Here is a 57,426-nt window from a genome sequence, read left to right as displayed (position 1 = left end):
GGCTCGATAGCTGCTTGATGGTTTGCAGGATAACCCAGCGGTCGATCTTGATGGCGGTATCGCTGGGTCCCATCGGCGGCAGGAAGTCATAGGGCGAGACTTCTTCGTTGTCTTTGTTGAGCATCCGGACAAAGGCCTCGTAATGCTCCTCACCCTCACCGCGCAGGTTGATGATGGGCTGGAACAGCAGCCGGAAACGGTTATCGTCCAGAGCCTTGAGAATGGCCTCTACCGAATTGGTTTCATCGAGGCTCTCGTATTCAGCCGGGTTATAGACCAGGATGCCGTTGCCACGCTCGTGGCCTTCCTGTTTTTTCACATCGGCCGAGGCAGTATGGGCCCGGCCCATGAGTTCTTCGGCCTTTGGTGAGTTTTCCGTGATCGCGGCGATACCGATGGACACGGTCAGCGGAACTGTCCGGCCGTTGATGTCGAACAAGTGGTCCTCGACCGCTTTGCGGATGCGCTCGCACAGACTTTCCATGCTGGCTTCATCACAGGGCAGACACATGACGCAGAAGGCATCGTCGCTCAGGCGGGCCAGGGTGACCTCGTCGCCGGCCTGTTCCCGAAGCAGGGTGGCGAGATCGCCCAACAACAGATCCGCGCCGGAGATGCCGACCTGGCTCTTCATGCTCAGGAAATTATCCAGGGCAATGTAGGCAAGGGCGCCGGTCTTGTTGTCCTTGCCAGCCGTGGCGATAGCCTGGGCCAGGGCATCCATCAGGTACTGACGGTTGTACAGGCCGGTCAGCAAATCCTGGCTGCTGATCTGTTTCAGCTTTTCCTCCAGCTCGGCATCGCTGTGTTCCGGTTGCAGAACGATCTGAGTGCAGGCCTCTCCGTCGTATGTGGCTGCGGACACCGACATGGTGACATTCAATTCGTGGTCGTCACTGCGGCGCGCGGTGCAGTTCAGAGTCATGCCATCTTTGCGCTCTTCGGCGAACGCTTTCATGAACTCCTTGTATTTCTCCTGGCTTTCCGGCGTAAGGGTATCGAGCACCGGAATACAAATCAGCTCGTCGATGTCGTCGTAGCCCAGGAATTCCATGTAGGACTGGTTGGCATAGATGTGCATGCCATCGTTGATGTAGGCAATGGCATCCTTGGAACTTTCCAGCAGCAACTGGCATCGCTGCTCGGCCTCACGCAGATGAGATTCCAGTACCCGGCGTTTGCGACGTTCCTCAAGAGCTGCCAGCTCCCGCTTGACCACCAGAACGAGCTGGTCGGTGTACTGAAAGGGCACGGCATCCTGGGCACCGGCACGGATGATGTTGACGGTACGCTCGCGGCTGTATTCCTCGGTCAGCAGAACGAAGGGGATGTCCTTGTCCATGCGCTTGACCATGGCCAGAGCATCGTCTGCCCCGAATTCCTGTTCCAGGTCGCGTGCCAACAGCAAGTCCCAGTTGGAGGTCTTGAGCGCTTCTTCCAGATCTTCTTCCGAGGTAATCCGGTGAGCGCGGGTAGCCTTGCCGGAGTTGCGGAGCAAGCTGACCATGGATTCCGCATCGTTTTGTGATGGGTCAAGAATCAGCAGGTGTACGGTCGTGTTTTTCTTCTGCATTCGTCAGACGTCTCGTGGTGCCGGATATTCACGGATGAATGATGCAGGGGTTGGCCAGCAATAACAACCCTGGCCATGCCGGCAGTTGACGGGCCGCACTATTTAAAGCGACGGCCACAGTGAGTCAAATTCGTCTTCCGTGGTGCCTGGCGTTGATGGGGGAGCACCACGACCGGCAGTTGGGGTGATGGGGTTCTGGAGTTTCAGCTCGAACTGGCTGATGCTGCCAGTGGCCGAGACTTTTTTCAGTAGCTGTCCCTGGTCTTCACGGCCATCTTGCAGCAGCGAGATCCGGCTGCCGGTCTGGAACGGCAGCCGCGGGGTAATCAGTGTCGCGGCCTGATTGACCACGCTGATTTCGGGCAGCAGCAGGCCCCTGAGGTACTCGCTGCTGTTGCCGACTTTCTGGATAAGTCGCACGGCACAGGGCGCGGCGCTCGGTGCCAGTAGCTCTATGCCCACCTGAGTGCCCTGGTTGCGGATCTGGCGCAGCCAGCGCACAACGGCAATGCTCCAGGGGTGCGAGCTCTGTTCTCGTACGCCCAGAATTTCACCGGCCTGGAGTGACGCCGGGACATTACTCTCCCAAGCTACGCAGTAGCCGCCGGGGCTGGTATTGACCAGTAGTGCATGGTGCGATCGCGGCCGGTTTTTGTCCTGGCTGCCGGAGGGCTGATGACTGCCACCACTGGTGCGGAAGTTGATCGGGGCATCGGCAGAATGCAGCCGGTCTTCGTTCGGGCCGGCATCGTGTGCGCCGGACCAGGCATCTGCCTTGCGATTGGCATTCCGGATAAACAGGTTATCGGATTCGAGATGACTGCTTTCGTTGCCATCCAGGAACTCCGAGAACGCTTTCTGGCCGGCTACGAAGTAGTGCGCAGCGGTGAGACCTACGCACACTTCCAGCGTGCCCTGGCTGGCGATGCGGTTAAAGTTGCGCTTGGCCAGAATGCCGAGTGCCTGGCTCAGGTGCGTAAGTAAGGTATCGCTCACCGTGGAGGGAATCTTGAGGGCTTCGCCTCCATGGCCGTCTTGGCGCCTGGCGTGCAGTGTCTCTGCCAGCAGGGTGGACAGATCGCGGGTGTCGAAGCTGAAGCTTTCATTGCCCGGTGTATTTTCGAGCAGGCTGCGGTAGACCGGCGGATTGTCTTTTTCCATATTGATGACGAACAGGCTGTCGGGGCCTAGGTTCGGGGCACACTGGCAGTGCTCGGTCCAGGATTCGAACAGATCATACACCTGTGTCAATTCGGCCTGACGCAGTTGGTTAGGCCGCGCACAGCCGAGCAGAAGAATACGTTTGTAGCTGTCGACAACCGTACTGGCTCTTCGGTGCGTGAGGGTGTCGTCATCCACCTCCATGTTGGCCAGTTTGTTCCGGTGCGCAAAACGGAACATGCGATGGCATTCCAGCCAGCTGCTGGCCGGGCTCGGACAATACAGTTGATGGGACCGAAGTATGGTGGCGGCCAGCTCCGACATTGCCCTATGGATTGCCGTGGCAATTTGGCGCCGGTGTTTGTCTACTCCGCCATTGTCTACGTATTCAAGCAGACAAAGCTTGTATCCGGCGGCCAGGTGCAGCTGAAGTGCCTGGGTCAGATTGGCAATCTTTCGCTGCTTTTCAGGCAGCGCGATGGCGAGCCCGAGGAAGTGTCGCGATAGCTCATTACAGACAAAATGAATCTTGTCCCGCACGATTTCCAGAAATTGCAGGCGCTGGAGCGGCGACAGGAACAGATGGTTCAGCTCAATGATCGCGTGATATAGCTGACGAGATGCCTCACCGGTATTGGCCATCGGCAACTGATCCGCCCAGGCGCGAAAGGCCTTGGGGCTGGTGTCGCAAAACGACAGGCTGGCTGTTTTCTGTTCAGGAACCTTGAGCTCTGGTTTCAGGATCTTACCATCCATGTTCTCACGCCAATGTCGGGACCGCGGTAGTTGTAACTCAGCGAAAACGCCGAAAATACAGGTCGTTATTGTTTATGGATCTTGCACTTTAAGATAGCAAAGCAACGACAAAAAGCGAGAAAATCACGAGTTGACAATCTTTGACAAGTGAAAATAGGCCATCTTTTGCGACAGGTCTCACGAGCCCAGGTCCAGCGGGGTCTTGCTGGCGCGGCCGGGAAGCTCCCGAACCAGCTTTGGAACCAGGAAGCCGGGCAGATTTTCCAGCATTTCGTTAACTATCCGGATGGCGTCGGTGTCACTCACGGAGAAGTGCCGGGCACCGGAGACGGGATCAAAGGCGTGCAGGTAATAGGGCATAACCCCCGCTTCGAACAGCGTCTCGCTCAAGGCTGAGAGTGTGGCGCTGCTATTGTTGACACCTCTGAGGATTACGCTCTGGTTCAGCAGGGTAACCCCGGCCTCGCTCAGACGTCGGAATGCCTGGCGGGTGGCCTGGTCGATTTCTGCCGGGTGATTCACGTGCACCACCAGGACCTTTTGCAGTCGGGTTCGGGACAGCCAGTCAATCAGGCTGTCGCATACCCGCTGTGGTATCACCACGGGCAGGCGGGAATGAATGCGCAACCGGCGAAGATGGGGGATGTCACCAAGCAGTTCGGCCCATTGCGAGAGCAGGCGGTCGTTCACTGCCAGTGGGTCGCCACCACTGAAAATCACTTCGTTGATTTCCGGGCTGGCGGACAGGCTGTCGATGACCTGGCGTCGGTCTTCCGGCCCAAGACGGTGATCGCCGTAGGGAAAATGCCGACGAAAACAGTAGCGGCAATTGATAGCGCATTGTCCCGTGATCATGAGCAAGGCACGGCTGGTGTATTTGCGAATCAGGCCGGTTGTCTGGATGGCCGACGCCTCTTCCAGCGGGTCCGATACGAAATCCGGATGAATCTCCGCCTCCTGGGCGACAGGAAGTACTTGCTGCAGCAAGGGGTCATCCGGGTTGCCTTGCTCAATCCGTGCCAGGTAGGGCTCGGGCACCCGGATCGGAAACAGTCTGTGGCCGCAGGCGGCGCCTCTGAACCAGTCCTCCGGAGCGAGCCCCAGACGTTCCAGCAGTTGTTCCGGCGTCGTGACCGATTGGCTTAGTATCTGTTGCCAGTCCGGTGTGTTGCCTGGTTCAACCCGGACATCGGGTGGATGGCTGGCATCGCGGGCTTCTATACGGGCGGGGGTTCGCTGTATCATAGCGACCTTTGAAATTTTAACGACAGTCTGTCAGGTGGACATTTCATGGCTTCATATTCTACCAACGAATTTCGCAGCGGTCTCAAGGTTTTGCTGGATGGCGACCCTTGTATCATGCTCGAGAATGAATTCGTCAAGCCGGGCAAGGGCCAGGCATTCAACCGGGTCAAGCTGCGCAACCTCATGACCAACCGGGTTTGGGAGCGTACCTTCAAATCCGGAGAGTCTCTGGAAGCGGCCGACGTTGTCGAGCAGGATATGGAATACCTGTATACCGATGGCGAGTTCTGGCACTTCATGCTGACTGATGGCTCCTTCGAGCAGTACGCGGCTGATGCCAAGGCGGTTGGCGATACCGTCAAGTGGCTGAAAGAGCAGGACGTTTACACCGTGACTTTGTACAACGGCGCGCCGCTGACCGTGACCCCGCCGAACTTTGTCGAGCTGGAAGTGGTTGATACCGATCCGGGCATGAAAGGCGATACGGCTCAGGGCGGCTCCAAGCCCGCGACCCTGTCTACCGGTGCCGTTGTGAACGTGCCCCTGTTCATCACTATTGGTGAAGTGCTGAAGGTTGATACCCGCTCCGGTGAATACGTCAACCGTGTCAAAAGCAGCTGATCACCGATCATGACTGATGGCCCTGTCTGGCAGCCTGCTGCTACCCGGGCCGCTCTGGAAAGCCGCGCACAGCTTCTGGCCCACGTGCGCGGCTTTTTTTCTGAGCGGCAGGTGCTGGAAGTAGAAACACCGGTGCTGGGACGCCACGGTGTGACTGACGTCAATCTCGACGGCATTCCCGCTGTGGTTGACGCCGGCGGCGTTCAGGGGGGCTGGTTGCAGACCTCCCCTGAGTATCACATGAAGCGGCTTCTGGCCGCAGGTTCAGGATCAATATTCCAGGTTGCCCGGGTGTTTCGTAACGGTGAACGAGGCAAACGTCACAATCCGGAATTCTCCATGCTGGAGTGGTACCGCGTTGGCTTTGACGATCAACAGCTGATGCGGGAAGTAGCGGATCTGGTCTGTGGCTGGCTGGAGTGCTCGCCTCCGGTAACCCTCAGCTACCGTGAGGCGATGCAGTCCATTGCGGGTATCGACCCGATGACCATCACCGACCGGGACCTTGAACGCTACTGTGAACAGTGGCTGGAGCCGGAACAGCTGGCCGGCCTCGGCCGGGATGGCTGCCTGGATCTGGTGATGAGTTTCGTGGTGGAACCGGAATTGGGCCGAGAGCAACCGGTTTTCATTAACCGCTACCCCGCCTCTCAGGCAGCTCTGGCGCGCATCTCTGAGCATCAGGGCTTTAGAGTGGCGCACCGGTTTGAGCTCTACATCAATGGTCTCGAGCTGTGTAACGGTTACTGGGAGTTGACGGATCCGGCCGATCAGCGAGCCCGTTTTGCCGCGGATAACCGGCTCCGGCGTGCCAGTGGCAAGCCGGAGATGGCGCTGGACGAGCCTTTTCTGGCGGCGCTGGAGACAGGCCTGCCGGAATGCGCCGGTGTGGCCATGGGACTCGACCGGCTGTTGATGCTCAAGCTGGGCAGTCGCAATATTCAGGACGTGATTGCGTTTCCGATTGAGCGGGCCTGAGCCCTGCTATTTGACGTTCAGTTTGCCGAAGGCTTCACCCAGCTGTACCGTTTTCTCGGCCACCTGGTTCGGTTGCCATTTAACTGCACCCTTGGGCATCACCAGCACGACGGTTGAGCCCAGGCGGAAACGGCCCATTTCCTGACCTTTTTCAAACGTAACGGCATCGTCTCCGTGGTACTGCCATTGCATAACTTTGCCGGAATTGGGCGCTACCACGCCGGCCCAGGTGGTTTCCACGCTGCCCACAATCATCGCGCCGACCAATACCATAGCCATGGGGCCCGCCTCGGTGTCGAACAGGCAAGCCACCCGTTCGTTTCGGGCGAACAGGTTCGGCACATTTTCGGCGGTTACCGGATTGACTGAGAACAGCTTCCCGGGTACGTAGACCATTTCTTTCAGGGTGCCAGCCATGGGCATGTGAATACGGTGGTAATCCTTGGGCGACAGGTAAATAGTGGCGAACTCGCCTTCCCGGAAGGGCTCGGCCCGTTCGTCATCGCCGCCGAGCAGTTCAGTGAGACTGAATGACTGTCCCTTGGCCTGGAATACACGGTCTGTGCTGATCTGGCCAATCTGGCTGATGGCGCCGTCCACTGGGCTGGTGAGGGTTTCCGGTGCGGGGTCTATGGTGCGAGCGCCCGGCTTGAGTGCACGGGTAAAAAACGCGTTGAACGTGGGGTAGGCGGTAAAGTCTGGCTCAGCGGCCTCGCTCATGTTCACGCCATAGCGGCCGATAAACCATTTGATCACACGGTTTTTCAGGGCTGGAGTGCTCTCGCTGTCGGCCAGACGGCCTGCCAGGCGGGAAACCGCCAGCTGGGGTGTGACGTATTGGCTAAGAACAAACAGTTTATCAAGCATTCCGGGAGACTCTTGCGATCATAAAGCGCGGTAGTCTACCAAACCCGGCGCAGTGTATAGAAATTGTTTCACAGCTTCGCTGTTACGGTTGATGCTTGCTATTATCAGATCACATTTTGGGTGTTCCCGGCTGAGCCAGCTTCGGGTAGTAACCGGCCCCGGCCGTTAACCAGACAAAAGGCGTGCATAGTCACCATGTTATTGATCATTGGAGCTGTGGTCGTTGTTGCGTGCGTTCTTGGTGGGTACGTTCTGCACGGCGGCAATCTGGCGGTTTTGTGGCAGCCGACAGAAATCCTGATTATCGGCGGAGCGGCCGTTGGTTCATTTATCATCGCCAACCCGTTACACACGGTAAAAGAGGTGTTTCAGGCGTGTATCCGGTTGCTGACCGGGTCTCCTTTCAATAAATCCTATTACATGGATTTGTTAAGTCTGCTCTATGAGGTGTTCGACAAGTCCCGCAAGCAGGGCGTCATGGCCATTGAGGAGGACATCGATAATCCGGAGTCGAGCCAGATCTTCAGTCGTTATCCGGCGATTATGAAATCCAAACACCTGTTGGATTTCATCACCGATTACCTGCGTATCATCAGCTCCGGCAATATGGCGCCGCATGAGCTGGAAGGCATGATGGAAAACGAAATCGAAAATCGACAGCACGAGCTTGAAGAGCCTGCTCATGCGGTCAACAAGATTGCTGATGCTCTGCCAGGGCTGGGTATTGTCGCCGCCGTGCTGGGGATCGTTATCACCATGGGGTTCCTCACGGAAGGGCCGGAGAAAATCGGCTTGAGCGTTGCGGCAGCACTTGTTGGTACCTTTCTCGGCATCTGGATGGGGTATGGTTTTGTCGGGCCAACCTCGATTGCGCTTGAGCATGCCGCCAAATATGAGCTGAAAGCCTACGAGTGTGTTAAATCGGCCATTGTCGCGACGGTGTCAGGACAGGCTCCCCAAATGGCAATCGAATTTGGGCGCAAGGCACTCCCTACTGAAAAGCGACCGGGATTTCAGGAGCTCAATGACCACGTTCGCTCAAAGTAACAAAAAGCCTGGTTAGCCTCGGAGAGTATCTTGGAAGAACAGCCGATCATCATCAAACGCAAGAAAAAGGTTGTCGGCGGGCATCACGGCGGCTCCTGGAAAGTTGCGTTTGCCGATTTTGCGACCGCGATGATGGCGTTTTTTCTGGTGCTCTGGCTGACCGCGACGGCAACCCCAGAGCAGAAGCTGGCGGTAGAAGGTTACTTTAAGGACCCTGTGGGCTTTACTGACGGCGGCTCACCGAATCCGGTAGACCTTGAGGGCAGTGCTTCTGTCATTGAAGAGGCTACCCAGGATCAGGAAGCCAGTACCATCCAGATAGAAGATGAGGTCGTAGATGAGCTTGCAGATACGCTGGAGCAACGCAGAATGAGGCAGTTGTTCCAGGAGTTTCAGGAACGCATAGAGAACAGCGATACGCTTCAAGAATTCAAAGACCAGCTTTTACTAGACATTACGGATGAGGGACTGAGAATCCAGATTGTGGACAGGTCAGGACGTCCGATGTTCGACAGTGGCCGGGATGAATTGAAGTACTACTCCCAGGACATTCTCTTTGAGCTGGCGAAGAAGCTCGGCTCGGTCGATAACAAAATCAGTATTACCGGCCATACCGACGCCACACCGTTCAGTGGCCGGCCGGGTTACACCAACTGGGAGTTGTCGGCAGATCGCGCCAACACCGCGCGGCGAGCACTGGTTGCCGGTGGCGTCCGGCTGGAGCAGATTGCCCGGGTGGTGGGGCTAAGTGATTCGGTGCTGTTCGACAAGGACAATCCCACGGCTCCGGTGAACCGACGCATTTCCATTATTGTCCTGAATAAAAAGACCGCCGACAGTATTGAGACCGGGGCCGGACGTTCCGATAAGCCGCTGATTGATCTCACGCGTCCAACGGAGGAACAGGAGCAGCAGGCCCGGGAGCAGTTAGAAGACGGAGAGTGGTTCCAGCCAAAAGAAGAACCCGCTCCCGGCGAGCTCAATTGGTAGCTTTGATCCGGGGCTCAGGTCAGTTTGAGCCCTCGTGCCTGCTGATCGGTCATATCCTGAAGGATTCGATGAAAGCTCTTCAGGCGTTCCGGGGAGATATCTCCGGCCTCGGCGGCGGCATCCAGGGCGCAGCCTGGGTCGCCCATATGCCGGCAGTTGCGGAATTTGCAGAGCCCGATCAGCGGCCGGATTTCCCGAAAGCCGTATTCCACTTCCTGCGGCGTCATGTGCCAGAGACCGAACTCCCGGATACCCGGAGAATCGATCAGATCGCCCCCCCCGGGCAGGTGGAACAGTTTTGCCGTGGTGGTGGTATGCACGCCTTTGCCGGTACTCTCGGAGACCGCGCCCACCCGTAGCAGTTCATCCGGTAACAGTGTCTGAATGATGGAAGACTTGCCCACGCCGGACTGACCCACAAAGACACTGGTCTGATTCCGCACCAGAGCTTCTACTTCCGGGGCTGGCGTGCCGGCGGTTTCTGCGGCTGAAGTGCGCGCCACCTCATAGCCCAGCGCCTGATATCTGGCCAGCAGGGCTTCGATCTGATCCCGGTTGTCGTCGTTAATCAGATCTGTCTTGTTCAGCAGGATTACCGCCGGAATGTCAGAGCTTTCAGACGCCACCAGATAACGATCGATCAGGTTGTCGTGGGGCTCGGGCTCGGGGGCAATTACCAGAATGATATGGTCGATATTGGCGGCCACCGGTTTTAGCGCGCCAAAGTTGTCCGGGCGCTGCAGCAGGTTTTCCCGTTCACAGCGGGCAACAATCACGCCGGTTTTGCTTTTGCCCGGGCGCCAGACCACCCGGTCTCCGGTCACCAGGCTGTCAATGTTGGCTCTGACGAAACAGCGGAACACCTGCCCGGATTCCGGGCCTTCAAGCGCCTCGATATCCAGTTGCTGGCCGTAGTGAGCAATCACCAGTCCATTCTGCTCAGGACCAAGCTCACCGGCGGCGGCTTGTTCTTCCACCGCTTTTTCCTTGCGTGCAGCTCTCACCGTCCGTTCTTTCTGGATCTTTTCGATGCGCCATTGCTGGCGTTTGTTCAATCGTCGTTTTGCCATCTGCGTTCAATCGGTTAACCGGCGTTTGGGTATCACATCATACGTGAATCGTGGACAATACACAGAACTTCATCCACCCGACAAAACGGCATAGGTAACAGCGAGATGAGTAACGGCGACCGCCTGATCTGGATTGACCTGGAAATGACCGGTCTGGATCCCGAGCAAGAACGCATTATCGAGATGGCCAGCATCATCACCGACTCCCAGCTGAATATCGTGGCAGAGGGGCCGGTGATTGCCATTCATCAACCCGACAGCCTGCTGGAGCAGATGGATGAATGGTGTACCCGCACCCATGGTGCCAGTGGTCTGACCCAACGGGTCAAAGAGAGTACCATCAGCGAGGCAGAGGCCGAGCAGCAAACCCTCGAGTTTCTGGGCAAACATCTGGAGCCAGGACAATCCCCGCTCTGTGGCAACAGTATTGGTCAGGATCGGCGGTTTCTGGTGAAATACATGCCCAAACTGGAAGCCTTCTTCCACTACCGCAATCTCGATGTCTCAACGGTAAAGGAGCTGGCCCGCCGCTGGCGCCCGGACGTGCTGGAAGGAGTCAAGAAACAGGGCAGTCATCTGGCTCTGGACGATATCCGTGACTCCATCAATGAACTGCGTCACTACCGGGATCATTTCTTCAAGCTATAGTCCGTGCTGTTTCAAGGCCCAGGCCACGTGCTCGCGGACCAGTTCCGACGGGTGGTCGGCCCGGGCTTTGAGTGCCTCCACCACCGGAATGGTGCTGGGGGCGTTGCCCAGTCCCACCGCCAGATTCCTGAGCCAGTTTTCATAGCCGGTGCGCCGTATTGCTGACCCTTCCGTGCGCTTCAGAAACTCCTGCTCGGTCCACAGGAACAGCCCCGCCAGGGATGAATTGTCCAGACCATGCCTCGGTTTGAAGTCTTCCTCGTCGGTGGGCTTGTTGAACTTGTTCCAGGGGCAGACCAACTGACAATCGTCGCAGCCGAATACCCGGTTGCCCATTTGTGAACGCAGCTCCTCCGGGATCGGTCCTTTCAGTTCAATAGTGAGATAGCTGATGCAGCGCCGGGCATCCAGTAGGTGAGGGCCTACAAAGGCGTCGGTCGGGCATACGTCCAGGCAGGCAGCGCAAGAGCCGCAGTGTTGGCTGTCGAACGGTGCATCCAGGGGCAGAGGGGCATTGGTGAAGATTTCACCCAGAAAAAAGAACGAACCGGCTTTGGGGTGAATCAGCATGTTGTTTTTGCCAATCCAACCCAGTCCGGCCCGTTGCGCCAGTCCGCGCTCAAGTACCGGCGCGCTGTCGACAAATGCCCGGTAGTCATAGCCGTTGACAGCCTCGTCAATCCATTTTGCCAGCGTGGCCAGGCGTTTGCGCATCAGTTTGTGGTAGTCGCGCCCCAGGGCGTAGCGAGTAACGTAGGCCCGTTCCCGGTCAGTAAGCACTTGTTTCGGGTTGTCAGGTGCTGGCAGGTAATCCAGTCGGACGGAAATGACCCGGGTGGTCCCGGGTACCAGGGAGTCGGGTGTGTAACGTTTGTCGCCATGGTCGGCCATGTAGGCCATCTGGCCGTGGTAACCTGCTGCCAGCCAGCGCTGCAGGCGTTCAGCGTGAGGCCCCGTCTCCGCCTGGGTAATCCCGGCATCGGAAAAGCCCAGCTCCCGTGCCCAACGGCGGATCTGTGCAGGCAGGTCCGCGAGCTCTGTATGGAGCGTTTCTGAAGCTGGGTGTTCTGGAGTAACGGCCATAGTGGACTGCTGGCAGGTGCGGCCCTGCGAAGATTTAATTTGATTAAGTTATGACCTTTTTTCCTGTTTTGCTATGCTTTACAGGTATCTGGCCAATTTTCTTAAACCGGTTTCTGTATCTGGGAGTTCCCGGCAAATGCCCTCTGTTTCCGAGCACAGTCTACCAGAAGCGCTCTATTCCGCCGACTCGGTGCGGGCGATGGATCGCTATCTGATTGAACAGCAGGGGGTGGATGGCTTCGAATTGATGCAAACGGCAGCTAGATCGGCGTTCCGCCATCTGGTGGCATTCTGGCCTGGTGCGCAGCCTGTGCTTGTGTTGTGCGGAGCTGGCAATAATGGCGGTGATGGTTACCTGGTGGCCGCCAACGCTAAGCGTCATGGCATTGATGTGGCGTGTGTTGCCGTGGCGCCGACGGAAAAGCTCACGGGCGACGCCCGGTCTGCGTGCCAGAAAGCCCGGGCCGATGGTGTCGAGATTCTTGAAGGCAGTGCCCTGTCCGATGCCGATTTGCAAGCGCGGATGGATAGCGCTGCGGTGGTGGTAGATGCCATGCTCGGTACCGGAGTAACCGGCGCGCCCAGGGAGCCCTTTGCCAATGTTATTGGTCAGTTGAACCAATCCGGAAAGCCTGTATTGGCGGTGGATTTGCCGTCCGGCCTGGATGCCACAACCGGTGCCGCGACAGGGGATGTGGTGCATGCCGATGTGACGGTCACTTTTATCGGCGCCAAGAGTGGCCTCTTCACCGGCGCAGGCGCGGGTGTCTGTGGTCAGGTAATGTTTGAAGCGCTGGGGGCGATTAACGCCGGTCAGCAGAGCGGGGAAATGCCCTTGGCCGAGCTTTATCCCTGGGCGCGATGCCAGTCCTGGTTGCCGGAACGCCCCGCTAACGCCCACAAGGGCATGTTCGGTCATGTCCTGGTGGTGGCGGGAGATCACGGTTTCGGCGGGGCGGGTATCATGGCTGCAGAGGCGGCCTCCAGGGCCGGCGCCGGGTTGGTGTCATTGGCCACCCGGCCGGAATACGTTACCGCTGCGCTGGCTCGTTGTCCGTCGTTGATGGTCAGGGGTGTAACCCACGGGTCTGAGTTGCCGGCTTTACTGGAGAAACCCGATGTCGTGGTCTGCGGACCCGGGATCGGCCAGTCCGCCTGGGGACAGCAAATGCTGCAGCAGGTTATTGCCAGTGGCAAGCCCAGAGTGTTGGACGCAGATGCACTCAACATCATGGCCGACCGCGCCCCGGCACCGGCGGACAACCATGTGCTGACGCCCCACCCGGGAGAAGCGGCCAGGCTGCTGGGCTGCAGTGTTCAGGAAGTCGAGGGGGACAGGATGGGAGCGGCAGCACGCATACAGAAGCTGTGGCATGGCATTGTCCTGCTCAAAGGTGCGGGTACGGTTGTTGCCACCGGCAGCGGAGTGCCCGGCATAATACCGGGCGGTAATCCGGGGATGGCGACAGGGGGCATGGGCGATGTGCTGTCGGGCATCCTGGGGGCATTTCTCGGGCAAATTCCGTCCGCCCGTCAGGCGGTAATGGCTTCAGCGGCTTTACATCTGGCGGCCGCGGATGAGGCGGGGCAGAATAAAGGCTATATGGGGCTGCTCCCGGCTGATGTGATCGAAGCCGTGCCACAGGTGCTGGTAAGGTCGGAGCGGCCTGAATGTTTTAGTGACCGGGGGAATCGATGAGTATTTTTGGTAATGAACGCCGGTTGTTTCTGGAAGATGAGGCCGAGACGGAAAAACTTGGTGGTGAGTTGGCCCGGTTGGCCAGTCATGCCCGGGAAGGCCTCACCGTTTTTCTCGACGGCGAATTGGGGATGGGCAAGACGACCCTGAGCCGTGGTGTTATGAGAGGGCTTGGCCACGAGGGTGCCGTCAAGAGCCCGACCTATACACTGGTTGAACCCTACGAACACTTGGAACCACCGGTGTACCATTTTGATCTGTACCGGCTGGGTGACCCCGAGGAACTGGAATACATGGGAATCCGGGATTATTTTGCCAGCCAGAGCATCCGGATTATTGAGTGGCCGGAGCGTGGTCAGGGAGTCTTGCCTGATCCGGATCTGGAAATCCATCTTGAACGGGAAGGTCAGGGGCGCTCTGTGGTATTGCGCGCCCGTTCGGAGCTTGGGGCTTCCTTGCTTAATGAAATAGAACTGATAGGGCCGGATTCATGAAAATCTTGGTGATTATGGCGCTGTTGCTTTCAGCCAGTACAGTTTTGGCCGGTACCCGTGTCGAGGGGGTGCGTTTGTGGCCGGCTCCGGATCATACCCGCCTGGTGCTGGACACTGCCGGTCTGGTTGAGCACAACGTATTCTCTCTGAGTGGACCGTCCCGGCTGGTTATTGATCTGAAGGATGCTGCTCTCGGCACGGATTTCAGCAAGGTCGACCTTTCCGGCAGCCCCATTCAGCGTATTCGCAGCGCGCCAAGGAATGGTAACGATTTGCGGGTGGTGCTGGATCTGAAAAGTGATATCAAGCCTCGCAGCTTTGTGCTGGAGCCGAATCAGCAGTATGGCCATCGTCTGGTGGTCGATTTGATTGACGAACAGGGCAGCCGTCTCGATCGGGCGACGAGCCCGACGGTGACCCAGGATTCTGCCGGTAAGCGTGACATTATCGTGGTTATCGACGCCGGTCATGGCGGCGAAGATCCGGGCGCAATCGGGCCCCGGGGGACCCGGGAAAAGGATGTCGTGCTGAGAATGGCAAAGCGTCTGGCCGATCTGATCAACCAGCAGAAAGGGTTCACTGCCAAGCTTACTCGGACAGGCGATTATTACGTGGGCTTGCGGAACCGCACCTTGCTGGCCCGCAAGTACAACGCGGATCTGTTCGTGTCGGTGCACGCCGATGCCTTCAGAACGCCGCAGCCACGGGGAGCATCCGTCTTCGCGCTGTCTCAGCGCGGTGCCACCAGTGAAACGGCTCGATGGCTCGCCCAGAGCGAGAACCGTTCAGATTTGATCGGTGGTGCCGGCGGTGTCTCTCTGGATGGCCGTGATGACATGCTGGCCGGGGTATTGCTGGATCTCTCCATGACCGCAAGTATCAACGCCAGTCTGGGGGTTGGAGATTCCGTGCTGGGCCGGTTGGGCCGTGTGGCCAAGCTTCACAAACAGGGGGTGGAGCAGGCGGCATTTGTGGTTTTGAAGTCGCCGGACATCCCCTCGATTCTGGTGGAGGCCGGTTTCATCTCGAATCCGACCGAAGAGAAGAATCTTGCGTCCGAGTGGTACCGCAACAAGCTGGCCAACGCCATTTTCGATGGCATCGAGCAGTATTTTCGTCGCACACCACCTCCCGGCACGTTGCTGGCCTGGGAAAAACAGCAAAACCGGGGTGGCACCGACGTCAGCCAGTACCGGATACAGCGAGGTGATACTCTCTCGGGCGTTGCCCGGGAGAATCAGACCACCGTCAGCGAGCTGATGCGCTTTAACGGGATGAACGATGATCGTGTTATGGTAGGGCAAACCATTCGCATCCCCTCATCCTGATCAAGAGGTAGTCCCCGGATATGCCCCACATCCAGTTACTGTCCCCCCGGCTTGCCAACCAGATTGCTGCCGGGGAGGTGGTAGAACGTCCTGCTTCTGTTGTTAAAGAGCTGGTTGAAAATGCCCTGGATGCCGGGGCCTCGCGCGTCGATGTGGAGATCGAGCAGGGTGGGGCAAAACTGATCCGGGTGCGTGACGACGGCTCCGGTATTGAAGAGGCGGACCTGCCTCTGGCCCTGAGCCGGCATGCCACCAGCAAAATCCTGACCCTGGATGATCTTGAGGCTGTGGCCTCTCTGGGATTCCGGGGTGAGGCATTGGCCAGTATCAGCTCCGTGTCACGCCTGACCCTCACCTCCCGTACCGAGTTGCAGGAAGCGGCGGCCCGTGTTGAGGTGGAAGGCCGCGACATGGATGCTCGCATCTCACCGGCGGCCCATCCCGTGGGTACCACGGTTGAAGTGAGGGATCTGTTCTTCAATACTCCTGCCCGCCGCAAATTCCTGCGCACGGAAAAAACCGAATTCAACCACGTTGAAGAGTGTGTTCGCCGTCAGGCTCTGAGTCGGTTCGATACCGGTTTTACCCTGCGTCATAACCAGAGAGTGGTGCAAAGCCTGCGCCCTGCTGAGACGGATCTGGACAAGGAACGTCGGATTGGTTCGCTGTGTGGCCAGCAGTTTATCGACAATGCGGTAGTTATTGATGCCGAGGCCACCGGGTTGCGCCTTTGGGGTTGGGTGGCGCTGCCGACCTTTTCCCGCAGTCAGGCAGATCTGCAGTACTTTTTTGTGAATGGCCGGGTGATCCGGGACAAACTGGTCGCCCATGCAGTTCGCCAGGCCTACCGGGACGTTCTGTACAACAACCGTCACCCTGCATTTGTGCTGTACCTGGAGGTAGATCCGGCTACGGTGGATGTCAACGTTCACCCAACCAAGCATGAGGTTCGGTTCCGCGACGGCCGGCTGGTTCACGATTTTATTTTCCGGACTCTGCATCGAGCCCTGGCGGATGTACGCCCGGACGATCATCTCCGTGGGGCGGCGGCCCAATCCTTTGGTCGTGAGTCTGCGGTTGTTGAACCCGAGCATTCGGCTGGCGGTTTTAGTGCCCCGGGTACATCGGGACCCTGGCCCACACAGTCACGCACTGAGGCTTATCCGTCGTCGCCCGGGCAGTCACCCCAGCAGGAGTGGCGGGCCAGTGATCAGATGGCGTTTTACCAGTCGTTGAATGAGGGTGGCGGTGTTTCAACCCCTGTTGCCCGGGCAGAAATGCCAGCGGCGTCAGCTTCGGTTACGCCGCCCAGGGATGATGCGGAAGAGCCGCCACTGGGTTATGCGATTGCCCAGCTGCACGGAATCTACATTCTGGCCCAGAGCCGTGCCGGCCTGATCGTGGTGGATATGCATGCCGCCCATGAGCGTATTACTTATGAGCGCATGAAGCGGGCCCTGGTCGAACAGGATCTTAAGAGCCAGCCTTTGCTGGTGCCCCTGTCACTGGCAGTGAGCCAGAAAGAGGCGGCGCTTGCGGAGAGCCATGGAGAAGAGCTGCAGCACCTTGGTCTGCAGATTGAGCGTATCGGGCCAGAGACGTTGGCAGTGCGGCAGATCCCGGCATTGCTCCGAGGGGCAGACACTGAGCAGCTGGTGCGCGATGTGCTGGCAGATCTGATTGAGCACGGCCAGAGTGATCGCGTTGAAGCGGTCACCCATGAATTGCTCGGCACCATGGCCTGCCATGGGTCGGTGCGGGCAAACCGGCAGCTCACGATTCCAGAAATGAATTCGTTGCTTCGCGATATGGAAGCAACGGAGCGCAGCGGACAGTGCAACCATGGCCGTCCCACCTGGACCCTGGTCACCCTGTCTGAACTGGACAAGCTGTTTCTGCGGGGGCGCTAAGCGGTGATTCCCGATAACCGCTCCCAGCAGGGTTCATTGCCGCCAACGATCTTTCTGATGGGGCCGACTGCGTCTGGCAAGACCGATCTTGCCATTGAGCTCTGCCGTACGTTGCCCTGTGAAATCATCAGTGTGGATTCCGCGATGGTTTATCGTGGCATGGACATTGGCACTGCCAAACCTTCGCCTGAAGAACTCGCGCTGGCACCACATCGATTGATCGATATCTGTGATCCGGCGGAGACCTATTCCGCGGCGGATTTTCGCCGCGATGCGTTGGCGGCCATGAGCGATATATCTGGCCGTGGCCGGATCCCGTTGCTGGTGGGTGGCACCATGATGTACTTCAAGGCGTTGCTGCATGGCATGTCGAATCTGCCTTCGGCAAATCAGGCGCTGCGGGCAGAAATTGAGCGGGAAGCCGAACGCGATGGCTGGGGCGCCCTTCATGAGGAGTTGGCAGAAAAAGATCCCGAGGCTGCGCGCCTGATTCATCCCAACAATCGCCAGCGACTGATGCGGGCCATTGAGGTGATCCGGCTTACAGATAAGCCGATCTCCTCGTTCTGGCAGTCAGAATCGGGAACTTCCGGGCAACATCCGCAGTCTGGTATTGAGGATTACACGTATTTTACCAGCTGGCAGGCAGACGAAAGCGCTGGCCTGCCGTATACTGTTTTTCAGTTTGCCCTGGCGCCTGCCGAGCGCTCTGTGCTGCATTCGCGGATACAGAAACGGTTTCTGGCAATGCTGGAAGCAGGCTTCCTTGATGAAGTCCGTGCCTTGATGGCGCGGGGTGATCTCAGCCCCGATCTTCCCTCGATGCGTTGCGTGGGTTATCGACAGGCCTGGGATTACCTGTCAGGCAACGAGGATTACGACAGCTTTGTTGCCAAGGGCGTTGCCGCCACCCGTCAGTTGGCGAAACGGCAGCTTACCTGGTTGCGAAAATGGCGAGATGTGCACTGGCTGGACTCCGCCGACCCGCAAGTGGTGCTGGATACCTTGAAAAAATCCGGGCTTCACACCACATTTAACGTTGAATAATGACGATCTGCATTTACTTATAAACAGGAGAAAACACATGTCAAAAGGGCACTCTTTACAAGACCCTTACCTCAATGCATTGCGCAAGGAACGCATTCCGGTTTCCATCTTTCTGGTCAATGGTATCAAGCTTCAGGGCCAGATTGAGTCTTTTGACCAGTTCGTGATTCTTCTCAAGAACACGGTGAGCCAGATGGTTTACAAGCACGCTATTTCCACTGTGGTTCCTGCTCGTAACGTCCGGCTACCGCAGCAGAACCCGGCAGGTGAAGGTGAGTCTGAAGACTGATAACGCCTGCTTTTCCCGCTTTCACACCCGCGCTCCAGGACAGCCTATGTGCTTGAATGGTCGCGGGTGTTTGTGTTTATGGAGTTGATGAAACTTGTTTGAGCGTCCAGATGTCGGAGAACGGGCGGTTCTCGTTCACATTGATTTTACCGCCCACGACGATACCGAAGATCCGGGAGAGTTCCGGGAACTGGTGACATCCGCCGGCGTAGAGCCGGTTGCTACGGTAACCGGCACCCGGAAGCAGCCCAGCCCGCGTTTTTTTGTGGGAGAGGGCAAGCTTGAGGAAATCCGGGATGCCGTGGCCGCTTCCGAGGCCGATGTGGTGCTGTTCAATCATGCCCTGAGCCCGAGCCAGGAACGTAACATTGAGCGCGAGCTCAAGTGCCGGGTGCTTGATCGCACGGGCGTGATCCTGGATATCTTTGCGCAGCGGGCCCGGACCCACGAGGGCAAGCTGCAGGTGGAACTGGCGCAGCTGGAGCATATGTCTACCCGGCTGGTGCGGGGCTGGACTCACCTGGAGCGCCAGAAAGGGGGTATCGGCTTGCGGGGGCCGGGTGAAACCCAGCTCGAAACCGACCGCCGGCTGCTGCGCGAACGCATCAAATCCATTCACCGGCGCCTGGAAAAAGTCCGCAAGCAACGGGATCAGGGCCGTCGCGCACGCAAGCGTGCCGACATACCCACGTTGTCGCTGGTGGGTTACACCAACGCGGGCAAGTCCACGCTGTTCAACCGAATTACCACTTCCAGCGTATATGCAGCAGACCAGTTGTTCGCGACCCTGGATCCGACCCTGCGCCGTCTGGAACTTCCCGACATCGGGCCGGTCGTAATGGCCGACACCGTGGGCTTCATCCGGCATTTGCCGCACAAGCTGGTGGAGGCCTTCCGGGCGACGCTGGAAGAAACCACGCAGGCCACGTTGCTGTTGCATGTGATCGACTGTCACGACAGCCGCCGGGATGAAAACATCGAGCAGGTGGAAAATGTGCTGGCCGAAATCGGAGCCGATGAGATTCCGATGCTACAGGTGTTCAACAAGATTGACCTGCTTGATGGTTTTGAGCCCCGCATTGATCGCAACGAAGAAGGATTGCCGGTGCGAGCCTGGGTGTCGGCCGTAAGCGGTGAAGGCCTGCAGCTGCTGTTTGACGCCATCGTCGAGCGTCTGGCAGAGGATGTGGTGCACCACTTTGTGCGCCTGGGTCCGGCCGATGGCAAGCTCAGAGCGCTGCTGCACGAGGCCGGTTCGGTTCTGAGCGAAGAGCATTGCGACAACGGCGATCAGGTACTGGAAGTCCGGCTGCAGAACCGGGACTGGCTGCAGCTTTTGAGCCGTGCCGGTGTGCGTGAAGACGTGATCCGGTTGGAAAGCCGGCCGGTCTGAACGGCCCCTGCTATTGCCGGGGCCTTGATAAATCCCTAGTATTTGCAGCCATTCGATTAAACACGAACGGAGAGAACTATGGCCTGGAATGAACCGGGTGGAAACCGTAACGACAACGATCCCTGGGGAACCGGTGGTGGTCGTCGCGGCAATGATCAGGGGCCGCCAGACCTCGACGAAGCGCTGAAAAAAGGGCTCGACAAGCTCAATCGCATGCTTGGCGGCAAAGGCGGTAATTCTGGAGGTGGCAGCAGCTCCGGTGGCAGCGCAGGTGGTTTTGGTGCCATTCTGGCCATTGCGGCCATCCTGGTCGCGGGCTATGTCATCTACCAGTCGTTCTATACGGTTGACGAACAGGAGCGGGCGGTGGTGCTGCGCTTCGGTGAATACAACCGTACCGAGGAGCCGGGTCTCCGCTTCAAGGTGCCCTTGATTGACACCGTCAACAAGGTTCGCGTTACCAGCATCCGTACTGCCGAGTCCTCTGGCCAGATGCTGACCCAGGATGAAAACCTGGTGACCGTGGATCTTCAGGTCCAGTATCGCGTGGGTGATGCCCGGGCGTACGTGCTGAATGTACGGGATTCCAACCAGGCCCTGGCTTTTGCCACCGATAGTGCCCTGCGTCATGAGGTCGGTAGTTCTTCACTGGACGACGTACTGACTGAAGGTCGGGCGGAACTCGCCGTGCGGGTTGAGCAGCGCCTGCAAAGCTTCCTGAGAGATTACGGAACCGGCCTCGAGATTGTCCGGGTCAACGTCGAGAGCACCCAGCCTCCAGCGCCGGTACAGGACGCGTTCCGTGAGGTTCAGCGTGCTCGCGAGGATGAGCAGCGTCTGAAGGAAGAAGCGGAAACCTACCGCAACAAGATTGTTCCCGAGGCCCGAGGTCAGGCACAGCGCATGATTGAGGAAGCCAACGCGTACAAGCAGGAAGTAATCGAGCGGGCACGCGGTGAAACTGCACGCTTTAACCAGCTGCTGGCCGTGTATGAGCAGGCCCCGGTCGTTACCCGTGAGCGCATGTATATCCAGGCACTGGAGCAGGTGCTGGGTAACAGCAGCAAAATCCTTGTCGATACCGAGAGCAGCGGCAACATGATGTATCTGCCCCTGGATCGTCTGACGCAGGGTTCGCTTTCGTCATCTGGCAGCCGGATGTCCGGCAGCAGTGGCCAACAGGTGGATATCCAGACCCTGACCGATCAGGTGTTGCAGGAGCTGCGCACCCGCCAGGACACCAATACCCGGAGGAGCAGATAAGTTATGGGACCTAAAGGTGTAGTGGGCCTTGCAGGCGCCCTTATTGTTGTCCTGCTCGTGCTGTCCAGTGTTTACATCATTCCTGAGACCCATCGGGGCGTGAAACTTCGCTTCGGGGAGCTGGTTGAAACCAATATTCAGGCTGGCCTGCATTTCAAAGTGCCGGTTATTGACCAGATCAGGGAGTTTGATATCCGGGTGCTGACGATGGATCTGCCTTCCCGCCAGTACCTGACGGTTGAGAAGAAGCCGCTGGATGTGGATTCCTATGTTGCCTGGAAGATCCTTAACGTGGATCAGTTCTATCGCGCCACGGGTGGCGATGAGTTCCGTGCGCAGACCCTGATCCTGTCTCGCGTGGACAACGGTCTCCGGGATGAATTCGGTATCCGTACCATGCATGAGGTGGTGTCCGGTCAGCGGGACGAGCTGATGCACACGCTACGTGATCGGGTCAACGAGACCTCCATCAAGGAGTTTGGTATCGAAGTCCTGGATATTCGGGTGAAAGCCATCGAGTTCCCCGGACAGGTGAGCGAGAACGTCTATCGGCGGATGGCCACGGAGCGCCAGAAGCTGGCCCAGGAATTCCGTTCCCGGGGGCAGGAGCTGGCCGAGGGTATCCGTGCTGATGCCGACCGTCAGCAAACGGTGATCCTGGCCAACGCCTTTGCAGAAGCCGAAACCACACGCGGTGAAGGTGACGGGGAAGCGGCCGCCATTTACGCTCAGGCCTACGGTGCCAACGAGGAGTTCTACAGCTTCTACCGCAGCCTGCAGGCGTACCAGAATACCTTCTCCAGCAAGGACGACATCATGGTGATTGATTCCGACAGTGACTTTATGAAGTTCCTGAAGAGTCCTGCCGGCGCTAACTGAGCCGGCTGACACCAGCCAAGCCGGAATCTGCGGGGAATTTTTACTGAACCCCTGGATTCCGGTTTTTTTGTGCCTGCCAACCGTGTAAAATTCTGGCGGTTTTGTGTCGGGTTTTCTGAGCCCGAGCGCCTAAATCCTGAGTTACCCCCTGGTCCTATGGCCAGCGTGGGAGAAACGGACAACAGAATCTCATGACTGTATCTGATCGCTGGTTACTGCCTGACGGGGTAGAGGACATTCTGCCGCCGCTGGCCGGGCGGATCGAGTCCCTGCGCCGGGATGTTATGGATACCTGCCAGCGCTGGGGCTACCAGCTGGTTATTCCTCCGCTGATTGAATATCTCGAATCCCTCTTTACCGGTACAGGCCACGACCTGGAACTGCAGACGTTCAAACTGACCGATCAGCTGACCGGTCGGATGATGGGTGTTCGCGCCGATATGACGCCCCAGGCTGCCCGCATAGACGCCCATACCTTGGGCCAGGACGGCATTACCCGGCTCTGCTATGCCGGACATGTGCTGCATACCCGACCTCGCCACATGCTGACCGGACGGACACCGATACAGGCCGGTTGTGAGCTGTTTGGCAGTGGCTCCGAAGCTGCCGATATGGAAGTGATCAGTCTGATGCTGGAAACCCTGCGCGTGGCCGGTTTGCCCAGGCTGCATCTGGACCTGGCTCACGTTTCGATTTATGAAAGCCTGGTTTCTGACGCCGGATTTGATCGTGATACCGAAGCGGCGGTGTTTGATGCCATGGCACGCAAGTCCGTACCCGAGCTGGATCGCCTGCTGGGTGAGTGTGTGCCGGGCTCTGCCGGTTTCAGGTTGCGCCAGTTGGCCAGGGTCAGCGGTGGGGTAGAATCCCTGGCCGATGCCCGGGAAATTCTCAGTGGCGCCTCCGGTGCTATTGATGCGGCGCTGGATCAACTTGCCCGAGTGGCGGACATGTTGAACCGCGATTTTCCGGAAGTCAGCCTGGGCTTCGACTTTTGTGAATTGCGCGGATACAACTATCACACCGGTTTGGTCTTTGCGGCCTATGTGCCGGGCCATGGCGATGCTGTGGCGAAAGGTGGCCGATATGACGCTATTGGCAGTGACTTTGGTCGCGCGCGGCCTGCCACCGGGTTCAGTCTGGATATCCGCGCACTGGTGTCGCTGGGCGAACGCCCGTTCCGTAAAGCCGGAGCCATATGGGCGCCAGCGGACAACGATGCCAGGCTGGAAGGCGTGATTTCCGGCCTGAGAATGACTGAAACGGTGATCCGGGCATTGCCGGACGATCGTGAGACGGATCCTTCGGAGCGGGGGTGTGACCGTCAACTGGTGAATCGTGATGGCCAATGGGTGGTAGAAACCATCGCCTGAGCCGTTTTTGTTTAATTTCCGGGGTAAATCTTCAGGGCGTGTGCTTCTGGCCCGTCTGAATTGAGAGAGAATCATGGGTAAAAACGTAGTTGTGCTGGGCACCCAGTGGGGTGATGAAGGCAAGGGCAAGATTGTTGACCTTCTGACAGACAAGGTGGCTGCCGTTGTCCGCTTTCAGGGCGGGCATAATGCCGGTCACACACTGGTGATCGAAGGTAAGAAGACGGCTCTGCACCTGATTCCGTCCGGCATACTGCGGCAGGATGTCCAGTGCCTCATCGGTAACGGTGTGGTGCTCTCGCCGGAAGCCCTGCTGAAAGAAGTGCGGGAGCTGGAGGCTAACGGTGTTGCCGTTCGTGACCGCCTGAAAATCAGCCTGGCGTGCCCGATTATCCTGCGCACCCACGTGCGTATTGATCAGGCCCGCGAACGTGCCCGTGGCAATGACAAGATTGGTACCACCGGCCGGGGAATTGGCCCTGCGTATGAGGATAAGGTTTCCCGCCGGGGTGTTCGGTTGGGTGACCTGTGCAACCCCGCCGATTTCGAGATCAAGCTGCGGGAAATCATGTCGTACCACAACTTCGTTCTCACCGAGTACTTCAAGGAAGAGGCCGAGGATATCGATGCGGCCCTGGAAGAGCTCAAGCAGATGGGCGAGGAAATCCTGCCCATGGCCGCAGACGTAACCGATATTTTGCACGACTACCGCAAGCGCGGAGAGCACATCCTGTTCGAAGGCGCTCAGGGCTCGTTGCTGGATATCGACCTGGGTACCTATCCGTACGTGACGTCCTCCAATACCACCGCTGGCGGCACCGCTACCGGCTCCGGTTTTGGTCCGCTGTATCTGGACTATGTGCTGGGTATCACCAAGGCCTACACTACCCGGGTAGGTTCCGGCCCGTTCCCGACCGAACTGTTTGACGACATGGGCAAGCACCTCGCCGTCAAGGGCAACGAAGTGGGCACTACCACCGGTCGTTCCCGCCGTTGTGGCTGGTTTGATGCGGTCGCCCTGCGCCATGCTATCCAGATCAACAGTGTGTCCGGTATCTGCCTGACCAAGCTGGACGTTCTGGACGGTCTGGAAACGGTGAAGGTGTGTATTGGCTACAAAACTCCGAACGGCGAAATCACCCGTCCCCCCATCGGCTGCGACAGCTACAGCGATATCGAGCCGGTGTATGAGGAGCTGCCGGGCTGGAGCGAGAGCACGGTTGGCCTGACCAGCGTGGATCAGCTGCCGGAGAACGCCAAGGCCTATATCCACTTCCTGGAAGAGCAGATTGAGGCGCCGATTGATATTATTTCCACCGGTCCGGATCGTGTGGAAACCATTACTCTGCGGCATCCGTTCGGAGAGTAAGTTCAGAAGCTAATAAAAACCGCCTGTGGTGGATGCCCCAGGCGGTTTTTTTGTGCCGGTTTTCTGGTGCAGGGTGTCAGGGCTTTTCTGCGATCAGTGTCGCCCGCTTGGGGCCTGGGTAGCCTTCAATGGTTTTCGAGGGGTTGTCTGGGTCCAGAAAGTCCGCCAGTGAATTGAAACGCATCCAGTCGGTCTGGCGCTGCTCATCGGTGGTGGTCTCACTGACGTCTACCACCCGGGCGTTGCGGAACCCGGTTCTGTCCAGCCACCGGAGCAGGGTCGGGCAGCTCGGCAAGAACCAGACGTTGCGCATCTGGCCGTAACGGTCTTCGGGCATCAGGCTGTAGCCCTCCGGGCCGTCTACAACCAGGGTTTCCAGCACCAGTTCGCCGCCGCGACGCAGCGTGCCCTTGAGTTCCAACAGATGGTCCAGCGGTGAACGACGATGATACAGCACGCCCATGGAGAAGGTGGTGTCAAAGCATTCCATGTCGGCCGGGAGGTCTTCCATGCGCACCGGGAGCAGATCGACCGGAGCCTGGCCCAGATACCCTTTGACTGCCAGGAACTGAAACATGAACAACAGCCCCGGGTCGATGCCGATCACCTGCCTGGCCCCCGCTCCAGCCATGCGCCAGCAATGGTAGCCGGAGCCGCAGCCCACATCCAGAATGGTGCGCCCGGCCAGATCCGCCAGATGCGGCGCTACCCGGTCCCATTTCCAGTCTGATCGCCATTCGGTGTCAATGTAGGTACCGAAAAAATCGAACGGGCCCTTACGCCAGGGCATCAGTCCCCGCAATCCGTTCTCAAGGCGGGTCATGGCGTCTGGATCCAGGCCGCTGGGGCTGGTCAACGTGATTGCAGACCGATTCAGGTCGACCCTGGCATCGGCAACATCTGGCAAGGACTGCAGTGCGTTGTGCCAGCGTTCCATATCGCCGTGGGGGTTGTCCTCAAACCGTCGAGTGAGTTGTTCTTTCAGGGCTGTGGTCCACCGGGTGTTACCGGTTTCGTTCAGGTAGGAAAGAACGGGATCAAAGTGCTTGTGCCAGTCAAACAGTGCCATGGTATGTCTTTCGGTGGATAAGTCAGGAGTTCTTGATGGCCAGCATCGAGACAAAGTTGAAGCACTGGTACCACACCAGTACCTGGTCAAAGCCGGCGCGCTGCAATCGATCCCGGTGGTCTGCCAGGGTTTCCGGGATCAGTACTTTCTCGATGGCGGCACGCTTCTGGCTGATTTCCAGGTCCGAATAGCCGTTGGCCCGCTTGAACTCGTGATGAAGGCGGGTCTGGATGGCCTGTTCCGCGTCGGATTCAAATCGGATCTTCTCGGACAGAACCAGCACGCCGCCGGGCAGGGTGGCGTCGCCGATACGGGTCAGCAGGGCCAACCGCTGCTCGGGCGGCACGAACTGCAGCGTGAAGTTCAGGGTGGTGACTGAGGCATTGCTCAGTTCGGTGCTCAGGATGTCCTCGCAGCGCAGTGTAACCGGCAGGTCGTGATCATCCAGAGCGACATAATGCTCGCAGCGCTCAATCATCGCCTCGGAATTGTCCACGCCCACCAGAGTGCAGTCCGGGTAGGGGATGCCATGGCGCATGGCCAGAGTGGACGCGCCGAGCGAGCAGCCCAGGTCGTAACAATGTGAGCCTGGCTGAACGTACTGTTCCGTGATCACCTCAATCATCGGGATGATGGTGGTGTAGCCGGGGACAGAGCGACGGATCATGTCCGGAAACACCCGGGCGACGGACGCGTCAAAGCGGAAATCCTCGGGATTGCGCTCAGTGGCAAATAACCGGTCGGTCAATTGCTCCGGGGGCGTGCGATTACTCATCGCCCGCTCCGGCCTCGCGCTCATCGGGGCGAGGTGTCGCCAGATCCTTGTCGGTAGGGGACGGCCGTGCGCAGCGAACCCCACGGTTTTTGTAGTCGACCAGAATGCCCCGGAAAGATGGATCGACATCGGCAGCAATGGCCAGGTAGCCATTCTCACAAACGGCGTGCAGCTCCGAGGATTTGCGGGACATACGGAAGGTTTCGCCGGGTTTGACGTGAATGGCGGTAAATTCACCCACCGGAGCGTGGTCCTTGTTGTCGGAGTGATCAATCCGGCCAGACGCTTCCAGCACCAGTACCGTGCCGACGATGGCGGCAACTCCGGTAACAATCAGGCTTTTGGCTGTGAAACGCCGTTCGTTATCGCTCATGGGTACCTCGTGTCAGAAAATCAGAATTGGCCCGGCACGCTGATAGCCGGTTCCTGTAGTGCGGCCAGCTGTTCCCGTAAGGACAGGATCTGGTCTGACCAGAACCGCGGCTGTGAAAACCAGGGGAAGAATCTCGGGAAGGCCGGATCTTCCCAGCGCCTTGCCAGCCACGCACAGTGGGCGACTTGCCTGTAGCATCGCAGGGGTTCAATCAGGTGGCGTTCGCGACGATTGAAATCCCGGAACATTTCATAGCCTTCCAGCAATTCGCCAAGCTGGGCGCCCCGCTCGCTGGCGTCTCCGTTCAGTAGCAGCCACATGTCCTGTACCGCCGGGCCTGTGCGACAGTCGTCCAGATCCACAAACAGCATGGTTTCGTCCCGGCACAGAATGTTGCCGGCGTGACAATCACCGTGAATGCGCAAGGTGTCTACCGGGCCGGCTTCGGCTATCCGTTCACGGCAGTTGGCGATCAGGTCCGGAATCAGGGAATTCCAGGCCGGTCTGAGATCATCCGGAATCCAGTTACCTTCCACCAGCAGCTGGTTGTTCTGTTCCAGCCCCGCCAACAGATCAAACCCAGGTCTGTGCTCAAACGGTTTCAAGGCACCAATGTTGTGAATCTGCCCCAGCCACTGGCCCAGTCTATACAGGGTGTCGGTCACACTGGTATCCGGGGCCTGGCCGCCGCGTTGCGGAAATACCGCGAATCTGAAATCCCCGTACTGGCCGAGGGAATGCCCGCCCGGCAGCACCAAAGGGGCAACCACGGGCACCCCGGCCTCCTGCAGTGACAGGGTAAATTCGTGTTCTTCCAGAATCGCCGCATCTGGCCAGCGGCCTGGACGGTAGAATTTGGCAATTACCGGTGGCTTGTCTTCAATGCCGACCTGATAGACGCGGTTCTCATAGCTGTTCAGGGCAAACAGCCGGCCGTTGACCTCGAATCCCTGCGCCTCAATGGCATCCAGAATGACTTCCGGGGTGAGGGCATCGTAGGGATGCGAGGATGGGGTGATCGCCGGAGGTTCAGTCTGCATAGGGCTCAGAATGTGGTGTCGTATCGGGTTTTCATGGATTGCAAATGGTACCAGTTTTCGTCCAGCTCCCAGCGAATGCGGTTGACCCGACCCGTGGCCAGGACGAGATCCCCGGCTCTGGCCTGAACCTGGGCAAGCTCCCGTTCTGCTTTCTGCCAGTCGCGATGGGTGTCTGCCAGATGGCGCATGCCGGGGAATACGGCGGTCAGGGCCTTCTGGGTTGATACCGAGTGGGACCGAAGAGAACTGATGACGGCAGTATCTCCCTCAACCCTCAATACGCGGTGCTGGTACGGGTAACCGGCGACGACTCTGTCTTCCTTCAGTTGCGCGTTCAGGTGGGTCACTTCAAAGCCACGCCAGCCAATCCAGCCAACAAAAAGCGCGGCAACCACCATAACGGTAATAAACTGTTTTCTATCAGACATCGCCAGGCTCCATGCGTTCATTCTGTCTTGGGGCAAGTATAACGGTTCTTGGCGGGCAGGTAATGCAACCAGCGTTGATCTGCGGTAATTTCCCTGCCAGAGAGCAGGGTAGAGGAATGCGGAGTGGCTCAGGAGCAGTTCAGTATACAGACCGTAGTAATCGGCGCCGGCGTAGTAGGACTTGCCATTGCGCGTGCGCTGGCCCGTTCGGGGAGAGAGGTGCTGGTGCTGGAAGCCGGTGCCGCCATTGGTGAAGGCATATCCTCCCGCAACAGCGAAGTCATTCATGCCGGTATCTACTACCCGGAGCATTCCCTCAAGGCTCGATTTTGCGTGGAAGGCCGGCAGCAGCTTTATGAATATTGTGTCAGCCATAAGGTTATGCATCGAAAATGCGGGAAGTGGATCATTGCCAGTGACGCCGCGCAGGCCGAACGTCTTGTTGGCATTCAGGCGCAGGCGGGCCGAAACGGTGTGTCCCTGGCGTTATATGAGGGCACTGCGATGGCGTGCCAATTGCCCTCAATCCAGGCCACTGCCGGGCTCTGGTCTTCGCAAACCGGGATCGTAGACAGTCATGGCCTGATGCTGGCGCTGCAGGGTGATCTGGAAGACGCCGGTGGTCAGATTGCGTTGAACAGTCCGGTGGTGTCTGCCGAATCCGGTCCGGAGGGGCATGTTCTGAAGGTGGGTGGGACCGGAGATCTGTTGCTGAAGGCTCGGGAAGTGGTTAATGCTGCTGGACTTGGCGCCCCAGCACTTGCGGGGCTATGGTCAGGGTTGCCCGAGTGTGCGAGGCCGAAACAATGGTTGGCCCGGGGTGTTTATTTCAGCTTCAGTGGCCGCCATCCATTCAATACTCTGATCTATCCCATGCCCGAACCCGGTGGGCTCGGCATTCATCTGACTCTCGATCTGGCTGGCCAGGCCAGGTTTGGGCCGGATGTGGAATGGATTGACGAAGAAAGCTATCGGGTCGATCCGAAGCGTGTTCGTGGATTTGCTGACAGTATCCGGCGCTGGTGGCCGTCCCTGGACGAGGCCCGTCTGCAGCCGGCTTATGCGGGCATTCGCCCTAAACTGGCGGGCCCGGATGGCGGCTTTGCCGATTTCCGCATCGATGGCCCCGAGAAACATGGTATTGACGGCCTGGTCAATCTGTTCGGGATTGAGTCGCCAGGACTCACCTCGTGTCTGGCCATCGCCGGACACGTACTGGCAGAACTCGCCAATTGATCAGCCGGGTGTACGCGCCAGTGCCCAGACCTGGATTTCCTTCGCTCCCGCTCTGGTGAGCACCGAGGCCAGCTCGCGAACGGTGGCTCCGGTAGTGACCACGTCATCAACAATGGCGATGTTTGCCGGCACCGGTCCGGTAACCTCAAACAGCCCCTGAAGATTGGCCAGTCGGCTTGTCCGGTTCAGTTTCCGTTGTGCGTGAACTCGTCGCGTTCGTCGCACCAGACGGGCGTTGACAGGCAGGTCCAGCCGCCTTCCCACGGCCTCGGCAATATCCTGGGCCTGATTGAAGCCCCGTTGCCAGCGCCGGGTCCAGTGCATGGGGGCGGGGATCAGAACCTGCGGCCGGCCCTCGGTTGCCAGATGATGCTCAATGTAGTCGGTAAAACCCGCCAGTAATGGTCGCGCGAATTTGTGCTGGCCGTGGTATTTGTAGCGGCCGATCATGCCATCAACCGGGAACTGGTAACGCCAGGGGATCAGCGAGCGGCTGTAACGCGGTGGTGAAGCCAGGCATTCGCCGCAATGTCCATCCGGGGTTGGAAAGGGCAAGGGCAGAGCGCAGGTCAGACAGCACCAGCGGTTGGCGGGCAGGTCGTTCCGGCAGTCCTGGCAAAGGCCATCCTGGGCAGCGCCAGCGAGGCAGATGACGCAGCGTCCGGCGCGTCTTGAGCTGTTAACCTTAACCTTTGTCGAGGTTGACAGCGAGATCAGTCCGTTTATCATCGCGGTTTATCCGTAAACCAAAAATCCCGGAAAGGTTAACAGGACTCTCACATGACTGCCACCGCTACCCGTCACGACTGGACGCTTCAGGAAGCTCGCGAGCTTTTCAATCTTCCGTTCAATGATCTTCTGTTTCGCGCCCAGAGCATCCACCGGGAGCACTTTGACCCGAATGAGGTTCAGGTGAGCACGCTGCTCTCGATCAAGACCGGTGCCTGCCCTGAAGACTGCAAGTATTGCCCGCAGAGTGGTCATTACAACACCGGGCTTGAAAAGGAGAAGCTGCTGGAAATCGAGAAGGTGGTGGCTGAGGCCCGCGTTGCCAGAGAAAAAGGGGCATCCCGGTTCTGTATGGGTGCCGCCTGGCGTAGCCCGTCAAAGAAAGACATGCCCTACGTTCTGGATATGGTCCGCCAGGTGAAATCCCTGGGCCTGGAAACCTGTATGACACTGGGCATGCTCAAAGAAGAGGAAGCCAGGGAGTTGGCAGACGCTGGCCTGGATTACTACAACCACAACCTGGATACCTCCGAGAAATACTATAACCACATCATCACGACCCGTACCTACCAGGACCGCCTGGATACGCTCGACAATGTGCGCAAGGCCGGTATGAAGGTTTGTTGTGGCGGCATCATGGGTATGGGTGAGGATGAGGATGACCGCGTCGGTCTGCTGGTTCAGCTTGCCAATTTACCCCAGCACCCGGAGAGCGTGCCGGTGAACATGCTGGTGAAGGTGAAGGGGACGCCGCTGGAAGATGTGGAAGACCTGGACCCATTTGATTTCATTCGCATTATCGCCGTCGCCCGGATCATGATGCCGGCTTCCCATGTACGTTTGTCCGCGGGCCGTGAGCAGATGAATGAGCAGATGCAGGCACTCTGTTTCATGGCGGGAGCCAACTCCATTTTCTACGGTGAGAAACTGCTGACCACCTCGAACCCGGAGGCGGATGCGGACATGCAGTTGTTCCGCAAGCTGGGTATCCGGCCGGAGCAGCGGGAGCAGTGCGCGACCGAGGAGCAGGAGGAAGAGGCCATTGCCGAGGCGGTGGAATATGAGGCCACACGGCACATGTTTTACGACGCGACCCGGGAGTCTGCGTGATTCCGCATGCGTGACTTCGCCAAAGAGATAGAAGAACGAAAGCAGGCCGGGTTGTACAGAACCCGCCGCCTGATCGCCGGCCCCCAGCAGCCGACGCTGACGGCGGATGGCCGGTCGTTGCTGTCGTTCTGCAGTAACGACTATCTGGGCCTGGCCAGTCATGGCGAAAACATGCGGGCGCTGGAGCAGGCGCTGCCGGAGGTTGGCCTGGGCGGAGCTGCTTCGCATCTGGTTTGCGGCCACCACGAGGCCCATCATCGCCTTGAGCAGAGGCTGGCAGCGTTCACTCGGCGGAGTGCGGCATTGTTCTTTTCCACCGGGTACATGGCAAACATGGGTGTCATTTCCGCACTGGCGGGCCGTGGCGATACCATCTTCTCGGATCGACTGAATCACGCTTCGATCATTGACGGCTGCATTCTCAGCCGTGCCCGCGTGCGCCGCTATGCTCACGGTGATGTGGCCGCGTTGGAAGCCATGCTCTCAGCAACCTCCGGCCACAAACTGGTGGTTACCGATGGCGTGTTCAGCATGGACGGAGACATTGCGCCACTCACGGAACTGGCTCGCGTCTGTAAGGCTCACGATGCGCTTCTGGTGGTGGACGATGCCCATGGCATTGGTGTTCTCGGGCCACAGGGCCGGGGGAGCGTGCTGGAAGCCGGGTTGTGCCAGGAGGATGTGCCGGTGTTGATCGGTACTCTGGGCAAGGGCGTGGGAACCTCCGGGGCCTTTGTCGCTGGCTCTGACGTGTTGATTGACTACCTGGTACAGAAGGCCCGGACCTATATCTACACCACCGCCATGCCGCCGGCACTGGCCGCGGCAACCTGCGCCAGCCTGGATGCTGTTGAGAGCGGCGATGAGCGACGCGCTCATCTTGACGCGTTGATTCAGCGATTCAGGGCAGGTGCTCAGGATCTGGGTTATGAGCTGATGTCATCCCGAACGCCCATTCAGCCCATCATGATTGGAGATAACTGGACCGCGCTGGCCCTCAGCCGTGCACTGGAGGATGAGGGGCTGCTGGTAACGGCGATACGGCCGCCCACGGTACCGGAGGGCGAGGCCCGCTTGCGGGTTACGCTCAGCGCCGCCCACACGGAAGCGGATGTTGACCGGTTGCTGCGGGCCCTGGCGAAGAGCCGTTCCGTCCTGAGTGAGGCCGTGGCCCGGGAGCCAGCACTATGACCATCTATACCCGAATCGAACCAGCGGCTCAGGCGGAAGGCGGAACCGGAAGCAAGCAGTCCATCGCCCGGGGGTTCGGGGGCGCCAGTGCCACCTACGACGGTGCATCCCGCCTACAGAAAATCATGGGCGACGCCATGCTCGCCGAGCTTGCAGACACGCCCGTGCCCGAATCGGTTCTTGATTTGGGCTGCGGAACCGGCTGGTTTAGCCGGAAGTTAGCGGAGCAATACCCCCATTCCGCGGTTACCGGCGCAGACCTTTCACCAGGCATGCTGGCTGAGGCTGCGAATCGGAGCCCGGGAGCAATCTACTGGCTACACGCTGATGCCGAACAGATTCCGTTGGCGGATAACAGCGTTGACCTGATCTTCAGTAATCTGATGATTCAGTGGAGCGCCCGGCCGGAACTGATCCTTCGGGAGTGCCGCAGAATTCTCAGGCCTGGCGGACGACTGGCCATATCGACACTGCTAGACGGCACCTTGTCTGAATTGAAGCAGGCCTGGGCCGAGGCCGATCCGGGACAGGCGCACGTAAACCGGTTTGTTCCGGAAGCACAGTGGAAAGCGCTCGTGGAGACGGTTCTGTCAAACCCAAAACAGGTTACTGAAACCATCTCACTGCCGTACCAGTCACCCATGCACCTCAATCGTGAGTTGAAAGAACTCGGTGCGGTGTTTAAAGGCGAAGAGCGCCGGCGGACGGTGACAGCGCCGGGGCGTTTTCGGGCGATGTGTCGTGCCTATCCGACGCGAGCTGACAACGTCGTTGAGGCTGGGTACTGTGCGGCTTGGGCGTATTGGGTTGGTTAGTTGAGCTGTTCGTATTCAGTGGTTGGACTTCCTCTGAAACATTTGGGCGAGGGTGCCACTTCTCCTTCCAGGACTGTTGAGGGCCAAGGACGGCCCGAAACAAGCGCACATGGATGTGCTTGTAGCGTGTCCTGGAAGGAGAAGTGGCACCCTCGCTTGCGCCAAAAGTAGGAATATAAAGCATGGCGAAACATACTTTCTTCGTTACAGGCACCGACACCGGCGTCGGCAAAACCATTGTCTCCGCCGCCATTCTCGAGGCAGCCAAATCCGCCGGCAAGCGAACCCTGGCCATGAAACCCATCGCTTCCGGCTGCGACCAGACCCCTGAGGGCCTGAGAAACGAAGACGCCCTGATGCTGCAGGCCGCCATCACCGAAAAACTACCCTACGACACCATCAACCCCATCGCCCTCAAGCCCGCCATCGCCCCCCACGTAGCTGCCCAGCAGGCCGGAAAACAGGTCACCGCCCAGCGAATCGTCGGGTTTTGTCGTGGCATGCAGATCCGCCCCGCCGATCTTCTGCTGATCGAAGGCGCCGGTGGCTGGCAAGTACCACTCAATGATCGGGAAACCTACGCAGCGGTGCCGGGAGAGTTGAAACTGCCGGTGATACTGGTTGTGCCGCTGCAACTGGGGTGTATCAATCATGCCATGCTCAGCGCCGAAGCGATTCGCGCCGACGGACTGGTTGTTGCAGGCTGGGTAGGTAACCATCCCGAAGAACAGGTGATGAGTTGCGAACAGGATACCCTGAACTACCTGTCCACCCACCTCGGCGCGCCTTGCCTCGGTGTGCTTCCCTGGTTGGAAAATACCGATACCGCCGAGATGCCGGCGATCCTGTCGCGGTATTTGAATATAACGCCGCTGATTGAAAATTGACCAGGAATGTGAGTTAATCAGGTCAAAGGTTCGTCACAGGAATGGCTGCTCATGATTAACAACACACTTGCTATCGGGATTCAGGGTATCCAGGACGGCATGGTGGGCATGGAGAACGCGGCCCGGAAAATTGCCCGAGGTGGCGTTGACGGTCCTCAGGGCTCAGCGGAGGGCGCTGGAAATCTGGTGGAACCCATGATCGACCTGAAACTATACGAGCGCAGCGTCGAGGCCTCTGCTCAGGTCGTTAAAACCGCCGATGAAACGCTGGGTACCCTGCTGGATATTCGCGCCTGAGCCAGGTTTCTGTGAACGTATTCTCCTCAATCGCTCCCATCTTCTCCGGCTCTCCCACCGGTGCGTCCACGCCGGTCGCAGGCAGTGGCCGAACACCGGAGGCTTCCGGTGAAAAGCCTGCCACTGGCGATACTTCATCAACCTCAAAACCGGTTGAGCAGTCTTCCGAAGGACGAAAATCCGACCAGTCTTCCGAATCACGCTCCGACGCGCGCGAGAATCCGCAAGGCCTGACAGATGAAGAGCTGAAGCAGCTGACTGATCTCAAAGCCCGGGACAGGGAAGTGCGTGCTCACGAGGCGGCGCATCAGGCTGCTGGTGGGCAGTACGCGGGTGCTATGTCGTTTACCTACCAGCGAGGGCCGGATGGCGCCCAGTATGCGGTAGGCGGTGAAGTTCCCATTGATGTTTCGCCGGTGGCGGGGGATCCTCAGGCCACCATTGAAAAAATGCGCGTGGTGCGGTCTGCTGCCATGGCGCCTGCCCAGCCCTCCGGTCAGGATCGCGCTGTTGCCGCCCAGGCCATGCAGACCATGTTGCAGGCACAGTCGGAGCTGGCGGCGGGTGAGGGCGAATCCCGGACGGCGGAAGCCTCTGCCAGTGTTGAGGGAAGCCAGGGTGATGCTCGCAGTGCCCGTTCCCGCGAGGCGGAAGAGAGCTACCGCAATGTCTCTGCCATGGCTGGCGACTCCCGCTATTCCGAGTCTGTGACTTCCCTGTTCGCCTGATCGCTTCGTCTGGCCTTTCTCCTTGTCTTCCCGTTTTCTCCGGGCATTTCTGCCCTGAAAATTTACTGATCGAACACAAAACCAACACAAATTTCAGTCAAGGCTATTGACAATTCTGTGCCTCAAAACGTATGTTTCAAACAAGTGTTTAATTAAGGCCGTGATGCGGTGCATCATGGTGTCTGAGCAAACCCGAGGCCAGAAGCTGTAAACCCGTTTCAGCTGAGACCCAGAACCGAGGTGGATTCCATGCCTGAATACAAAGCGCCCCTGCGTGACATTAAATTCGTAATGAACGAGCTGCTGAACAGCGAGCAGCACTACGCCAATCTGGAAGGTGCCGAAGATGCAACTCCGGATATGGTCGATGCCATTATCCAGGAAGGTGCGAAATTCTGTGAGCAGGTACTGTCTCCGCTGAACCAGGTGGGTGACCAGGAGGGCTGTACCTGGAGCGAAGACGGCGTGAAAACCCCGACCGGCTTCAAAGAAGCGTACCAGCAGTACGTAGAAGGTGGCTGGCCGTCCATGACTGCCGATCCCAACTACGGTGGCCAGGGCCTGCCGCATTCCATCGGCCTGGTTATCAGTGAAATGGTTGGTACCTCCAACTGGTCCTGGGGTATGTACCCGGGCCTGAGCCACGGTGCCACCAACACCATCGAAGCCCACGGCACTGAAGAGCAGAAGCAGACTTACCTGACCAAGCTGATCAGCGGTGAGTGGACCGGTACCATGTGTCTGACCGAGCCGCATTGTGGTTCTGACCTGGGCACCCTGCGCACCAAGGCCGAGCCGAACGCTGACGGCAGCTACAGCATCACCGGTACCAAGATCTTCATCTCTGCCGGCGAGCACGACATGGCCGAGAACATCGTTCACATCGTACTGGCTCGTCTGCCGGGCGCTCCGGAAGGCACCAAGGGTATCTCCCTGTTTATCGTGCCCAAGCAGCTGCCGAACGAAGACGGTTCTGCCGGTGAGCGCAACGCGGTTTCCTGTGGCTCCCTGGAGCACAAGATGGGTATCCACGGTAACGCGACCTGTGTGATGAACTTCGACGGTGCCAAGGGCTGGCTGATCGGGCCGGAGAACAAAGGCCTGAACTGCATGTTCACCTTCATGAACACCGCTCGTATCGGTACCGCCATCCAGGGCCTGGGTTCTGCCGAGCTGGGCTTCCAGGGTTCCCTGGCCTACGCCAAGGAGCGTCTGGCTATGCGTTCCCTGAGCGGTCCGAAGAATCCGGACGGCATCGCTGACCCGATCATCGTGCACCCGGACGTACGCCGCATGCTGCTGACCCAGAAAGTTGTGGCCGAAGGCGCCCGTGCTCTGATCTACCTGGCTGGCCAGCAAGTGGACGTGGTTCACTCTGGCAAGACTGAGGAAGAGCGCAAGCACGCTGACGCGCTGCTGGGCTTCCTGACCCCGATCGCCAAGGCATTCCTGACCGAGATCGGTTACGAGTCTGCCAACCTGGGTATGCAGGTATTCGGTGGTCACGGCTTCATCACCGAGTGGGGCATGGAGCAGAACGTTCGTGATTCCCGCATCGGCATGATCTACGAGGGTACCACCGGTATCCAGGCGCTGGATCTGCTGGGCCGTAAGGTTCTGATGACCCAGGGTGAAGCTCTGAAAGTGTTCACCAAGCAGGTTCACGTCTTCTGCAAAGAGAACGCAGACAACGAGCAGCTGAAAGAATTCATCGAGCCGCTGGCTGCGATCAACAAGGAGTGGGGCGATCTGACCATGAAGGTTGGTATGACCGCCATGAAGAACCGCGAGGAAGTCGGTGCTGCTGCTGTGGACTACCTGATGTACTCCGGTTATGCGGTCTTCGCTTACCTGTGGGCCCGCATGGCCAAGGTAGCACTGGACAAGATGGCCGAAGGCACCTCTGAGGAGATGTTCTACAACGCCAAGGTTCAGTCTGCACGCTTCTACTTCAAGCGTCTGCTGCCGCGCACCCGGACTCACGCAGAAACCATGCTGGCCGGTGCAGACAGCCTGCTGGACATGCCGGAAGAAGCCTTCGCCATCTAAGGCGGGGTTGCTATCTGGTTGATGGCACAGAGAAAGCCCGTTCTCCCGCAGGAGGCGGGCTTTTTTCATGAGTTGCCGGCGTGTTTTGAGGTAGAATAGCGCGCCATAGAACAACAACCTTGTTTCGGACACATAGCCGAGCGGGTGGGCTCCGACCTCCAACAGAAGAGGCATCAACACCGCCCCCCAAGTGACTGACTGAATTTCTGGAGAGTTTTACATGGCTGATTATCAGGCACCCCTTCGTGACATGCGTTTCGTTCTGAACGAAGTGTTTGACGCACCCTCCCTGTGGGCGTCACTGCCAAAGATTGCAGAAAACGTAGATCCCGACACCGCTGACGCCATCCTTGAAGAAGCGGGCAAGATCACCAGCGGCGTGCTGGCGCCCCTGAACCGCGAAGCCGACGAACAGGGCTGTAAGTGGAACGAAGGCGAAGTTTCCACGCCGGAAGGGTTCAAAGAAGCCTACCAGACCATCGTGGAAGGTGGCTGGAATGGTCTGGGTGGTAACCCGGACTTCGGTGGTATGGGTATGCCCAAGACGCTGGTGGCCCAGTTTGAAGAAATGATGCAGGGCGCCAACATGGCCTTTGGTCTGGCTCCGATGCTGACCGCCGGCGCCTGCCTGGCCCTGGACGCCCACGGCAGCCAGGAGCTGAAAGAAAAGTACCTGCCGAACATGTACTCCGGCGTCTGGTCTGGTGCAATGGACCTGACTGAGCCTCACGCTGGAACCGATCTGGGTATTATCCGGACCAAAGCTGAACCGAACGACGACGGCTCCTTCAACATCACCGGCACCAAGATTTTCATCACTTGGGGCGAGCATGACATGGCGGAGAATATTATCCACCTGGTGCTGGCCAAACTGCCGGACGCGCCGAAAGGCCCGAAGGGTATTTCCCTGTTCCTGGTGCCCAAGTTCATGGTGAACGATGACGGTTCCCTGGGCGAGCGTAACCAGTTCAGCTGTGGTTCCATCGAGAAGAAGATGGGTATCAAAGGCTCCGCCACCTGCGTGATGAACTTTGATGGTGCCAAAGGCTGGCTGGTTGGTGAAGAAAACAAAGGCCTGGCCGCCATGTTCACCATGATGAACTACGAGCGCCTGGGTGTGGGCATCCAGGGCATTGGTGCCGCCGAAGCGTCCCTGCAGAGCGCCCGCGAATACGCCAACGAGCGTATCCAGAGCCGCGCGCCGACCGGTGCCCAGCAGCCTGAAAAGGCCGCTGACCCGATTCTGGTGCACCCGGACGTGCGCCGCATGCTGATGACCATGAAGAGCTACGTAGAGGGTGGTCGCGCCTTCTCTACCTACGTTGCCCAGTGGCTGGATATCTCCAAGTACTCCGACAACGACGAACAGCGCAAGCATGCCGAAGGCATGGTTGCCCTGCTGACGCCGGTCGCCAAGGCCTTCCTGACCGATCGTGGTCTGGACACCACCATCATCGGCCAGCAGGTCTTTGGTGGCCACGGTTTCATCCGCGAGTGGGGCCAGGAGCAGCTGGTACGTGACTGCCGCATCACCCAGATCTATGAGGGTACCAATGGCATCCAGGCCATGGACCTGATGGGTCGTAAAGTGGTGGGCAGCCAGGGCAAACTGTACGAACTGTTCGCCCAGGACGTTGCCGCCTTCATCGAAGCCAACAGCAGCGACGAAGCCCTGCGCCCCTATCTTGAGCCGCTGGCGGCCTCCCTGGAGCGCCTGTCAGACGTCACCGAGCACGTGGTAAACCAGGCGGCTAACAACCCGGAAGCCATTGGTGCCGCTGCTGTCGATTATCTCGACATGTTCGGCTACACCGCTCTGGCGTATATGTGGGCCAAAGTGGTCAAAGCTGCTGCTCCGAAAGCCGAGAGCGATACCTCTGGCTTCTATACCGGCAAGGTCAAGACTGCTCGCTTCTACTTCGACCGCCTGTTGCCAAAGACCGTGTCTCTGGCCGAAGGCATTCGCAGTGGCAGCGACGCCATGATGGCGCCGGCTGCTAACGAAATCTGATCTGATTTCTGAAGCAGAAATGAAAAAAGCAGGCCTTGATGGCCTGCTTTTTTATGGATGCTATTTACTCAGGTTTGGGCCAGGAGGTGGGGTAGAGTTTTCCGAAACCTTGTGGAGCCAGGGATGGCGGAACAGAGCGTACATGGAAGTATTCACAGCGTGTTTCGGAAAACTCTACCCCACCTCCTGGCTTGCGTCAGTCTATAGACGTTCTATCAGCCCCGGATTCACCACAAACGGATTCTCATTGCCCTGAATTTCGGCAATCCGCTTATGCCGGCTCAACTCCCGGTCATCCGGGGGATCCAGTTTGCTCCAGCCTTTGAACACCGGCGTGGCCCCCAGCCAGGGCAGGCCATAAGTATCCACCATATAGGCCATGGTGCGGGCAACGTCACCTTTAACCCGCTCTGGCGGTTCAAAGAACTGGGCGCTTTCACGAATCCCGCAATCATCGGCGCCCGTGGTCTCGCCAAGATTCTCATACCGGGCGTTACGCCGCCGCATTTCAACCCGGGTTCGTACCGGTACCATGTTGTGAAGATCAGACGTAATTTGCCGATAGCGATTGTCCTGGCGGCACTGGGAGGTTGTTCCACAGTCCAGGGCAGTGCGAATGTCGGCAAGTGGATAAACGTAGCCATCGGTCATGACAAAGCCCTTACCAGTGAAGGGAGTATCACAGAAGAACGACGAGCCGCCGTCGGCATACAGGTTGCTCCAGAATTCATTATCAATGACCGTTTGCGGGTCACTGAAACGGGTATTCTGGCCCACGACCATGCCGGCGGTAAGTGAAAAAGTCAGGGTGACGGAGAGTGCGATTATTTTTTTCATATGACCGTTATACCTCACAGCACGTGTCATACGCCGTGGCCAGCCAGACGACTGGTTGGTGGCAAAATGAACAGTTCGACGAAATTATGACGAACTGTTCAGTCTTTACTGTGAAGTATGGCACAGAGGCAGTGAGACAAAAGCCCCTGTTTACGGAGAGATGTGTTTATTTGTTAACCAGTTAACGCTTTATTTCAGTTTGTTACGGATGTTCTGGTATCCGGTTTTCAGATCCTCACCCAGCTTGCGAGCAGTTTCCCTCGCCTCATTGCTGGCATTCTCGGCATCATGGAAAATCTGATCCAGCTTTGACCGGAACCGATCCCAGTCCTGCTCCAGATCGTCCCATTCGTCTTTTACATCTTCCCTTGCAAGGTGCAACTGAACGCGCGCCTCGTCACGATATTGCTTGATCTTGTCGGACAGCTTGTTGAAATCGTCTTGCAGACTCATGGTATTTCTCCTTCCCTGATGAGTTGGGAGTTCTACAATGCGCCCGAACGTGAAAAAGTGTCAAGTCCCTGAGCGGGCCGGTGTTATCCCGCTTTGATTCAGATCAGCTGGCCCGCTTGCCGGCCAGAATAAGGGAGAGATCCCGCAGGTGATGCCAGGGGGAAAGATCATCGAAACCTTTGGCGGCCCGATCAATCAGACTACAAAGGTTGATTGCCTGGTGTAACTCGGCCAGTGAAAGTCTTCGAGCCGCTTGCTGGACGGCGGACGAACGCTTTGGCTGGAAAACGCCGCGCTTTTTCAGAAAGCCCGCGGGGTTTTCTCCACCGGGCAAGGCGGTTTTAAGCTCAACAATAAGATGAAGGTCACGAGCGAGCACAGTGAGTAGTCCAAGAGGATTTTCGCCCTCCTGCTCCAGCACCCCGATCATGCGGCAGGCATGAACCGCCTTGCCGGATAGCAGTTCCGTGACCAGTTCAAAGCCGTTGAACCTGGCACTATCCTGTACGGCCTGTTCCACCGTCTCTTCATCGATGGTTTTACCGTTGGTGAGCAGCGTCAGACGGTCCAGCTCCTGGCTGGCGGCCAGCAGATTGCCCTCCAGGCGCTCTGCAAGAATACCGAGTGCTCCACGGGTCAGGCTGAGGCCTTTTGCGGTGGCCCGTTGCTGCAACCATCCTGGAAACTTGTCTCCCTCGACCGGCCAGAGCGGAACGTGCACGCCATGGCCCTGAAGTTCCTTGTACCATTTGCGCTTGGTTTCGGCGGCATCCAGTCTGGCGCTGATCAGCAATAGAATGACGTCTTCCGGCGGGGATTGCAGTACCTGCTCCAGAACCCGGCGGCCATCGCCAAGTTTGCCGGTGGGCAGATGAATCTCAATGCGACGTTTTTCAGCGAACAGGGACAGGGCGTTGCATTCGTCAGCAACCGTATTCCAGTCGAACTGATTGTCTGCGTGAAACGTGAGCCGGTCCAGATAGCCAGCTTCACGGGCGGCGGCGCGGATCTGGTCACAGCATTCCTGAACCAGCAGGGGTTCATCGCCGGAGATCAGGTAAACCGAAGCCAGGCCTTTCTTCAGAAGTTGCGGGAGTTGGCCGGGCTGGGTTTTCATGGTGATTCAGGCTCCTCACCATCGGCGGTGTGTTCCTGAACCAGGGCATCAATTCGTTGTCGGGACATAGGCGCCAGCCGGAAGATAACTTGTTGGGCAAGGCGATCGCCCAATTGTTGCCGCAATTCGTCTTCCTCGCGCTGTTTGGCGAGTACATTGGTCTCGTCGTAGCGGTAGGTTTCACTGGCGTTCAGGTCGGTGGTGGCAATCAGCGGGATCTGGTCTTTGGTCACCAGCTCCATGGCGACCGTGTGGCGCAGAATGTACTCAGCCGCCGCTGCCTGTGCGGTAATGGCTGAAGCCCGGCGGTCCTGGCGGTAGTCCGACAGGCGCAGCAGGTAGTCTGCCTGGCCCGGATTCCGCAGCTCGATGCCACCGAGCTCCAGCTGCTCACGCAGAGACTGGCAGAACTGTCCGGGCAGGGAGGACGGGCAGTCAATAGCCAGGGGTTGCAGGGCAGCCGGAACCGGGGAGCTGCCCCGTAACTGAAAGCCACAGCCGGTCAGGGTGAGCAGCGAGGCAAGCAGTGCCAGAAGGCCCAGCTTTTTCAGTTCAGGGACAGGGCAGGGCATCTTAGTTAGCCACCACGTTCACGAGTTTACCTGGCACAACGATCACTTTTCGTACGGTCTTGCCGTCGGTGAAACGCATGACGTTTTCGTTCTCCAGGGCAAGCTTCTCCAGATCTGTCTTGCCAATATCCGCCGGTACGTTCTCCTTGGCCCGGACCTTGCCGTTCACCTGCAGAACCACCTCGATTTCGCTACGAACCATCGCGCTTTCGTCGGCAACCGGCCAGGAGGCGTCGACCACCGTGTCGGAGTGGCCGAGGGCCTGCCACAGGTTGTGACAGATGTGCGGCACAATGGGGGAAAGCACCAGCACGGCGGTATCCAGGGCTTCCTGACGCACCGCGCGGGTTTGCGGCTCGTCATCGCTGAGCCTGCCCACTTCGTTGAGCAGTTCCATGACAGCCGCGATGGCGGTATTGAAGGTCAGGCGGCGGCTGATGTCATCGCTGACTTTGGCGATGGTTTCGTGGGTCTTGCGGCGCAGGTCTTTCTGAGCACCATTGAGGCTGGCAGGATCAACCGCCGGAGCTTCGCCACCGGCGGTATGCTCATTGACCATCCGCCACAGTCGTTTGAGGAAGCGATGGGCGCCCTCAACGCCGCTGTCGGACCACTCCAGCGACTGCTCAGGTGGTGCCGCAAACATCATGAACAACCGCACAGTGTCGGCACCGTGCTGATCGATGATGGCCTGGGGATCGATGCCGTTGTTCTTGGATTTGGACATTTTGGTAACGCCACCGATTTCCACAGGCTCGCCGTCCGATTTCAGCACCGCTCGCACTACCTGGCCCTTGCCATCGCGCTCAACCGTCACATCGGCCGGGTTGTACCAGGTTTTCCCGCCATTTGCTTCATTGCGGTAGTAGGTCTCGGCCAGAACCATGCCCTGGGTTAGCAGGCGCTTGAATGGCTCGGAACTGTTCACCAGACCAACGTCGCGCAGCAGCTTGTGGAAGAACCGGGCATACAGCAGGTGCAGAATCGCGTGCTCGATGCCGCCGATGTACTGGTCGACTGGCAGCCAGTAATTGGCGGCAGCCGGGTCCAGCATGCCCTTGTCGTAGTTCGGGCTGCAGAAACGGGCGTAATACCAGGAGGACTCCATGAAGGTATCGAAGGTATCGGTTTCCAGGGTGGCTGGCTGGCCGTTGTATTCGGTCTTGCACCACTCCGGGTCGGCCTTGATCGGCGACTGGACGCCGTCCATTTCAACGTCTTCGGGCAGACGAACCGGTAGCTGGTCATCCGGCACCGGCATCTCGGTGCCGTCCTCCAGCGTCATCATCGGGATGGGCGCACCCCAGTAGCGCTGCCGGGACACACCCCAGTCACGCAGACGGTAGTTCACGGTACGTTTGCCAATGCCCTGGGCTTCAAGGTAATCCGCGATTTCCTCAAACGCCTCTTCGCTGGTCAGGCCGCTGTATTTGCCGGAGGACACCAGAACGCCTTTCTCGGTGAAGGCCTGCTCCTGGATATCGATATCGCGGCTGTCGTTCGGTGCAATCACCTGTTTGATGGGCAGCTTGTACTTGACGGCAAACTCGTGATCCCGCTCATCATGGCCAGGAACCGCCATCAGGGCTCCGGTGCCGTAGTCCGTGAGTACAAAGTTGGCGACCCAGACCGGGATTTCTTCCTGGGTCAGCGGGTGAATGGCCTTGAAGCCGGTATCTATACCTTTCTTTTCCATGGTCGCCAGCTCGGCTTCGGCCACCTTGCTGTTACGGCACTGGTCGACAAACTCGGCCACATCGCGGTGGCGCTCGGCCGCCGCCTTGGCCAGAGGGTGCTCAGCGGCGACTGCCATGTAGCTGACGCCCATCAGCGTGTCCGGGCGGGTGGTGTAAACCGTCAGACCACCTTCCTGCTCTTTCAGCGGGAAGGTCAGCTCGGTCCCTACCGATTTGCCGATCCAGTTGCGCTGCATGGTCTTGACCTGCTCGGGCCAGCCCTCCATGTCTTCCAGATCGTTCAGCAGTTCTTCCGCGTAGTCGGTAATGCGGATGAACCACTGCGGAATCTTTTTCTGCTCGACCAGGGCACCGGAGCGCCAGCCCCGACCGTCAACCACCTGTTCGTTGGCCAGTACGGTCTGGTCAACCGGGTCCCAGTTCACGGTGGACATCTTCTTGTACACCAGGCCTTTCTCGTAGAGGCGGGCGAAGAACCACTGTTCCCAGCGGTAGTATTCCGGGTCGCAGGTGGCCAGTTCGCGGCTCCAGTCGTAGCCAAACCCCAGCTGCTTGAGCTGGTTCTTCATGTAATCAATGTTGGAGCGAGTCCACTTGGCCGGTGCAGACTTGTTGGCAATCGCGGCATTTTCGGCAGGCAGGCCGAAAGCGTCCCAGCCCATAGGCTGCATTACATTCTTGCCCTGCATACGCTGGTAGCGGGAAATCACGTCGCCGATGGTGTAGTTGCGGACGTGGCCCATATGCAGCTTGCCGCTGGGGTAGGGGAACATGGACAGGCAGTAGTACTTGGGCTTGCCCGGCTCTTCCTTGACCTTGAAGGTCTCGTTGGTTTCCCAGAAAGTGCGGGCGGTCTGTTCTACTTCACGTGGGTTGTATTGTTCGTCCATTCCTGCCATTGCCAAAAGTACCCTGTGTGAAAAGGATGTTCGAGAAAAGGCCGAACATTCTAACGCACACGCGGCTTAACAGGTAGTCTGCCAATTCTGCGGGTTTGTGCCAGACTGAGAGTATGGTGAAAGGTGCAGAATAAGGAGCCCAAATGAGCGAGCCAGAACGCAGTCACCTCTCCGGAAAAGCCCTTGAGGTTTACGACCGAATGCTTGAGCGGGTACAGACACGCCTGCATGAGCTACAGGAAACGTCGTTGCAGACGCTGGAGGAAGAAGTTCAGAAAGCGATAGAAGTGGAATACGAGGTCGAGGAAATGACCCGGGAAGAAGCAGATTTGCTCGGGGCGTATCTTCAGCGGGATCTGGAGCACCTGTTGCATTTCGTGGAGGAGACCGGGGAAGGCCTGGGAGAATGGCTGCAACTGGATATCGCGTTACTGGAACACACCCTGGCAGACCGGCTTCTCTCGGTGGCCGATCAGACCCTGGTTGATACTCTGGAACTGAAGCAGAAGCTGGAGAATCAGGACGTCAGTCACTATATCTCCGGTGAAGTGGCCACGGCGGGTATGTTCCGGTGCATGAACTGCAGCCACATGCTTTGTCTGACCAAGACCAGCCACCTGCATCCCTGCGAGGCCTGCGGCTCCCATTACTTTGAGCGGGTAACCAGCCGCTGGCCACCGAAAGAAAGCTGAAGCCATCGCCTTGAGCCTGCAAGCCATTTGAGCAGCAGGCTCAAGGCGCTCAGTTTTTCGGAATCACCCGTTCTCGGATGAACACAATCAGGATGATCGCCAGCGTCAGCACCGGCCAGGATCCTGTTTGCATGTAGGGTGTGCTCCCGGTTGCCGTAAATACCTCACCGGTAAGTACCGCGCGCTCGAACTGTGGGATGCGCTCGGTAATCTCGCCCTTGTGATTGATGATTGCAGTGACGCCGTTGTTGGTGCCCCGCAGCATGTAGCGGCCGGTCTCCAGGGCTCTCATGCGGGCAAGCTGCAGATGTTGCAGCGGCCCGATGGAATCACCGAACCAGCCGTCGTTACTGATCGTCAGCAGCAGATCGGTGTTGCGGGCATTAAACGCCACGAAATCGGGGTAGGCCACTTCATAGCAGATGTAAGGGGTGATTTTCATGCCATTGGCGACCAGCGGTGCTTGCTGCTCTGGCCCAGGCGTGAAGCTACTCATGGGCAGGTCAAAGAAACCGATCAGCCCCCGCAGCAGACCTTGAAGTGGCACATATTCGCCAAAGGGCACCAGCTTCTGTTTGTGGTACATGCCGTCGCCATTGCCGATGGCCATAATGCTGTTGTGGAAGGTGTAGTCTTCAATCTGGCCGCTGTAGCCATACCAGGGGATGCCGGTGATCAGCGTGCTGTTTTCCCCTAACTGTTCCCGGATATGATCAATGACCTTGCCAGCCTGGTCCTGCGGAATGGGGATGGCTGTTTCTGGCCAGAGGATCAGGTCGGTTTGCCAGTGCGCTTCGGTCATGCCCAGATAAGCCACAATCTGATCGCGCAGGAAATCAGGATCCCACTTGATCTGTTGCGGTATGTTGCCCTGCATCGCCGCAAAGCTGACGGGTTCTTCGCTGAGCTCGGTCCAGTCAGCTTTGTTCATGGCCGGGGCGATCAACCAGGGCAGCAGGGCTGCCACCAGAATGGCTCCAGCGGTGACCTTCCTGCCAAGCTTGACCAGCCACCAGGCGCCGTAAGCAGCCACGGCGGTGACGGTGATCCAGAAGGTAATGCCATGCACGCCGGTCAGCGGTGCCAGGCCAGCCAGGGGGCCGTCGGTGTGGGCGGTGCCCAGATATAGCCATGGAAAACCGGTCAGCAGCCAGCCACGCAACCAGTCACCCAATATCCAGACGGCGGGGAACAGCAAGAGTCGCCGTGGTGCGCTGTCTTTGGCGAGTTTGCCCCAGAACCAGAAGGCCAGCCCATGGAACAGGGCCAGCCCGGCAATAAACAGGACCATGAGTACAATGGCCAGAGGTGCCGAAGTATTGCCGTGCTCGCTGATGCTGACGTAAATCCAGCTGGCACCGGAGGCGAACAGACCAAGCCCTGCCAGCCAGCCGGAGCGGAACAGCTTGTCCGGCGCCTGGTGTACGGTGACCAGCAGGATCAGAAACACCGACAAGGGCCCCAGCCACCACAGATAGAATGGCGAGAAGGTCAGTGTTTGCAGAGCGCCGGCAATCACAAGGATTGCGGCGCCCAGCCATTTTCGGGTGGTGAACGGGAGTTTCAGTGGCGGGTGCTGTGGATCATGACTCACTGCGGGTTACCTGCAACAGACGGATGACTCGGTTATCGGCGTTGGCAATAGTAAACTGCAAGCCGCCGAATTCAACCGTTTCGCCCCGTCTGGGCAGGTGTCCAAATTCTTTCAGTACCAGGCCGCCAATGGTATCGAACTCTTCTTCATCCATGTCTGTCTCGAAGAATTCGTTGAAATCATCGATGGGCGTCACGGCCTTCACCGCAAAGGTCCCGTCGCCCCGGGCCTTGATATGGGTCTCCTCATCGAAGTCATGTTCGTCTTCGATTTCACCGACGATCTGTTCCAGCACGTCTTCGATGGTGATAAGGCCAGCGGTTCCGCCGTACTCATCCACCACAATCGCCATGTGATTACGATTTTCCTTGAACTCCTTGAGCAGCTGGTTCAAACGCTTGCTTTCGGGAACAAAGGTGGGCGGCCGCAGGATTTCGCGGATGCGGTTCCAGTTCAGATCGTTGTTGAGGGCAAGAGGAAGCAGGTCTTTCGCCAGCAGTACCCCGATGACGTCATCCTGGCTCTCGCCGATGACCGGAAAGCGGCTATGGGCGGAAGACATAATCTCGGGCAGGAACTCTTTGGGTTCCTGAGATGCCTTTACGGTGATCATCTGGGAGCGGGGGATCATGATCTCGTCCACTCGCATGTCGATCACCTGCATGGCGCCTTCAATGATGCTCATGGAGTCAGCATCAATAATGCTCTGGGATTCAGCATCCCGCAGGATTTCCAGCACGTCCTCTACGGACTCAGGCCCGCTGGAAAAGGCCTGTGATATACGCTCCAGCCAGGACTTGTTGCCCTGACTGCGACTCGACTGATCGTCGCTCATGAGTCTGGTTCCGTTTCCTCTGCTTCGTAAGGGTTAGCAAATCCGAGCTGCGCCAGCAGCCGGATCTCGAGGGCTTCCATGACCTCGGCTTCATTATCTTCAATATGATCGTAGCCCTGGAGATGCAACATACCGTGCACCACCATATGGGCCCAGTGGGCGACAGCGTCTTTGCTCTGCTCCCGCGCTTCCTGTTCAACAACTGGCGCGCAAATCACGAGATCTCCGGCCAATGGCACCGTTATACCCGCTGGTGCTTCAAATGGGAAGGACAAAACATTGGTAGGCTTGTCCTTGCCCCGGTACTGGTGATTCAGCTCACGGCTTTCGTCGTTATCGACAATACGGATGGTAACTTCGGTTGGATTCTCATCCTGCCACGCCGCCTCTGCCCAGGCTTCAAACAACGCCTCGGTAGGTACGCCCGTGCCGTCAAAGGCCATCTGAAGGTCCACAGTTACCTTGCTCATTGGCCTGTGGCACTCCCGTCGTTGAAAGAATCGTAGGCTTCAACAATGCGTTGAACCAGGGGGTGACGCACCACATCCTTGGCGTCGAAACGGGTAAAACCAATACCCGGGACCTTGCTCAACACGCTGGCGGCATGAATCAGCCCGGAATTCTGTCCGCGGGGCAGGTCCACCTGGGTGGTATCGCCGGTAATGACCGCGGTAGAGCCAAAGCCTATCCGGGTCAGGAACATCTTCATCTGCTCCCGGGTGGTATTCTGGCTTTCGTCCAGAATAATAAACGAGTTGTTCAGGGTACGGCCGCGCATGAATGCCAGGGGGGCAATCTCGATCACACTTTTCTCGATCAGGCGGGTGACCTGATCAAATCCCAGCATTTCGTAGAGAGCGTCGTAGAGCGGGCGCAGGTACGGGTCCACCTTCTGGGCCAGATCGCCCGGCAGAAAGCCCAGCTTCTCGCCGGCTTCCACGGCCGGCCGAACCAGCAGAATACGCTTCACCTGCTCGTCTTTCAGAGCCTCGACAGCACAAGCCACGGCCAACCACGTCTTACCGGTACCCGCGGGCCCGATGCCGAAGTTGATGTCGTGGGTGCGAATGTTATGCACATACTTCTGCTGATTCCTGCCACGGGGTTTGGCGGTCAGCTTGGGTGTCTTGATAACAGTGACCTGGCCTTCATCGTAAGGCACATCATCCGGCAGCCGTTCCAGGCCGGTTTCGCGGATGAACAGGTGCACGGTATCGGGCGGTATGTCATCACTGGCCTCGGTTTCCCGGTACAGATGCCGGATAACCTCGGTTGCCGCCGCTACGTTTTCAGTGCTGCCTTCCACCCGAAAGTGATGCCCGCGCCGGCCGACTTTCACTTGCAGGCGCTGTTCGATCATCTTCAGGTGTTCATCAAACTGTCCGCACAAGGTCGCCAGGCGGCGCTGGTCCACCGGGTGCAGGTCAAATTGTCTGGTATCGTGAGTGTTCAATCTTGCTCCGTTTCGTTGGACTCCCCTGGTTGGGAGTCAGCATTTCTATGGGTGGAGTATGGCCGATGCGTGGTTATGCTTCCACAGACACGCTACGAGCACATCCCTGTGCGCTTGTTTCGGGCCGTCCCTGGCCCTCAACAGTCTGTGGAAGCATAACCACGCACCGTCCTTTCTGACTATGTGCAGGCTCGAAAGGAAAAAACAAGCGGAGGAACATTTCAGCGGCGTCGGTTTTCTCTGCGCTCTGGAATAATTTGAAAGCCTGTCCAGGTATTACTGGCATGCTACTGCATGATACGCGGAGGCGGGCTGGATCAGCCTCCCAAAAATGTCGGAGGCCATGGATGGCCGTAGAGAATCGCACATGGGTGAGGCAAGCGTTTATGAAGCGAAGCTTCATGCGCCGCCGAACGACAGCAATCTATGATTGCTGGCCGGACCCGCTTGCGGGTGCTCGTAGCGGTTTTTGGGAGGCTTATCCAGCCCGCCTCCCAACGCCACACAAAGAACACATGGGTGCCGAAGCCTAAAACAACTCGGAACTAACCGGCACACCACGAAGAGAGTTCGGGTAGGCCTCGACGATTTCTACGTCGATGAAATGACCAACCACCTCAGGATTCTCGTGGCGGAAATTCACAATACGGTTGTTCTCCGTACGTCCCGCATACTCGCCCGGATCCTTCTTGGACAAACCAGTCACCAGAATACGCTGAGTAGAACCCACCATCTTCCGGCTGATATCCATCACATTCTGATTCAGGCGATCCTGAAGAATGCTCAACCGCTGCTTCTTCACCTCCATCGGCGTATCGTCCGGCAAGTCAGACGCCGGTGTACCCGGGCGGGCGCTATAGATGAAACTGAAGGACATGTCGAAGCCGATGTCGTTAATCAGCTTCATGGTGTCCTCGAAATCCTTGTCGGTTTCACCCGGGAAGCCGATGATGAAATCCGAAGAAAAGCTGATGTCCGGGCGGATCTTGCGCAGGCGGCGAAGCTTGGATTTGTACTCCAGCGCCGTGTGGCCTCGCTTCATTGCCGCGAGGATGCGATCAGATCCGCTCTGTACCGGCAGGTGCAGGTGGCTGACCAGTTCGGGAACCCGCTCGTAGACTTCAATCAGCGCATCGCTGAATTCCACCGGGTGAGAGGTGGTGTAGCGGATGCGGTCAATGCCGTCGATGGTGGCGATGACTTCGATCAGTTCTGCAAGGTCCATCTGGTCGCCGTCGTGGGTTTCGCCACGGTAAGCGTTCACGTTCTGGCCAAGCAGATTCACCTCCCGCACTCCCTGGGTAGCCAGATGGGCCACTTCGGCGATGACGTCGTCCACCGGGCGGCTGACTTCCTCGCCACGGGTGTAGGGCACCACGCAGAAGGTGCAGTATTTGCTGCAGCCTTCCATGATGGAGACAAACGCAGAGGGGCCGTCGGCGCCGGGTTCAGGCAAATTGTCGAATTTTTCGATCTCCGGGAAGCTGACATCGACCACGCCAACGCCATTACCTTTGGTGCGTACCTCGGTGATCATGTCGGGCAGGCGATGCAGGGTTTGCGGGCCAAATACCATATCCACGTAGGGCGCGCGGTCGATGATGGCCTGGCCTTCCTGGCTGGCGACGCAGCCGCCGACGCCGATGATCAGGTCGGGTTTTTTGGTTTTGAGACTTTTCCAGCGGCCAAGCTGGTGAAACACTTTCTCCTGGGCTTTTTCGCGGATGGAGCAGGTGTTCAGCAGCAGGATGTCGGCGTCATCGGCGTTGTCGGTGACTTCGACCGCTTCGCCGGTTTTGAGCAGGTCTGCCATGCGGGCAGAGTCGTACTCGTTCATTTGGCAGCCGTGGGTTTTGATGTACAGCTTCTTGGCCATGGGTCTCACGTAGTTTGGTGTGTTGGCGCCGGGGTGGAGTGGGGCGCTGGCAAAAATGGACTGCGTATTATACCGGGGTGCTTAATCTTCAACCACCGTTGTCTCGGTATTCCTCATTTGGCTCTGTGCTATTATTCGCCGCTTATGTGCATGAAGGCTTTTGGGGTGGGCTTTCCAAAAACCGCTACGAGCACATCCATGTGCGCTTCTCTCAGGCCATCCATGGCCTTCGAAATTTTTGGAAAGCCCACCCCAAAACCCTTCCCAGACACCTGTACTGGATTCTACAAGCTTGATTGTTGGTTTGTGGGAGCCGGAAAATCATCGCTAGCCAATTTACTTATGACTCCCGAACGCCTCGCCCGAATCAAGCAAGTCCTCAACACCCGTCAACCCGACCTGCGGGTGCTGACGGATCAGGTGCACAAACCCAGAAACCTGTCGGCCATTATTCGGTCCTGCGATGCCTTCGGCCTGGCCAATATGCACGTGGTCTGGCCCAAGGAGGGTTTTCGGGCATTTCGTAAGACAGCCGGTGGCAGCTTTCATTGGGTAACAACGCATACCCATCCGACCATGGATAACGCGGTAACGGAGCTGAAGGCCCAGGGGCACAAGCTGTATGCGGCGCAATTGTCAGACCGGGCGGTGGATTTTCGGGAGGTGGATTACACCGTGCCGTGCACGATTATCATGGGTAACGAAGTGGACGGTGTGAACCCGGTGACCGCCGAGCAGGCGGATGAGCATATTGTGATTCCGATGATGGGAATGGTGGAATCGCTGAATGTGTCTTCAGCCTGCTCGATTATCCTTTCCGAAGCCCAGCGTCAGCGGAAGCTGGCGGGGATGTTTGATCAGCGGCGGATGCCGGATGAGGAGTACAACCGTCTGCTGTTCTGTTGGTGTCAGCCAACGGTGAAGCGGTATTGCGACGATCGTAACCTGCCGTATCCGCCCATTGATCACGAAACCGGGGAGTTGATCGATGGGGTGGGCTGGATGCAGGAGGTCAGGAAGCTCAGGGCCAATCGCCCCCGGTGGGACGATCAGCCGGAAAATGTAGCAGAGGACTGAGCTTGGATCAGTCCTCGCGGGCTTCCAGGTACCGTTGCAGTTGTTCTCGCAGTGCCTTGGGCAGGCGGGTGATGGTGAGGGCGTCTTTGTCACGGTCGTAGTACACCGCCTGGTTGACCAGGTCGGATGAGAATGACAGGCTCATGCCGCCGCCTGAGCCGGCAATACGCACGAGCTTTTTGACCTTGCGGTGGTCCGGGTGCAGTACGCCGGTTTCCGGTAGTTCGGCGTTCTGGCTGGCGAATTCCTTGAAGCGCTGGGGCTGGCTTTCGTCCAGGTAATTCGACAGAGCTTCGATTTCCACGGGTTCGCCCAGGGCGTGCTGGTCTTTGCAGAATTCGTAGGCCTTGGCGCGCACTTCGCCGGCTTTTTCCGGTTCGCTGATTTTGGCGAATGCTTCCACTGCGTCCAGGAAGGTCATGGTTTCCTTTTCCACGTCCACGCTGTTGGTGAAGGCGCACAGGCGGATGAACAGCTCGCCGGGGTCGCCGGTGCCGCGGCCGTGGATCAGGGTCATGTAGTTTTCGCTGCCGTTGGCGTTGCGCCAGTCGTCCAGTTCAATTCGCACGGCCAGGTTCAGGCGCGACAGGCTGAGTACGTCGGTGGCCTCCAGTTTCTGGCTGCCGTCGAAGCGCATGGCGCTGTCGGTTTCCAGGATAAACAGGTACACCACATCGGCATCGGCCAGGGCGTCGTGTACGATCATCAGGTGGCCGTCGAATTCTTCCTGGCTGCCGGTCAGCAGTTCCTGCCACTGGCCGAAAAGACGGTCGGTCATGGCCGCGAAGGTCTGTTTGTCTTCCAGGTAGTCTTTGAGCCAGGCGCTGAAGGGGCATTCGCCGATGTCCTCCGAGAAGCGGCCGTATTTCTTGCCGGGTTTGCTGTTGAACAGGCGCTTCATCTGCTTGTGCAGGGCTTCGTAGTCGCCGCCCGGTTCCTGCAGGGCCTCGCCGGCTACGAGGCGGGCAGGTTGGCCCGGCTGGTATTGGCTTGCGAAGGCGGTGCGCAGGTGTTTGATGGCCATGGGTCAGCTCCTGTCAGATTCGGTCGGCTTGGCGGAGCGTGATTGTGCCACGGTTGGCAGAGAAAGAAACCCCGGTCCCGAGGTCTTGGTTCGGGCCGGGGTTCTCAATAGGCGGGTATGGAAATCAGATTCGCTTGCTGCGAATCAGTTCCTGGACCAGTGTCGAGACGGCGCCGGGAATGTCAGCTTCGTTCTCTGCGTTGGCACTGGCGTTGGCAATATCCGAACCCAGGTTCACGGCAATGGCTACGAGCCCGTGAGCGGTCAGCAACTGCGCTACCCGACGGCGCTCGTCGGCGTCGCCCGCATTTTCTTCGGATACCACGACGGCGGTCTTGCCCTGATCGAACAGAGCTCGCTCAACGGCCAGCGCCAGTTCTGGGCCATGTTTGCCGTTACAGGCGATGATGGCCGGTTTCTGGGCCAGGCGTCGTTCGCGTTCTTCGGCGGTGACCGGGTCCAGGGATTCCAGACCATCGGCCAGGCCAGCGATCATGCCCGCCCCGATGGTTACGTTGGTCAGGCGGTCAATGACGATGAAGCTGCCGGTGGCGTGGTTACGCTGATAGGCGTCAAACGCGACCGGTTGGTTCAGGGTCAGTTCGCACAGGCCGATCTCGTTCAGGGCCAGTTGGCTGGGATTGGCTTGCTGATCCAGAGTGTTTACATCGGTCTGATGGTGGATTTTCTTCACGGTACCGGAAGTAAAGGTGGGGCCCAGCTTGATGTCATACAGCCGGCCGGTTTCCAGCGGTGCGTCGGTCATCCAGACAATGTTGGCATTGAAGCGGTTGTGGACTTCCGGTTCGTCCTCCACTTTCACCAGCATGTCGCCACGGCTGATGTCGATCTCGTCTTCCAGGGTCAGGGTAACCGCCTGGTCGATGTAGGCTTCGTCCAGGTTGCCGTCGAAGGTCACGACTTCCTTCACTTTGCTGGTACGGCGTGAGGGCAGGGCCATCACTTCATCGCCGGGGCGAATCACGCCTGAGGCGATGGTGCCGCAGAAGCCGCGGAAGTTCAGGTTCGGACGGGTCACGTACTGCACCGGGAAGCGGAAATGCTCCAGGTTCTTGTCACGGGACACCTCCACCGTTTCCAGAATTTCCATCAGCGGCTGGCCGGTAAACCAGGGGGTGTTCTTGCTCTTGTTGACGACGTTGTCTCCGTCCAGCGCCGAGATGGGAACAAATCGGATATCCTTGAGGCCCAGTCGTGAGGCGAAGGCCAGGTAGTCGTCGCGGATTTCATTGAAGCGCTCTTCGCTGAAGTCCACTAGATCCATTTTGTTCACGGCGACCACGATGTGCCGGATGCCCAGCAGCGAAGCAATGTAGGAATGCCGGCGGGTCTGGGTGAGTACGCCGTGGCGGGCATCAATCATCAGGATGGCCAGTTGCGCAGTGGATGCGCCGGTGGCCATGTTGCGGGTGTACTGCTCATGGCCCGGGGTGTCCGCGATGATGAACTTGCGCTTGTCGGTGCTGAAATAACGGTAGGCGACATCAATGGTGATGCCCTGTTCCCGCTCGGCCTGAAGGCCATCCACCAGCAGTGCCAGGTCCAGTTTTTCGCCGGTGGTGCCCATTTTTGCGCTGTCAGTTTTCAGGCTGGCCATGTGATCTTCATAGATCATCTTGGTGTCATGCAACAGCCGGCCAATCAGCGTGCTCTTGCCGTCATCCACGCTGCCGCAGGTGAGCAGGCGCAGGAGTTCCTTGTTCTCGTGTTGCTTCAGGTAAGCCTGAATATCTTCTGCGATCAGATCAGACTGGTGTGACATGTTAGAAATACCCTTCCCGCTTTTTCTGTTCCATGGAGCCCGCTGAGTCGTGGTCGATCACCCGGCCTTGCCGCTCTGAGCTGGTGGCCAGCAGCATTTCCTGAATGATGTCGGGCAGGGTGTTGGCCTCGGATTCAATGGCGCCGGTCAGCGGATAGCAGCCCAGGGTGCGGAAGCGTACCGATTTCATCATCGGCTTTTCACCTTCTTTCAGGGGCATGCGGTCGTCGTCCACCATGATCAGGGTGCCATCGCGCTCTACCACGGGCCGCACCGCTGCGTAATAGAGGGGAACGATGTCAATGTTTTCAAGGTAGATGTATTGCCAGATGTCCAGCTCAGTCCAGTTGGACAGCGGGAAGACCCGGATGCTTTCGCCCTTGTTGACTTTGCCGTTGTAAATATTCCAGAGCTCCGGGCGCTGGTTCTTCGGGTCCCAGCGGTGGTGTTCGTCACGGAAGGAATATACCCGCTCCTTGGCGCGTGATTTTTCTTCGTCCCGGCGGGCGCCCCCGAAGGCGGCGTCGAACTTGTACTTGTTCAGGGCCTGCTTCAGGGATTGGGTTTTCATGATGTCCGTGTGCTTGGCGCTGCCATGAGTAAAGGGGCCGACGCCTTGCTTCACGCCTTCTTCATTGATGTGCACGATCAGGTCTAGCCCGAACTTCTCCGCTACATTATCCCGGAACGAGATCATGTCCCGGAACTTCCAGGTGGTATCCACGTGAAGCAACGGGAACGGTGGCTTGCCCGGGTAGAAGGCTTTCAGGGCAAGATGCAGCATCACGGCAGAATCTTTACCGATGGAGTAGAGCATGACCGGGTTGTCGAACTCGGCGGCCACTTCCCGAATGATGTGGATGCTTTCGGCTTCCAGCTGTTTGAGATGGGTGAGGTTATATGTGGTCATGTTCATCCGTTGCCATGGAGGGCGAAGTAATGGCTGTTATTTAGATGAACAACTATATCAGAGCAGCTTAGGGTATAAGAAGGAGTGCTGTAAGAATTTCAGGTTCTAATAATATAGCCTTCGCCGGTGTCTGGAGGCGGGTGTAAACGCCAGCGACGTCGCCACTGGCTTCCTTCAGTGAGCTTCGCTGGAGGGATTACGTGCGTCCGAAAGCAATTTGGCAACGTAACGATCGACATAGTCAAAGCCGTTACCTTCGAATTCACAGAACTGGATACCAATCTGGAACTCGTCTCGGGCAATGCGACGCATGTGTACGATGTTCCCATCGGCAAGCACCGTGACCGGCTGGTTTGCAATGACGGGCACCGAAAAACGGGTTTTGACTTCGATCCAGTGGCCGGGGGCCGGTGTTTTCAGGCCCGGAACCAGCTGTTTGACGGTGTCCTGATCACAGGAGAGCATCACGCCTGAGCGGGACAGGTTGGATACCTGGCAGGTAAGGCAGCAGCCATCCGGCTTTTCGATGGTAATGTCGGTTGAAACGTCCACCCGCTGCTGGTTTCGCAGATTGGGTTTGGCGGCAAGAGGTTTCATGTTCACTCTTCTGGCATGTGTGGTTTGAAAAGAAGTTGCCTTTCCCATAAACGCCTTCCAGAAAAACGCATAAACGATTGAAAGTTTAGCTGTTTAAAAAGTGAACAGCAAGAATCCTGTCGGTAATTGTGGCACTTTTACTACAAAATTCTGAACACGGTGTCACAGTCCTGAATCCGTGACTTCAAC

The 57,426-nt window shown here is 58.2% G+C and carries 53 protein-coding genes (1 of these 53 only partly in view); 27 read left to right on the top strand and 26 right to left on the bottom strand.

The genetic code is table 11. The features are described 5' to 3' along the window. The 3 genes from Q669_RS04805 to epmB form a co-directional block, all read right to left on the bottom strand. Positions 1–1,573: the 5' portion of an EAL domain-containing protein gene (locus Q669_RS04805; RefSeq protein ID WP_022991419.1), read on the bottom strand. The gene continues 512 nt to the left of window position 1, outside the view; only the first 1,573 of its 2,085 coding nucleotides appear in the window; the start codon lies at positions 1,571–1,573; its stop codon lies off the left edge, out of view. A gap of 102 nt (positions 1,574–1,675) precedes the next feature. After that, complete coding sequence (locus Q669_RS04800) at positions 1,676–3,490, bottom strand: hypothetical protein (RefSeq protein ID WP_022991418.1); 1,815 nt, start codon at positions 3,488–3,490, stop codon at positions 1,676–1,678. A 177-nt stretch (positions 3,491–3,667) separates the two neighbouring features. Continuing rightward, positions 3,668–4,735, bottom strand: coding sequence for an EF-P beta-lysylation protein EpmB (epmB, locus tag Q669_RS04795; RefSeq protein WP_022991417.1), 1,068 nt, complete (start codon positions 4,733–4,735; stop codon positions 3,668–3,670). Positions 4,736–4,780: 45 nt separating this feature from the next. On the opposite strand from epmB, the gene efp reads away from it, so the two are divergent. Both efp and epmA read left to right on the top strand, forming a co-directional pair. Beyond that, the gene (efp, locus tag Q669_RS04790; RefSeq protein WP_011786227.1) at positions 4,781–5,356 is read left to right on the top strand and encodes an elongation factor P; all 576 of its coding nucleotides are present in this window, start codon (positions 4,781–4,783) and stop codon (positions 5,354–5,356) included. 9 nt (positions 5,357–5,365) lie between these two features. Further along, on the top strand, positions 5,366–6,334 hold the full coding sequence (gene epmA / locus Q669_RS04785) for an EF-P lysine aminoacylase EpmA (protein WP_022991416.1): 969 nt from the start codon (positions 5,366–5,368) through the stop codon (positions 6,332–6,334). Between the two features lie 6 nt (positions 6,335–6,340). On the opposite strand, the gene asd is transcribed toward epmA, so the two are convergent. Further along, positions 6,341–7,201: an archaetidylserine decarboxylase gene (asd, locus tag Q669_RS04780; protein ID WP_022991415.1), complete on the bottom strand. Its 861-nt coding sequence runs from the start codon at positions 7,199–7,201 to the stop codon at positions 6,341–6,343. Between the two features lie 195 nt (positions 7,202–7,396). On the opposite strand from asd, the gene motA reads away from it, so the two are divergent. Then, entirely contained in the window at positions 7,397–8,248 is an 852-nt protein-coding gene (gene motA / locus Q669_RS04775; RefSeq protein WP_011786224.1) for a flagellar motor stator protein MotA, read from the top strand. A gap of 30 nt (positions 8,249–8,278) precedes the next feature. Then, positions 8,279–9,238, top strand: coding sequence for a flagellar motor protein MotB (gene motB, locus Q669_RS04770; protein WP_011786223.1), 960 nt, complete (start codon positions 8,279–8,281; stop codon positions 9,236–9,238). 14 nt (positions 9,239–9,252) lie between these two features. On the opposite strand, the gene rsgA is transcribed toward motB, so the two are convergent. Further along, positions 9,253–10,308 carry a small ribosomal subunit biogenesis GTPase RsgA gene (rsgA, locus tag Q669_RS04765; protein WP_011786222.1) on the bottom strand — a complete coding sequence of 352 codons (1,056 nt, stop codon included), beginning with the start codon at positions 10,306–10,308 and terminating at the stop codon, positions 9,253–9,255. Between the two features lie 105 nt (positions 10,309–10,413). Between rsgA and orn the strand changes: the two genes are divergently transcribed. Then, entirely contained in the window at positions 10,414–10,956 is a 543-nt protein-coding gene (gene orn, locus Q669_RS04760) for an oligoribonuclease (RefSeq protein ID WP_011786221.1), read from the top strand. On the opposite strand, the gene queG is transcribed toward orn, so the two are convergent. Next, positions 10,951–12,039: a tRNA epoxyqueuosine(34) reductase QueG gene (queG, locus tag Q669_RS04755; RefSeq protein ID WP_011786220.1), complete on the bottom strand. Its 1,089-nt coding sequence runs from the start codon at positions 12,037–12,039 to the stop codon at positions 10,951–10,953. The genes orn and queG overlap by 6 nt on opposite strands. A 136-nt stretch (positions 12,040–12,175) precedes the next feature. Between queG and Q669_RS04750 the strand changes: the two genes are divergently transcribed. The 11 genes from Q669_RS04750 to Q669_RS04700 all read left to right on the top strand — a co-directional run bounded on the left by Q669_RS04750 (position 12,176) and on the right by Q669_RS04700 (position 25,083). Continuing rightward, positions 12,176–13,738 (top strand): NAD(P)H-hydrate dehydratase, encoded by a 1,563-nt coding sequence (locus Q669_RS04750; protein ID WP_036148858.1) that lies wholly within the window; start codon positions 12,176–12,178, stop codon positions 13,736–13,738. Continuing rightward, a complete protein-coding gene (tsaE, locus tag Q669_RS04745; protein ID WP_011786218.1) occupies positions 13,735–14,232 on the top strand; it encodes a tRNA (adenosine(37)-N6)-threonylcarbamoyltransferase complex ATPase subunit type 1 TsaE in 498 nt (165 codons plus the stop codon). The genes Q669_RS04750 and tsaE overlap by 4 nt, the downstream gene beginning before the upstream one ends. Continuing rightward, the gene (locus Q669_RS04740; RefSeq protein ID WP_014422153.1) at positions 14,229–15,560 is read left to right on the top strand and encodes an N-acetylmuramoyl-L-alanine amidase; all 1,332 of its coding nucleotides are present in this window, start codon (positions 14,229–14,231) and stop codon (positions 15,558–15,560) included. Before tsaE ends, Q669_RS04740 begins: the two co-directional genes overlap by 4 nt. A 20-nt stretch (positions 15,561–15,580) precedes the next feature. After that, positions 15,581–17,470, top strand: coding sequence for a DNA mismatch repair endonuclease MutL (gene mutL, locus Q669_RS04735; RefSeq protein ID WP_014422152.1), 1,890 nt, complete (start codon positions 15,581–15,583; stop codon positions 17,468–17,470). 57 nt (positions 17,471–17,527) lie between these two features. Next, positions 17,528–18,517, top strand: a complete 990-nt coding sequence (gene miaA / locus Q669_RS04730; protein ID WP_220150698.1) for a tRNA (adenosine(37)-N6)-dimethylallyltransferase MiaA — start codon at positions 17,528–17,530, stop codon at positions 18,515–18,517. Positions 18,518–18,554: 37 nt separating this feature from the next. Continuing rightward, positions 18,555–18,806 (top strand): RNA chaperone Hfq, encoded by a 252-nt coding sequence (gene hfq / locus Q669_RS04725; protein ID WP_011786214.1) that lies wholly within the window; start codon positions 18,555–18,557, stop codon positions 18,804–18,806. A 94-nt stretch (positions 18,807–18,900) separates the two neighbouring features. Further along, positions 18,901–20,199: a ribosome rescue GTPase HflX gene (gene hflX, locus Q669_RS04720; RefSeq protein ID WP_022991412.1), complete on the top strand. Its 1,299-nt coding sequence runs from the start codon at positions 18,901–18,903 to the stop codon at positions 20,197–20,199. 78 nt (positions 20,200–20,277) lie between these two features. Continuing rightward, on the top strand, positions 20,278–21,462 hold the full coding sequence (gene hflK, locus Q669_RS04715; RefSeq protein ID WP_022991411.1) for an FtsH protease activity modulator HflK: 1,185 nt from the start codon (positions 20,278–20,280) through the stop codon (positions 21,460–21,462). 3 nt (positions 21,463–21,465) lie between these two features. Beyond that, positions 21,466–22,341 carry a protease modulator HflC gene (gene hflC / locus Q669_RS04710; protein WP_011786211.1) on the top strand — a complete coding sequence of 292 codons (876 nt, stop codon included), beginning with the start codon at positions 21,466–21,468 and terminating at the stop codon, positions 22,339–22,341. Positions 22,342–22,532: 191 nt separating this feature from the next. Next, the gene (locus tag Q669_RS04705) at positions 22,533–23,714 is read left to right on the top strand and encodes an ATP phosphoribosyltransferase regulatory subunit (RefSeq protein WP_011786210.1); all 1,182 of its coding nucleotides are present in this window, start codon (positions 22,533–22,535) and stop codon (positions 23,712–23,714) included. A 73-nt stretch (positions 23,715–23,787) separates the two neighbouring features. Then, complete coding sequence (locus tag Q669_RS04700; protein WP_014422146.1) at positions 23,788–25,083, top strand: adenylosuccinate synthase; 1,296 nt, start codon at positions 23,788–23,790, stop codon at positions 25,081–25,083. Between the two features lie 76 nt (positions 25,084–25,159). Here the strand turns inward: Q669_RS04700 and cmoB are convergent, their stop codons facing one another. From cmoB to Q669_RS04675, 5 genes are read right to left on the bottom strand one after another with little or no spacing between them, the layout of a single operon-like run. Continuing rightward, positions 25,160–26,152 (bottom strand): tRNA 5-methoxyuridine(34)/uridine 5-oxyacetic acid(34) synthase CmoB, encoded by a 993-nt coding sequence (gene cmoB, locus Q669_RS04695; protein ID WP_011786208.1) that lies wholly within the window; start codon positions 26,150–26,152, stop codon positions 25,160–25,162. Between the two features lie 22 nt (positions 26,153–26,174). Further along, complete coding sequence (gene cmoA / locus Q669_RS04690) at positions 26,175–26,927, bottom strand: carboxy-S-adenosyl-L-methionine synthase CmoA (RefSeq protein ID WP_011786207.1); 753 nt, start codon at positions 26,925–26,927, stop codon at positions 26,175–26,177. Next, positions 26,920–27,300: a hypothetical protein gene (locus Q669_RS04685; RefSeq protein ID WP_011786206.1), complete on the bottom strand. Its 381-nt coding sequence runs from the start codon at positions 27,298–27,300 to the stop codon at positions 26,920–26,922. Before Q669_RS04685 ends, cmoA begins: the two co-directional genes overlap by 8 nt. Positions 27,301–27,320: 20 nt before the next feature. After that, positions 27,321–28,340: a serine/threonine protein kinase gene (locus tag Q669_RS04680; protein ID WP_011786205.1), complete on the bottom strand. Its 1,020-nt coding sequence runs from the start codon at positions 28,338–28,340 to the stop codon at positions 27,321–27,323. A gap of 5 nt (positions 28,341–28,345) precedes the next feature. Then, entirely contained in the window at positions 28,346–28,768 is a 423-nt protein-coding gene (locus Q669_RS04675) for a hypothetical protein (protein ID WP_022991410.1), read from the bottom strand. Positions 28,769–28,891: 123 nt separating this feature from the next. On the opposite strand from Q669_RS04675, the gene Q669_RS04670 reads away from it, so the two are divergent. After that, positions 28,892–30,004, top strand: coding sequence for an NAD(P)/FAD-dependent oxidoreductase (locus Q669_RS04670; RefSeq protein ID WP_022991409.1), 1,113 nt, complete (start codon positions 28,892–28,894; stop codon positions 30,002–30,004). On the opposite strand, the gene Q669_RS04665 is transcribed toward Q669_RS04670, so the two are convergent. Continuing rightward, complete coding sequence (locus tag Q669_RS04665) at positions 30,005–30,733, bottom strand: ComF family protein (RefSeq protein WP_014422143.1); 729 nt, start codon at positions 30,731–30,733, stop codon at positions 30,005–30,007. A 51-nt stretch (positions 30,734–30,784) separates the two neighbouring features. On the opposite strand from Q669_RS04665, the gene bioB reads away from it, so the two are divergent. From bioB to Q669_RS04625, 8 genes are all read left to right on the top strand, one after another. Then, positions 30,785–31,843: a biotin synthase BioB gene (gene bioB, locus Q669_RS04660; RefSeq protein ID WP_014422142.1), complete on the top strand. Its 1,059-nt coding sequence runs from the start codon at positions 30,785–30,787 to the stop codon at positions 31,841–31,843. Between the two features lie 6 nt (positions 31,844–31,849). Beyond that, on the top strand, positions 31,850–33,034 hold the full coding sequence (gene bioF / locus Q669_RS04655) for an 8-amino-7-oxononanoate synthase (protein ID WP_014422141.1): 1,185 nt from the start codon (positions 31,850–31,852) through the stop codon (positions 33,032–33,034). Then, positions 33,031–33,849, top strand: coding sequence for a malonyl-ACP O-methyltransferase BioC (gene bioC / locus Q669_RS04650; RefSeq protein WP_022991408.1), 819 nt, complete (start codon positions 33,031–33,033; stop codon positions 33,847–33,849). Before bioF ends, bioC begins: the two co-directional genes overlap by 4 nt. Positions 33,850–34,031: 182 nt before the next feature. After that, positions 34,032–34,736 carry a dethiobiotin synthase gene (gene bioD / locus Q669_RS04645; protein ID WP_022991407.1) on the top strand — a complete coding sequence of 235 codons (705 nt, stop codon included), beginning with the start codon at positions 34,032–34,034 and terminating at the stop codon, positions 34,734–34,736. 51 nt (positions 34,737–34,787) lie between these two features. Further along, entirely contained in the window at positions 34,788–35,033 is a 246-nt protein-coding gene (locus Q669_RS04640; protein WP_011786197.1) for a flagellar basal body rod C-terminal domain-containing protein, read from the top strand. A gap of 11 nt (positions 35,034–35,044) precedes the next feature. Continuing rightward, positions 35,045–35,761, top strand: a complete 717-nt coding sequence (locus Q669_RS04635) for a putative metalloprotease CJM1_0395 family protein (protein ID WP_022991406.1) — start codon at positions 35,045–35,047, stop codon at positions 35,759–35,761. Positions 35,762–36,010: 249 nt separating this feature from the next. After that, positions 36,011–37,810 carry an acyl-CoA dehydrogenase C-terminal domain-containing protein gene (locus Q669_RS04630; RefSeq protein WP_014422136.1) on the top strand — a complete coding sequence of 600 codons (1,800 nt, stop codon included), beginning with the start codon at positions 36,011–36,013 and terminating at the stop codon, positions 37,808–37,810. 220 nt (positions 37,811–38,030) lie between these two features. Continuing rightward, positions 38,031–39,821: an acyl-CoA dehydrogenase C-terminal domain-containing protein gene (locus tag Q669_RS04625; protein WP_022991404.1), complete on the top strand. Its 1,791-nt coding sequence runs from the start codon at positions 38,031–38,033 to the stop codon at positions 39,819–39,821. Between the two features lie 201 nt (positions 39,822–40,022). Here Q669_RS04625 and Q669_RS04620 read toward each other — a convergent pair whose 3' ends face one another. The 5 genes from Q669_RS04620 to leuS all read right to left on the bottom strand — a co-directional run bounded on the left by Q669_RS04620 (position 40,023) and on the right by leuS (position 45,387). After that, a complete protein-coding gene (locus tag Q669_RS04620; RefSeq protein WP_022991403.1) occupies positions 40,023–40,658 on the bottom strand; it encodes an endonuclease in 636 nt (211 codons plus the stop codon). A gap of 189 nt (positions 40,659–40,847) precedes the next feature. Continuing rightward, a complete protein-coding gene (locus tag Q669_RS04615; protein ID WP_014422133.1) occupies positions 40,848–41,111 on the bottom strand; it encodes a hypothetical protein in 264 nt (87 codons plus the stop codon). 103 nt (positions 41,112–41,214) lie between these two features. Beyond that, positions 41,215–42,228, bottom strand: coding sequence for a DNA polymerase III subunit delta (holA, locus tag Q669_RS04610; protein WP_022991402.1), 1,014 nt, complete (start codon positions 42,226–42,228; stop codon positions 41,215–41,217). Beyond that, a complete protein-coding gene (gene lptE, locus Q669_RS04605; RefSeq protein ID WP_022991401.1) occupies positions 42,225–42,800 on the bottom strand; it encodes an LPS assembly lipoprotein LptE in 576 nt (191 codons plus the stop codon). Before lptE ends, holA begins: the two co-directional genes overlap by 4 nt. A 1-nt stretch (position 42,801) precedes the next feature. Continuing rightward, positions 42,802–45,387, bottom strand: a complete 2,586-nt coding sequence (gene leuS, locus Q669_RS04600) for a leucine--tRNA ligase (protein WP_031210193.1) — start codon at positions 45,385–45,387, stop codon at positions 42,802–42,804. A gap of 152 nt (positions 45,388–45,539) precedes the next feature. Between leuS and Q669_RS04595 the strand changes: the two genes are divergently transcribed. Continuing rightward, complete coding sequence (locus tag Q669_RS04595; protein ID WP_022991399.1) at positions 45,540–46,088, top strand: zinc ribbon-containing protein; 549 nt, start codon at positions 45,540–45,542, stop codon at positions 46,086–46,088. Between the two features lie 49 nt (positions 46,089–46,137). On the opposite strand, the gene lnt is transcribed toward Q669_RS04595, so the two are convergent. From lnt to miaB, 5 genes are all read right to left on the bottom strand, one after another. Beyond that, on the bottom strand, positions 46,138–47,682 hold the full coding sequence (lnt, locus tag Q669_RS04590) for an apolipoprotein N-acyltransferase (RefSeq protein ID WP_022991398.1): 1,545 nt from the start codon (positions 47,680–47,682) through the stop codon (positions 46,138–46,140). Beyond that, the gene (locus Q669_RS04585) at positions 47,672–48,517 is read right to left on the bottom strand and encodes an HlyC/CorC family transporter (protein WP_011786186.1); all 846 of its coding nucleotides are present in this window, start codon (positions 48,515–48,517) and stop codon (positions 47,672–47,674) included. Before Q669_RS04585 ends, lnt begins: the two co-directional genes overlap by 11 nt. Further along, positions 48,514–48,987, bottom strand: coding sequence for an rRNA maturation RNase YbeY (gene ybeY, locus Q669_RS04580; protein ID WP_014422126.1), 474 nt, complete (start codon positions 48,985–48,987; stop codon positions 48,514–48,516). Before ybeY ends, Q669_RS04585 begins: the two co-directional genes overlap by 4 nt. Further along, positions 48,984–49,970, bottom strand: coding sequence for a PhoH family protein (locus tag Q669_RS04575; protein WP_011786184.1), 987 nt, complete (start codon positions 49,968–49,970; stop codon positions 48,984–48,986). The genes ybeY and Q669_RS04575 overlap by 4 nt, the downstream gene beginning before the upstream one ends. A 529-nt stretch (positions 49,971–50,499) precedes the next feature. Further along, entirely contained in the window at positions 50,500–51,846 is a 1,347-nt protein-coding gene (miaB, locus tag Q669_RS04570) for a tRNA (N6-isopentenyl adenosine(37)-C2)-methylthiotransferase MiaB (protein ID WP_014422125.1), read from the bottom strand. 342 nt (positions 51,847–52,188) lie between these two features. Here miaB and trmH point away from each other — a divergent pair, with 342 nt between their 5' ends. Continuing rightward, positions 52,189–52,923 (top strand): tRNA (guanosine(18)-2'-O)-methyltransferase TrmH, encoded by a 735-nt coding sequence (gene trmH / locus Q669_RS04565; protein ID WP_014422124.1) that lies wholly within the window; start codon positions 52,189–52,191, stop codon positions 52,921–52,923. A gap of 7 nt (positions 52,924–52,930) precedes the next feature. Here trmH and Q669_RS04560 read toward each other — a convergent pair whose 3' ends face one another. The 4 genes from Q669_RS04560 to Q669_RS04545 form a co-directional block, all read right to left on the bottom strand. Beyond that, positions 52,931–53,947 carry a nucleoid-associated protein gene (locus Q669_RS04560; protein WP_022991397.1) on the bottom strand — a complete coding sequence of 339 codons (1,017 nt, stop codon included), beginning with the start codon at positions 53,945–53,947 and terminating at the stop codon, positions 52,931–52,933. A 124-nt stretch (positions 53,948–54,071) separates the two neighbouring features. Then, entirely contained in the window at positions 54,072–55,730 is a 1,659-nt protein-coding gene (gene cysN, locus Q669_RS04555) for a sulfate adenylyltransferase subunit CysN (RefSeq protein ID WP_022991396.1), read from the bottom strand. Between the two features lies 1 nt (position 55,731). Continuing rightward, positions 55,732–56,646, bottom strand: coding sequence for a sulfate adenylyltransferase subunit CysD (gene cysD / locus Q669_RS04550; RefSeq protein ID WP_014422122.1), 915 nt, complete (start codon positions 56,644–56,646; stop codon positions 55,732–55,734). Between the two features lie 168 nt (positions 56,647–56,814). Continuing rightward, entirely contained in the window at positions 56,815–57,237 is a 423-nt protein-coding gene (locus Q669_RS04545) for a PilZ domain-containing protein (protein WP_014422121.1), read from the bottom strand. Positions 57,238–57,426 lie beyond the last annotated feature (189 nt).

This window comes from Marinobacter sp. C1S70, assembly GCF_000475355.1.
GTDB lineage: Bacteria > Pseudomonadota > Gammaproteobacteria > Pseudomonadales > Oleiphilaceae > Marinobacter > Marinobacter nauticus.
This window is presented reverse-complemented; position numbering and strand designations above follow the sequence as displayed.

Bases quoted from the DNA above. Each gene is read 5' to 3' on its own strand.
- Q669_RS04800 (WP_022991418.1), bottom strand. From the start codon at position 3,490: ATGGATGGTAAGATCCTGAAACCAGAGCTCAAGGTTCCTGAACAGAAA.
- epmB (WP_022991417.1), bottom strand. From the start codon at position 4,735: ATGATACAGCGAACCCCCGCCCGTATAGAAGCCCGCGATGCCAGCCAT.
- efp (WP_011786227.1), top strand. From the start codon at position 4,781: ATGGCTTCATATTCTACCAACGAATTTCGCAGCGGTCTCAAGGTTTTG.
- epmA (WP_022991416.1), top strand. From the start codon at position 5,366: ATGACTGATGGCCCTGTCTGGCAGCCTGCTGCTACCCGGGCCGCTCTG.
- asd (WP_022991415.1), bottom strand. From the start codon at position 7,201: ATGCTTGATAAACTGTTTGTTCTTAGCCAATACGTCACACCCCAGCTG.
- motA (WP_011786224.1), top strand. From the start codon at position 7,397: ATGTTATTGATCATTGGAGCTGTGGTCGTTGTTGCGTGCGTTCTTGGT.
- rsgA (WP_011786222.1), bottom strand. From the start codon at position 10,308: ATGGCAAAACGACGATTGAACAAACGCCAGCAATGGCGCATCGAAAAG.
- orn (WP_011786221.1), top strand. From the start codon at position 10,414: ATGAGTAACGGCGACCGCCTGATCTGGATTGACCTGGAAATGACCGGT.
- queG (WP_011786220.1), bottom strand. From the start codon at position 12,039: ATGGCCGTTACTCCAGAACACCCAGCTTCAGAAACGCTCCATACAGAG.
- Q669_RS04750 (WP_036148858.1), top strand. From the start codon at position 12,176: ATGCCCTCTGTTTCCGAGCACAGTCTACCAGAAGCGCTCTATTCCGCC.
- tsaE (WP_011786218.1), top strand. From the start codon at position 13,735: ATGAGTATTTTTGGTAATGAACGCCGGTTGTTTCTGGAAGATGAGGCC.
- Q669_RS04740 (WP_014422153.1), top strand. From the start codon at position 14,229: ATGAAAATCTTGGTGATTATGGCGCTGTTGCTTTCAGCCAGTACAGTT.
- mutL (WP_014422152.1), top strand. From the start codon at position 15,581: ATGCCCCACATCCAGTTACTGTCCCCCCGGCTTGCCAACCAGATTGCT.
- miaA (WP_220150698.1), top strand. From the start codon at position 17,528: ATGGGGCCGACTGCGTCTGGCAAGACCGATCTTGCCATTGAGCTCTGC.
- hfq (WP_011786214.1), top strand. From the start codon at position 18,555: ATGTCAAAAGGGCACTCTTTACAAGACCCTTACCTCAATGCATTGCGC.
- hflK (WP_022991411.1), top strand. From the start codon at position 20,278: ATGGCCTGGAATGAACCGGGTGGAAACCGTAACGACAACGATCCCTGG.
- hflC (WP_011786211.1), top strand. From the start codon at position 21,466: ATGGGACCTAAAGGTGTAGTGGGCCTTGCAGGCGCCCTTATTGTTGTC.
- Q669_RS04705 (WP_011786210.1), top strand. From the start codon at position 22,533: ATGACTGTATCTGATCGCTGGTTACTGCCTGACGGGGTAGAGGACATT.
- Q669_RS04700 (WP_014422146.1), top strand. From the start codon at position 23,788: ATGGGTAAAAACGTAGTTGTGCTGGGCACCCAGTGGGGTGATGAAGGC.
- cmoB (WP_011786208.1), bottom strand. From the start codon at position 26,152: ATGGCACTGTTTGACTGGCACAAGCACTTTGATCCCGTTCTTTCCTAC.
- cmoA (WP_011786207.1), bottom strand. From the start codon at position 26,927: ATGAGTAATCGCACGCCCCCGGAGCAATTGACCGACCGGTTATTTGCC.
- Q669_RS04685 (WP_011786206.1), bottom strand. From the start codon at position 27,300: ATGAGCGATAACGAACGGCGTTTCACAGCCAAAAGCCTGATTGTTACC.
- Q669_RS04680 (WP_011786205.1), bottom strand. From the start codon at position 28,340: ATGCAGACTGAACCTCCGGCGATCACCCCATCCTCGCATCCCTACGAT.
- Q669_RS04675 (WP_022991410.1), bottom strand. From the start codon at position 28,768: ATGTCTGATAGAAAACAGTTTATTACCGTTATGGTGGTTGCCGCGCTT.
- Q669_RS04665 (WP_014422143.1), bottom strand. From the start codon at position 30,733: ATGATAAACGGACTGATCTCGCTGTCAACCTCGACAAAGGTTAAGGTT.
- bioB (WP_014422142.1), top strand. From the start codon at position 30,785: ATGACTGCCACCGCTACCCGTCACGACTGGACGCTTCAGGAAGCTCGC.
- bioF (WP_014422141.1), top strand. From the start codon at position 31,850: ATGCGTGACTTCGCCAAAGAGATAGAAGAACGAAAGCAGGCCGGGTTG.
- bioC (WP_022991408.1), top strand. From the start codon at position 33,031: ATGACCATCTATACCCGAATCGAACCAGCGGCTCAGGCGGAAGGCGGA.
- bioD (WP_022991407.1), top strand. From the start codon at position 34,032: ATGGCGAAACATACTTTCTTCGTTACAGGCACCGACACCGGCGTCGGC.
- Q669_RS04640 (WP_011786197.1), top strand. From the start codon at position 34,788: ATGATTAACAACACACTTGCTATCGGGATTCAGGGTATCCAGGACGGC.
- Q669_RS04630 (WP_014422136.1), top strand. From the start codon at position 36,011: ATGCCTGAATACAAAGCGCCCCTGCGTGACATTAAATTCGTAATGAAC.
- Q669_RS04625 (WP_022991404.1), top strand. From the start codon at position 38,031: ATGGCTGATTATCAGGCACCCCTTCGTGACATGCGTTTCGTTCTGAAC.
- Q669_RS04620 (WP_022991403.1), bottom strand. From the start codon at position 40,658: ATGAAAAAAATAATCGCACTCTCCGTCACCCTGACTTTTTCACTTACC.
- Q669_RS04615 (WP_014422133.1), bottom strand. From the start codon at position 41,111: ATGAGTCTGCAAGACGATTTCAACAAGCTGTCCGACAAGATCAAGCAA.
- holA (WP_022991402.1), bottom strand. From the start codon at position 42,228: ATGAAAACCCAGCCCGGCCAACTCCCGCAACTTCTGAAGAAAGGCCTG.
- lptE (WP_022991401.1), bottom strand. From the start codon at position 42,800: ATGCCCTGCCCTGTCCCTGAACTGAAAAAGCTGGGCCTTCTGGCACTG.
- leuS (WP_031210193.1), bottom strand. From the start codon at position 45,387: ATGGACGAACAATACAACCCACGTGAAGTAGAACAGACCGCCCGCACT.
- Q669_RS04595 (WP_022991399.1), top strand. From the start codon at position 45,540: ATGAGCGAGCCAGAACGCAGTCACCTCTCCGGAAAAGCCCTTGAGGTT.
- Q669_RS04585 (WP_011786186.1), bottom strand. From the start codon at position 48,517: ATGAGCGACGATCAGTCGAGTCGCAGTCAGGGCAACAAGTCCTGGCTG.
- ybeY (WP_014422126.1), bottom strand. From the start codon at position 48,987: ATGAGCAAGGTAACTGTGGACCTTCAGATGGCCTTTGACGGCACGGGC.
- miaB (WP_014422125.1), bottom strand. From the start codon at position 51,846: ATGGCCAAGAAGCTGTACATCAAAACCCACGGCTGCCAAATGAACGAG.
- trmH (WP_014422124.1), top strand. From the start codon at position 52,189: ATGACTCCCGAACGCCTCGCCCGAATCAAGCAAGTCCTCAACACCCGT.
- Q669_RS04560 (WP_022991397.1), bottom strand. From the start codon at position 53,947: ATGGCCATCAAACACCTGCGCACCGCCTTCGCAAGCCAATACCAGCCG.
- cysN (WP_022991396.1), bottom strand. From the start codon at position 55,730: ATGTCACACCAGTCTGATCTGATCGCAGAAGATATTCAGGCTTACCTG.
- cysD (WP_014422122.1), bottom strand. From the start codon at position 56,646: ATGAACATGACCACATATAACCTCACCCATCTCAAACAGCTGGAAGCC.
- Q669_RS04545 (WP_014422121.1), bottom strand. From the start codon at position 57,237: ATGAAACCTCTTGCCGCCAAACCCAATCTGCGAAACCAGCAGCGGGTG.